This is a genomic window from Knoellia sp. 3-2P3 (assembly GCF_029223115.1).
Classification (GTDB): Bacteria; Actinomycetota; Actinomycetes; order Actinomycetales; family Dermatophilaceae; genus Pedococcus_A.
In genome coordinates, this window is sequence record NZ_JARGZE010000004.1 from 1 (window position 1) to 56504 (window position 56504).

Consider the following 56504-nt stretch of genomic DNA (forward strand, 5'->3'; position numbering starts at 1 on the left):
CGCTCACGACGGCCGCGGCTGAGCCCACCGGCAACCGACCGGATTCGACGGCCTCCTTCACCGGAGCGTTGACCTGCTTCTGGAAGGCCTGCGCCACGGCCACGATGGTCCCGGCCCCGCCGGCCCTGGTCGACGGGGCGTGGTGGCGCACCCACTGGGTCACCGACATGGCCGCCGGACCACCGGAGGTCTCTCCGCGCTCCATCGCCTCGTGGACCACCGCCACTCGGCCCGCGTCGCACGCCATGCCCAGCGCGTCCACCTCACCCAACAACCCGGCCAACCCGTCGGGACCGCCACCACTGGGAACCTGCCACAACACCGAGCCCAAGGCGGACAGGGAAGAGCGAGCAGCCGCGATCCGCCTGCGGTGCTCGGCCACGCTCAGCTCCTGGCCCGGACGTCCCTCCATGACGACAACAGTAGAGGCGACCACCGACAACCCAGGTCCGCTTGCGCGCGACGGAAACCATTGAAGGACAACGGGTTTAGCGGCACACATCGCTCTCGATCGCCACTCCCGCGCCGCCGCCTGTGGATGGTGTGACCTCGTGGCGGCGCCTGTGGAAACCGTCGTTGTCCCCAAGCGGTCCGCCGTCGCCGCGCGGTCCACAGGGCGGCGGGAGTGACCGCCCGGTGCGGCTCCCGCCGCCTACCTTCGCCGCATGCGAGGGCATGTCGAGAGGCTGAGGTGGATGGCGACGTCGACGCACGTCCAGGCTGACCGGATGCGGCTGCTGGCGCTGCGGGTTCGGGCGGTCGGTGCCATCCGCTGGCGCTCCGAGGCTGCCGACCTCTACCGGGCGCAGGTCGAGGCGCGGGCGCGGCGACTCGAGCTCGAAGCCGAGGCGACGCATGAGCTCGCCCGCACCTTCGACGACCTGGCCACCATGGTCGAGCGGCGTGGAACGGGCTGATGGGCCTCGACGTCACCGGCGGCGCAGGAGGAGTGGGCGCCGCGCTCGAGGACCTCACCGCTGCTGCCGCGAGGCTGGCTGAGATCGCCGGCGACCTGACCGACGTGGCGGGCGCGCTGCTGCGAGCCGGGGTGGCGGCCGATCTGGTGACGGTGGCGCTCGTCAGTCCGGTCGACGCCGCTCGGGTCGCAGGGGCGCTGGCCCAGCTGGCTGGTCCGACCGGGCTGATCGCCGACGCCGCCGCGGTGGCCGCCCTCGCCGTCACCGTGAGGTCGGCCGCCGCAGCCTACGAGGCGGGGGAGCGGGCGGTGGCGTCTCTGGTCGAGTCGGTGCAAGACACCGTGGTGCTGGCCGTCTCGCGACAGGCCCCCATTCTCGCGGTCGGCGTGCTGGCCGCTGGACGATCCGGTGTGGACGTCGGGGCGGCCGCGGACCGGCTGCTCTTCGCCGTCCCCGGGTTGGCCGACCTCGCGGGCGGGGTCGAGGGCGTGGTGGCCGGTCCGGCGACGCCCTGGGACTACGAGGACGGGCTCACGGTGCTGGCCGCCGCCGGGTCGAGCCGGGGGTGGCTCACCGAAGCGCGGCACCAGGTCCGGGTCAGCGCTGTCCCGAGGGACGCAGCAGGGGTGGCGGCGCCGGAGAGCCTTGCCGACCTCCTCGCCATCCAGGCCGAGCTCGAGGATCCGGACGGCGGACCCGACAGCGTGCGGGTGGTGCAGGTGCCGCAGGCCGACGGCTCGTCCGCCTGGGTCGTCGTCGTCCCCGGCACACAGGACTGGTCGCCACGGGCCGGACCGAACCCCTCCGACCTCACGAGCGACGTGCTGCTGATGGCCCAGCAGGAGACGATCCTCGCGGCGGGCGTGGAGCGTGCCCTCGATCTCGCTCAGCAGCAGGCCGGCCGAGCCGGGCTGGCCGACCCGGTCCTCGTCGCGGGTCACAGCCAGGGAGGGATCGTGGCCGCTGTCCTCGCAGCCGACCCCGGCTTCCGACAGCGACAACGGGTCACGCACGTCGTCGCCAGTGGCGCCCCCATCGCCCGTGTGCCGGTGCCGGCCGACGTCTCGGTGCTGGCGCTGGAGCACCACCAGGACGCGGTGCCGCGCCTGGAGGGTGAGCGCAATGCCGACCGCCGTCACCACGTCACGGTGTCCCGTGACCTGCGCGGCGGCGAGGTGCGCACCGCGGGTGCCTCCCACGCGGCCGCGCGCTACCGAGAGACGGCTGCGGTGGTCGACGCCTCGCGGTCGGGGTCGGTCGCCGTCTGGAGAGAGGGCAGCGAGGCATTCCTCAGCGGGAGCAGGCACGGGACGCCGATGGTGCGGGACTACCGGGTGCAGCGGGTCGGGCCGTCGCCGTAGTGGCAAGATCGGCGCCGTGAACCCGTCCACCGCGCTCGCGACCGTGCTCGTCGACGAGCTGGTGCGGTGCGGCGTCCGCGAGGCGGTGTTGTGCCCCGGCTCGCGCTCTGCGCCCCTGGCCTACGCGCTGCAGGAGGCCGACCGTGCGGGCCGGCTGCGGCTGCACGTTCGGGTCGACGAGCGGTCGGCCGGGTTCCTCGCCCTCGGGCTGGCGAAGGTGACGCGCACGCCGGCAGCCGTCGTGACCACCTCGGGCACGGCCGTGGCCAACCTCCACCCCGCCGTCCTCGAGGCCCACCACGGACAGGTCCCCCTGTTGGTGCTCAGCGCCGACCGGCCCCCGGAGCTGCGGGGCACCGGGGCGAACCAGACGACCACCCAGCCCGGGATGTTCGGCTCGGCGCTGAGGTGGTCGCAGGAGCTGGGAGCGCCGGAACGCCGTCCGAGCCAGGTGTCCTCGTGGCGCTCGTCGGTGTGCCGGGCGGTGGCGGCCAGCCGGGGGCGCCCCGGCGGTGTGCCCGGACCCGTGCACCTCAACGTGCCGCTGCGCGAACCGCTGGTGCCCACGGCCGACGGCGTGTGGCCCGACGAGGTCGAGGGCCGTCCCGACGGCGCCCCCTGGGTGGAGGTGCTGCCGAGCGCCCCCGGCCACTCCAGACCGCTCGACCCCCTGCCGCGCACGCTGGTCGTGGTCGGCGACCTGCCCGAGCCGGGGCTCGCCGAGACCGCCATCACCTGGGCGCGCGACAGTGGCTGGCCGGTGGTCGCGGAGCCGTTCGGGGCCGGCGCCGAAGGCGTGGTGCCGCACGGACCGCTCCTGCTCGGCGTGGAGTCGTGGCTGGCGGACAACCTGCCGGAGCGGGTCGTCACCGTCGGCCGGATCACGTTGGCGCGACCGGTCGCCCGCCTTCTGCGGCGGCAGGGCGTGCGCGTCGAGGCGGTGGCTGCCTCCCCCGAGTGGGCTGACCCCGGACACGTCGTCAGCGCCGTTCACGGGCTCGGGGTGCTCCACCACCCGGTGCCCTGCGAGGACCCGCGTTGGACGAAGGTGTGGCGTGAGGCGGGCGACGCCCTGGCCGCCGCGGTGGCGAAGGCCGGGCTGCCGTGGCCGACCGGCCTCGCGGTCGCCGAGGCACTGCTGAACTCGGTGCCGCACGGGTCGCTGCTGTTCGTCGGCTCCTCCAACGCGGTCCGCGACCTCGACCTCTCGGGCGACCGCACCAGTCGCGCCGCCGTCGTCGCCAACCGCGGCCTCGCCGGCATCGACGGGTGCGTCTCCACCGCTGTTGGCCTGGCGCTGTCGACCACCGTGCCCACCTACGCGCTGCTCGGCGACCTCACCTTCCTCCACGACGCGAACGGCCTGCTGATCGGCCCCCACGAGCCGCAGCCCGACCTCACCCTGGTGGTGGCCAACGACGACGGTGGGGGCATCTTCACCCTGCTCGAGCCCGGCGAGCCCGAGCGGGCCGACGACTTCGAGCGGGTCTTCGGCACACCGACCGGCACCCACCTGGCCGCACTGTGCGCCGCCCACGGGGTGGCCCACCAGAAGGTGGAGGGTCGCGACGCGCTGGTCGCCGCAGTGGCCCAGCGACCGCACGGGTTGCGGGTGCTCGAGGTCGAGGTCGACCGCACCGGCCACCGGGCGGCCCACGAGCGCCTGCGCCGGGTGGCGGCCGCGGCCCTCGCCGCAAGGGCAGGCGCCGGGGAGCCCGGCCGGGAGCGCTAGAAGGGGATCGCGGCCACCGGTTGCCGATCGGTCGCGAAGGCGGCGGAGAGCGCCGAGACCGAGCCCGGCGTGACCTCCTCGACCACCCCCTGGTGCGCCTGCGACGCGATCGTGCGCAGCCCGGCGTACGCCGACCCCAGCGCCTGCACGGGGAGCCGCACGTCTGCGGGGTCGTCGGTGCGCTCGCACGTGACGGGTGATCCTGCGCCCGCGGACGCCAGCCGCCAGCGGCCGTCGTTCCAGGGGCAGACGGGATCGGCCACCTCGAGCACGAGGTCGACGGGCGCCCCGAGACCGCGCTGCTCGAGCGCGGCGCCGACCTCGACGAGCCGAAGCCAGACCCCGTCGTAGACCGTGACCGACGCCGCTCGCGGTCCGCCCGCCCACCACAGCAGGGGGTCGTCGAGGCTGCGGCCCTCCACCTTCACCTCGCTGGTGAGGTCGAAGCTGACGAGCCGCCGTCCGAGCGCGAGCAGCGTCGCAGGATCGGCCGCAGCCATCTCGTGACAGGTCACCGCCCCCTGCGGTCGGCCCTGCTCCCACTTCTCCTTCCGGTGCAGCACCGCGTAGCCGACCTGCCGGTCGTCACGCTCGGCGAACAGCACCTGGCGTGCCTCACGGCCGCGCCGAGCGGGAGGGAAGTCGCGAGCCTCAGCGCGCGTCAGCTGGCGGGGGCGCACGACGCCCCCGAGCTGGGCCGCCGCGAACCGGGCGTGCAGGTCGTGCACCCGGTCGGCGACGCCGTCCCGCGACAGGGGGACCAGCCGGGTCGTGACCGTCGCAGCGGACTCGTCCAGGGAGGTCGCGCGCAGGTCCTGGCCCCGCGAGAGGGTGACGAAGGCGTCGAGGGAGGCGACGGCATACCCGAACCGGCCGTAGATCGCCGGCTCGGCGGCATGGAGCCCGGACAGGGCCACGCCCTGCTCGCGCAGGTCGGCGAAGTGGTGCCCGACCATCTGCCTCAGCACGCCGCGGCGCCGCTCGTCGGGGTGGACGCTGACCCAGGTCAGCCCCGCCATCGGCACCGCGTGCAGCCCGCCCGCCGGAGCCGGGACGGTGACCGTCAGGTCGAAGGACCCGTAGCCGCCCGAGAACGGCGGCTCACCCGTGCGGGTGGCGGCGAAGCAGCGGCGCAGGTCGAGCTCGGCCATGGCCTCCTCCCACGGCCGGTGGTGCTCGAAGAAGAACGCCGCCTGGTCGACGGCGAGGAAGTCCTCGGCGACCTCGGGGGTGACGGGGACGATCCGGTGTGCCGTGGACTCGCCTGCCATGGCCCGATCCTCGCGTCAGGAGTCTCCCGGTGCCAGTGGGTTTACCCGCCGGACAGCGCGTCGCGCATCGGGACGAGCTTGGCGTCGGACTCGGCGACCTCCGACTCGGGGTCCGAGCCCGCCACGATGCCGCAGCCGGCGAACAGGCGCAGGGCGGTGGGGTCGCCGGGCTCGTAGGCCCCGCAGCGCAGCGCGATGCCCCACTCGCCGTCGCCGGCGGCGTCCATCCAGCCCACCGGACCGGCGTAACGGCCCCGGTCCATCTCCTCGAGCTCGGCGATGACCCGGTCGGCGTCGGTGGTGGGGGTCCCGCACACGGCCGCCGAGGGGTGGAGCGAGGCCGCCAGAGCCAGCGAGCCGGTGTGGTCGTCGAGCACCCCCGCCACGTCGGTGGCGAGGTGCATGACGTTGCTCAGGTGCAGCACGAAGGGGGACTCCGGCACGTTCATCGACGAGCAGTGCGGCCGCAGCGCGTCGGCGACCGAGCGCACGGCGTACTCGTGCTCCTCGAGGTCCTTCGACGACCGGGCCAGCGAGGCGGCCAGCGCCAGGTCGTGCTCGTCGTCGCCGGTGCGGCGGATGGTGCCGGCCAGGACGCGGGAGGTGACCAGGCCCTTCTCGAGGCGCACGAGCATCTCGGGGGTCGCGCCCACCAGCCCGTCGACCGCGAACACCCAGGTGGTGTCGTAGCGCTCGGCGAGCCGCTGGAGCAGCCAGCGGGGGTCTACCGGCTCGGCGGCCTGCACGCGCAGGTCGCGGGCGAGCACGACCTTGTCGATCTCACCGGCCGTGATCCGCTCGACGGCCTCGCGGACCCGCACCGCCCACTTCGCCGACGACAGGGCGCCGTCGGCGAAGGTCACGCCCACCGGCTCCGCGGCCGGCGGCTGCGGCCCCGGTGCGGCAGGGGGCGGCACGCTGGCCTGCCTGCCGATGGTCGTGAGCCACCAGCGGCCGTCTCGGCAGCCCACGACGACCTCGGGCACGACGAGCGTGGCCCCGGCAGCCGAGCCGGCGGCATACGACACGGAGCCGAAGGCGACCGGGCCCGTGCCCGGCACGCCCACCTCGTCACGCACCACGGCTGTGGAGACCACGCGCCGCCACCAGTCCTGGGCCGCGTCGAACCGGCGCTCCCCGTGGGCGGTGAGCTCCAGCGCGCGGCCCCACCCCACCAGGCCCTCGCCGCGGCGCACCCAGCTCGAGACCTGCCGGGGGTCGTCGACCGCGGGCAGCAGCGACAGCAGGTCGCCGGGGGAGTCGAGGGCGACGGTGCGCGCGACCAGCGGCGTGCCGTCGGGGCGGGCCGCGAGACCGGGGTCGGGCTGCGTCGTCATGTCGCGGGCCAGCCTACGCGCGGGCGGCCTGCTGTATGCCGTGGGGCGGGCATCGGGGAGGATGGGGCCCATGACCCGCGCCAGCCTCGAGAAGGACCCCCGCGACGTGGCGGCCATGTTCGACGACGTCGCCTCGAAGTACGACATCACCAATGACGTGCTCTCGCTGGGGCAGGACCGGCTGTGGCGCCGGGCGGTCGTCAAGGCGGTCGACGCCAGGCCGGGCGAGCGGGTGCTCGACATCGCGGCCGGCACCGGCACCTCGAGCGAGCCCTTCGCCGACGCCGGCGTCGACGTCGTCCCGGCCGACTTCTCGCTCGGCATGCTCGCGGTCGGCAACCGCCGCCGGCCCGACCTCGGCTTCACCGCCGCGGACGCCATGCGTCTGCCCTTCGCCGACGAGTCCTTCGACGTGGTGACGATGTCGTTCGGGCTGCGCAACGTGGCCGACACCGGTCTCGCCCTCGCGGAGTTCCTCCGCGTGGCCAAGCCGGGTGGGCGCCTCGTCGTGTGCGAGTTCAGCCAGCCGGTCAACAAGGCCTTCCGCACGGTCTACAACGAGTACCTCATGCGCTCGCTGCCGCCGATCGCCCGGCGGGTCAGCTCCAACCCCGAGTCCTACGTCTACCTCGCGGAGTCGATCCAGGCCTGGCCGGCCCAGCGCGAGCTGGCCCAGGCCATCCTCGGGGCCGGCTGGTCCGACGTCGCGTGGCGCAACCTCAGCGGCGGCATCGTGGCCCTGCACCGGGCGGTCAAGCCGGGTGGGCCGGTGCTCGTCGGGGACGCCGGGGCGGTTAGGTCGGCCTAAGTACGACAACGACGCGATGCGGGAATAGACTCCTCAATTCGTGAACAGGTTCACAAGCGTTTCGAGGCAGGCGTGAGTCAGAGCATCATCAGCAGCGGGTCCGTGGCATCGGCGACGGAGAGCGCCGACGTCATCGTCGTGGGGGCCGGCCCGGCAGGATCGGCCACCGCCGCGTACCTCGCGATGACCGGCCTGGACGTCCTCGTCCTGGAGAAGACCGCCTTCCCCCGCGAGAAGGTCTGCGGTGACGGCCTGACCCCCCGCGCGGTCAAGGAGCTCATCACCCTCGGGATCCCCACCCCCGAGGAGGACGGCTGGATCAGGAACCACGGCCTGCGCATCATCGGCGGCGGCATGCGCCTGTCGCTGCCGTGGCCCGACCTCGCGAGCTTCCCGCCCTACGGCCTCGTGCGCACCCGGCAGGACTTCGACGACATCCTCGCCAAGCACGCCGTGAAGCACGGCGCCCGCCTGCGCGAGTCGACCAACGTCACCGGGCCGGTGCTCGACGACACCGGCGCCATCGTGGGCGTCACCGCCAAGGCCGTCGGCGAGTTGGGCCGGTCCACCGGGCCCGAGCTCGTCTACCGCGCCCCGCTCGTGGTCGCGGCCGACGGCAACTCCTCGCGCCTCTCGCTGGCCATGGACCGGCCCAAGCGCGACGACCGACCGATGGGCGTCGCCGTGCGCACCTACTACACGAGCCCCCGGCACGACGACGACTACCTCGAGTCCTGGCTCGAGCTGTGGAGCACCGACGAGAACGGCAAGCGGGTCCTGCTCCCGGGCTACGGCTGGATCTTCGGCGTCGGTGACGGCACCTCCAACGTCGGACTCGGCATCCTCAACACCTCCTCGGCCTTCGGCAAGACCGACTACAAGGACGTCATGCGCCGCTGGGTGGCGACGATGCCGGAGGAGTGGACCTACAACGACGAGACCATGGTGGGGACGATCCGCGGGGCGGCCCTGCCCATGGGCTTCAACCGCCAGCCGCACTACGACCGGGGCCTGCTCCTGGTCGGTGACGCCGGTGGCATGGTCAACCCGTTCAACGGCGAGGGCATCGCCTACGCCATGGAGTCCGGCCGGCTCGCCGCCGAGGTCATCGCCCAGGCGTTCGCCCGGGGCGACGACGCGCAGCGTGAGCGCGTGCTGCGGTCCTACCCGGGCGTCATGAAGGACGCCCTCGGCGGCTACTACACCCTCGGCCGCTACTTCGCGAAGATGATCGGCAACCCGGAGGTCATGCGCCTGGCCACCAAGTACGGCCTGCCGCGCACGACGCTGATGAAGTTCCTGCTGAAGGTCATGGCCAACCTCGCCGAGCCGCACGGCGGCGACGCGAGCGACCGCCTGATCACCGCCCTGTCGAAGATGGCGCCCGACGCATGAGCGGGGATGCGCTGATGACCCGTGCCCCTAGGATTGGGCCGGATTGCACGCATTTCCGCACCCTCGTCGGCGAAAGAAATGAAAGGGGAGTTGCGCGGTGACCAACCCCTACGTCCCGCTGCTGTTCCTGCTGGCGATCGGTGGAGGCTTCGCGGTCTTCTCGGTGTTCGCCGCGTCCATCGCAGGACCCAAGCGCTACAACCGCGCCAAGCTCGACGCCTACGAGTGCGGCATCGAGCCCACCCCCCAGGCGGCCGGTGGCGGCCTGCGCGTGCCGATCAAGTACTACCTGACCGCGATGCTCTTCATCATCTTCGACATCGAGTCGGTCTTCCTCTACCCCTTCGCAGTGGCCTTCAACCAGCTCGGCCTGTTCGCGCTGGTCGAGATGGTGCTGTTCATCATCACCGTGTTCGTCGCCTACGCCTACGTCTGGCGTCGCGGCGGGCTCGAGTGGGACTGACGCGCGAGTTCTGAGAGCTAGGAACACCTCATGGGAATCGAAGAGAAGCTCCCCGCGGGCTTCCTGCTGACCACGGTCGAGCAGGTCGCCGGCTACATGCGCAAGAGCTCGGTCTGGCCCGCGACGTTCGGCCTCGCCTGCTGCGCCATCGAGATGATGGCCGTCGGCACCCCCGACTACGACATCGCCCGCTTCGGCATGGAGCGCTTCTCGGCGACGCCACGCCAGGCCGACCTGATGATCGTGGCCGGGCGCGTGAGCCAGAAGATGGCCCCGGTCGTGCGTCAGGTCTACGACCAGATGCCCGAGCCCAAGTGGGTCATCTCGATGGGCGTGTGCGCCAGCTCTGGCGGCATGTTCAACAACTACGCGATCGTCCAGGGCGTCGACCACATCATCCCGGTCGACGTCTACCTGCCGGGCTGCCCGCCGCGGCCGGAGATGCTGCTCAACGCGATCCTGACGCTGCACGAGCAGATCCAGGGCAGCAAGCTCGGCGTCAACCGCGTCGCCGCTGCCCGCGCCGCCGAGGAGGCTGCCCTTCGGGCCACGCCGACCCACCAGATGAAGGGCCTGCTCGCCGAGGGCGCCGGCAGCCTGCGCGTGGCCTCCGGTCTGCAGGCGCCGCACGAGCACTCCGTGGCCCACCGCCACGGCGCAGGAGGTGTCGCGTGAGCGACGAGAAGAAGACCGAGGCCGCCATGCCCGGCCCGAACGCCGAGGTCGAGAAGGACCCCACCGCGGCGGCCGCCGACCACGGTGCCACCACGGGCGACAACCTTCCGGCCGCCCCAGGCACCGCCCCGGAGCCGGTCGTCGTCGGTGAGCGCCGCGGCATGTTCGGCGCGGTCGACGCCGGTGACACCTCCGGCTACGGCGGCCTGCGTTCCCCGATCCTCTTCCCGGCAGCGGCCCAGCGCCCCTACGGCTCGTGGTTCGACGAGGCGGCCGACGCCCTCGAGCGGGGTCTCGTCGGTGGCGAGGCGTCCTTCGGCGAGGCCGTCGAGCGCGTGGTGGTCGACCGCGGCGAGCTGACCATGCACGTGCGCCGCGAGCACCTGCCCACGGTGGCACGCGTGCTGCGCGACGACCCCGCGCTGCGCTTCGAGATCTGCACGGGCGTCAGCGGCGTGCACTACCCGGGGGAGCAGGGCCGCGAGCTGCACGCGGTCTACCACCTCCTGTCGATCACCCACGGCAGCCGGCGGCTGCGCCTCGAGGTCTCCTGCCCCGACGGCGACGCCCACATCCCCTCGATCGTCTCGATCTACCCCGCGGCCGACTGGCACGAGCGGGAGACCTGGGACATGTTCGGGATCGAGTTCGACGGCCACCCGTCGCTGACCCGGATCCTCATGCCCGACGACTGGCCGGGCCACCCGCAGCGCAAGGACTACCCGCTCGGCGGCATCCCCGTCGAGTACAAGGGCGCCACCATCCCGCCGCCCGACCAGCGGAGGTCTTACAACTGATGTCCACCACCCACGAGACCCACCACCCCCAGCACGAGCCCGCTGGCGGCGGGGACGCTCTCGACGTCTACGCCACCTCGGCCGCCGACACCGCCGACACCGAGGGCGCCCGCGTCTTCAACGCCGCCGGCGGCGACTGGGACCAGCTGACCGACGAGGCCGCCGCCCTCCACGAGGAGCGCATCGTCGTCAACATGGGCCCGCAGCACCCGTCGACGCACGGTGTGCTCCGCCTCATCCTCGAGCTCGACGGTGAGATGGTGACCGAGGCCCGCGCGGGCATCGGCTACCTCCACACCGGCATCGAGAAGAACATGGAGTTCCGCACCTGGACGCAGGGCGTGACGTTCTGCACCCGGATGGACTACGTGGCGCCCCTCTTCAACGAGGCGGTCTTCTGCCTCGCGGTCGAGAAGCTGCTGGGCATCACCGACCAGATTCCGGAGCGGGCCAACGTCATCCGCGTCCTGATGATGGAGCTGAACCGCATCTCCAGCCACCTCGTCGCCCTCGCGACCGGCGGCATGGAGATGGGCGCCACCACGGTCATGACGGTCGGCTTCCGCGAGCGCGAGCGGGTGCTCTCGATCTTCGAGATGATCAGCGGCCTGCGCATGAACCACGCGTACATCCGCCCCGGCGGGGTCGCCCAGGACCTGCCCCCCGGCGCGATCGACAAGGTGCGCGACGCGGTCCCGGCGATCCGCAGGGGCCTGCGCGAGCTCGAGCTGCTGCTCAACGAGAACCCCATCCTCAAGGGCCGCACCGTCGACGTCGGCTTCCTCGACCTCACCGGCTGCATGGCCCTCGGCATCACCGGCCCGATCCTGCGCTCGACGGGGCTGCCCCACGACCTGCGCAAGTCCGAGCCGTACTGCGGCTACGAGACCTACGACTTCGAGGTCGTCACGCGCGACAGCTGCGACGCCTACGGCCGCCTGCGGATCCGCCTCGACGAGATGTACGAGTCGCTGAAGATCGTCGAGCAGTGCGTCGACCGGCTCCAGTCCAACCCGGGCCCGGTCATGGTCGCCGACAAGAAGATCGCCTGGCCGGCCCAGCTCGCCATCGGCGGCGACGGCATGGGCAACAGCCTCGACCACATCCGCGAGATCATGGGCACCTCGATGGAGTCCCTCATCCACCACTTCAAGCTGGTCACCGAGGGCTTCCGGGTCCCGCCGGGCCAGGCGTATGCCGCGGTGGAGAGCCCCAAGGGCGAGCTCGGCTGCCACGCCGTGTCCGATGGCGGCACGAGGCCCTTCCGGGTCCACTTCCGCGACCCGTCGTTCAACAACCTGCAGGCCACGGCCGCGATGTGTGAGGGCGGCCAGGTCGCCGACGTCATCGTCGCCGTCGCCTCGATCGACCCCGTCATGGGAGGTGTGGACCGCTGATGGCCACAGAGTTCGGTCACCAGACCGCGTCCGGTCACCTCACGGTGCCGGCCGAGAGCAAGGAGCCGTATGCCGCGGACGTGCTCGCGCAGCTGCACGCTGACGCCGAGCAGGTCGTGGCCCGCTACCCGCAGAAGCGCTCGGCGCTCCTGCCGCTGCTGCACCTCGTGCAGAGCGTCGACGGCTACATCACCGGCCGCGGCATCGACTTCTGCGCGGAGGTCCTCGACCTGACCCGCGCCGAGGTCTCGGGTGTGGCGACCTTCTACACCCAGTACAAGCGCCACCCCAACGGCGAGTACACCGTGGGCGTCTGCACCAACACCCTGTGCGCGGTCATGGGCGGCGACCAGATCTGGGAGAGCGTCTCCGAGCACCTCGGCATCGGGCACGACGAGACGACCCCTGACGGCAAGATCACCCTCGAGCGCATCGAGTGCAACGCGGCGTGCGACTACGCCCCGGTGGTCATGACCAACTGGGAGTTCTTCGACAACCAGACCCCCGAGTCGACCAAGCAGCTCGTCGACGACCTGCGCGAGGGCAAGCCGGTGGCGCCGACCCGCGGCCCGAGCCGCGTGTGCTCCTTCAAGGAGGTCTCCCGGGTCCTCGCCGGCTTCCACGACGGCCTGGCCGACGAGGGCGTCGGCGCCGGTCCGGCATCCGTGCAGGGCCTGAACGTCGCCCGTGAGCACGACTGGCGGGCCCCCGGCGACACCGGCCGGGCCTCCGGTGGGCACCGGGAAGCGACGACTGACGGCCTGGCGGCCGGACGGCACACCTCCGAGGACACCCCGGCCAACGAGCCCGACGAGCTGCCGGGCGGCAAGGACGCGGACGGAGAGAAGGCATGAGCACGACCCTCACCCCGATCCTGACGAAGTTCTGGGACCACCCGCAGTCGTGGACCCTGGAGACCTACCGGGCCAACGACGGCTACAAGGCGCTCGAGAAGGCGCTGAAGATGGAGCCGTCCGAGCTGGTCCAGATGACCAAGGACTCGGGCCTGCGCGGTCGTGGCGGTGCAGGCTTCCCGACCGGCATGAAGTGGGGCTTCCTGCCCCCGCCGGACGGCGGCCCCCGCTACCTCGTGGTCAACGCCGACGAGTCCGAGCCGGGCACCTGCAAGGACATCCCGCTGATGATGGCGGCGCCGCAGTTCCTCATCGAGGGCGTGGCCATCACGTCCTACGCGATCGGCTGCAACCACGCCTTCATCTACCTGCGCGGCGAGGTCGTGCACGTCTACCGGCGCCTGCTGCGCGCGGTCGAGGAGGCCTACGCGGCGGGGCTGCTCGGCAAGAACATCATGGGCAGCGGCTTCGACCTCGACGTCACGGTGCACGCGGGTGCGGGCGCCTACATCTGCGGCGAGGAGACCGCGCTCCTCGACAGCCTCGAGGGCCGCCGCGGCCAGCCGCGCCTGAAGCCGCCGTTCCCGGCCGTCGCCGGCCTCTACGCGCGCCCGACCGTGGTCAACAACGTCGAGTCCATCGCGTCGGTGCCGCCGATCCTGCTGCACGGCTCGACGTGGTTCTCCGACATGGGCACCGAGAAGTCGCAGGGCTTCGGCATCTTCTCGCTCTCGGGTCACGTGAAGAACCCCGGCCAGTACGAGGCGCCGCTCGGCATCACCCTGCGCGAGCTGCTCGAGATGGCCGGCGGCATGCGCGACCCGCAGAAGAAGCTGAAGTTCTGGACCCCCGGTGGCTCCTCGACGCCGCTGTTCACCGACGCCCACCTCGACGTGCCGCTGGACTTCGAGTCCGTCGGCGCCGCCGGGTCGATGCTCGGCACCCGCGCCCTGCAGATCTTCGACGAGACCACCTGCGTGGTGCGTGCGGTCGACCGCTGGACCGAGTTCTACAAGCACGAGTCCTGCGGCAAGTGCACCCCCTGCCGCGAGGGCACGTGGTGGCTGAAGCAGATCACCGGCCGGCTCGAGAACGGCCAGGGCAGCGAGGAGGACCTCGAGAAGCTGCTCGACATCTGCGACAACATCCTGGGCCGCTCGTTCTGCGCCCTCGGCGACGGCGCCACCTCGCCGATCACCAGCAGCATCCAGTACTTCCGCGAGGAGTACATCGCTCACCTGACAGGCGGCGGGTGCCCGTTCGACCGGGACGCCTCGTCGCTGTTCGCGAAGGACAACGTGCCCGCATGACGACCACGAACCCCACCACCAGCCCCAGCGCGGGCGGCAACGCCGTGAGCACGGGCGGGGACGCGACGATCCCGCCGGCCGTCGAGCTGGTCACCCTCACCATCGACGGGGTCGAGGTGTCGGTCCCCAAGAACACCCTGGTGATCCGGGCCGCCGAGGAGATCGGCGTCCAGATCCCGCGGTTCTGCGACCACCCGCTGCTCGAGCCGGTCGGCGCCTGCCGCCAGTGCCTCGTCGACGTCGCGATGCCGGGGCCGGACGGGTCGCTGCGGCCGATGCCGAAGCCGCAGGCGTCGTGCACCATGACCGTGGCCAACGGCATGGAGGTCAAGACCCAGCTGACCTCGAAGGTCGCCGACAAGGCCCAGCAGGGCGTCATGGAGCTGCTGCTCATCAATCACCCGCTCGACTGCCCGGTCTGCGACAAGGGCGGCGAGTGCCCCCTGCAGAACCAGGCGATGAGCAACGGCCGGCCGGTCTCGCGCTTCGAGGACGTCAAGCGCACCTACCCCAAGCCGATCAACATCTCCTCGCAGGTGCTGCTCGACCGCGAGCGCTGCGTGCTGTGCGCCCGCTGCACCCGCTTCTCCGACCAGATCGCCGGTGACCCGTTCATCGCCCTCGTCGAGCGCGGCGCCCTCCAGCAGGTCGGCATCTACGAGGAGAAGCCGTTCGAGTCCTACTTCTCCGGCAACACCGTGCAGATCTGCCCGGTCGGCGCGCTCACCGGCGCGGCCTACCGCTTCCGCTCGCGCCCGTTCGACCTCGTGTCGACCCCGAGCGTCTGCGAGCACTGCGCGTCCGGCTGCGACATGCGCACCGACCACCGCCGCGGCGTGGTGCTGCGCCGGATGGCCTGGAACGACCCGGCCGTCAACGAGGAGTGGAACTGCGACAAGGGTCGCTGGGCCTTCCAGTACGCGACCACCGGTGACCGCCTCACCATGCCGATGGTCCGCGACGAGCAGGGCGCCCTGCAGGTGGTCTCCTGGCCCGAGGCCCTCGCCGCGGCCGCTGCGGGGCTGAAAGCCGCTCGCGGCGCCGGTGTGCTCGTCGGTGGTCGCGTGTCCGCCGAGGACGCCTACGCCTACGGGAAGTTCGCGCGCACCGTGCTGTCGACCAACGACGTCGACTTCCGCGCCCGGCCGCACTCCGCCGAGGAGGCCGAGTTCCTCGCCTCGTCCGTCGTGGCCACGGGCCCGGACGGAGGGGCAGTCACCTACGCCGACCTCGAGAAGGCCAAGGCCGTCGTCCTCGTGGGCTTCGAGCCCGAGGAGGAGTCGCCGATCGTCTTCCTGCGGCTGCGCAAGGCGACCCGGAAGAACAAGACCGCCGTGTATGCCGTGGCGCCGTTCGCGACGCGCGGCCTCACCAAGCTGGCCGGCCACCTCATCGCCTCCGCCCCCGGCACCGAGGCCGAGGTGCTCGCCGCGCTGGCCGACGGCGGCGCGGGCCACGAGGGTGCAGCCAAGGCTGCCGAGGCCCTCAAGGGCGAGGGCGCCGTGCTGCTCGTCGGCGAGCGGCTGGCGACGGTGCCGGGTGCGCTCTCCGCTGCCGCTTCGCTCGCCGCCTCCACGGGCGCCCGCCTGGCCTGGGTGCCGCGCCGAGCCGGCGAGCGCGGGGCCCTCGAGGCCGGCGCGCTGCCCACGCTGCTGCCCGGTGGCCGGCCGGTCGCCGACGCGGCCGCCCGCCAGCAGGTCGCCGAGGCCTGGGACGTCGTCGGCCTGCCGGACGCCCCCGGCCGCGACACCGCCGGCATCCTCGAGGCCGCGTGCGCCGGTGAGGTCGGGGCCCTCGTGGTCGGTGGCGTCGACGCTGCCGACCTCGCGGACCAGCGCACCGAGGAGGCCCTGGCCAAGACCTTCGTGGTCTCCCTCGAGCTGCGCCCGTCCTCGGTGACCGCGGTCGCCGACGTCGTGCTCCCCGTCGCGGCGCACGCCGAGAAGGGCGGCACCTTCGTCAACTGGGAGGGCCGGGTCCGGCCGTTCGCGGCTGCGCTGGAGTCCAACGCGATGTCCGACTACCGCGTGCTCGACATGCTCGCCGGCGAGCTCGGCGAGTTCCTCGGCACCCGCACGCTCGCCGAGGTCCGCGCCGAGATGTCCGCCCTCGGCCGGTGGACGGGTGAGCGCCCGAGCGCGCCGTCCGTCGCGGCGGGCGAGGTGCCGAGCGCGGGTGACGGAGAGCTGGTCCTGGCCACCTGGCACCACCTGCTCGACGAGGGCAGCCTGCAGGACGGCGAGCCGTTCCTGGCCGGCACGGCCCCGAAGGCGCGGGCCCGGGTGTCCACCGCCACGGCGCAGGCCTTCGGCCTCGCTGACGGCGACCTGGTCACCGTGTCCACGGCCGCGGGTGCGCTCAGCGCCCCCGTCGAGGTCGTCGAGGGCATGGTCGACCACGTCGTCTGGCTCCCCACGAACTCCGCCGACAGCCACGTCCGCTCCACGCTGGGTGTGGGCGCCGGCGCCGTCGTCACCGTCAGGAAGGGCGCAGCATGAGCAGCCTGGCCTTCGCCGCCGAGGCCCTGGTCTCTCTCCCGGCAGCCGACAACCCGCACGCCGACTTCAGCGACACGCCCTGGTGGCTGTCGCTGGTCAAGGCGCTGCTGGTCTTCGTGTTCCTGCTGGTCAACACGCTGGTCGTGATCTGGTTCGAGCGCCGCGTCATCGGCCGGATGCAGCAGCGTCCCGGCCCGAACCGCACCGGCCCCTTCGGCCTGCTGCAGACCCTGGCCGACGGCGTGAAGCTGGCCCTCAAGGAGGACCTGACGCCGAAGAACGCCGACAAGGTGGTCTTCGCACTGGCCCCCATGATCGCCGGCGCCATGGCGTTCGTGTCGTTCGCGATCATCCCCATGGGGCCGATGGTCAGCATGTTCGGCCACCGCACGCCCCTGCAGCTGACCGACACCCCCGTCGCGGTGCTGCTGGTGCTCGCCGTCGCCGGTGTCGGCGTCTACGGCATCGTGCTCGCGGGCTGGTCCTCCGGCTCGACCTACCCGCTGCTCGGTGGCCTGCGCTCGACCGCCCAGGTCATCTCCTACGAGATCGCCATGGGCCTGGCGCTGGTCGCGATCTTCCTCTACAGCGGCTCGATGTCGACCTCGCAGATCGTCTTCGCGCAGAAGGACCTCTGGTACATCCTCCCGGCGTTCTTCTCGTTCCTCGTCTACGTGGTCACCATGGTCGGCGAGACCAACCGCCTGCCCTTCGACCTCGCCGAAGGTGAGGGCGAGCTGACCGGTGGGTTCCACACCGAGTACTCCTCGCTGAAGTTCGCGATGTTCTTCCTCGGCGAGTACGTCAACATGTTCACCGTCTCGGCGCTCGCCACCACGATGTTCCTGGGCGGCTGGCAGGCGCCTCCCGGCATCGCCGCGATCAACGACGGCATGTTCAACGAGGGCTGGTGGGGCCTGCTCTGGTTCGTCATCAAGCTCTGGGCGTTCATGTTCTTCTTCGTCTGGCTGCGCGGCTCCCTGCCCCGCGTCCGCTACGACCAGTTCATGAAGTTCGGCTGGAAGTTCCTCATCCCCGTCACCCTCGCCTGGGTGGTCGCCGTCGCCTTCATCCGCGGCGCGCAGCTGGGCTACTTCGGCGAAAGCACGGTCGCCCTGGCCGGACGCGAGTTCCCCGTCGCGACGCTGGTCATCGTCGGCTTCATCGCCGCGCTGGCGCTGGGCGTCACGTGGGTGTGGGAGGGCAAGCAGGCCGAGAAGCAGGCGGCCGCAGAGGCCGAGGCCCCCGAGGAGATCGACCCGTTCGCGGGTGGCTACCCGGTGCCGCCCATGCCCGGCCAGCGGCTGCGCGAGCCGTCCCTGGCCATCGAGAAGGAGAGCAACCGTGCCTGAGCAGAAGAAGGGCGGCTTCTTCTCCGACCTCTTCGCACCGGTCGGCGGATTCGGCGTCACGTTCGCCACGATGTTCCGCAAGGTCGAGACCGAGGAGTACCCGGAGGAGAAGCGGCCGACCCAGCCGCGCTTCCACGGGCGCCACCAGCTCAACCGCCACCCCGACGGCCTCGAGAAGTGCGTGGGCTGCGAGCTGTGCGCGTGGGCCTGCCCGGCGGACGCCATCCTCGTCGAGGGTGCGGACAACACCGAGGACGCCCGGTTCTCCCCGGGAGAGCGCTACGGCCGCGTCTACCAGATCAACTACCTGCGCTGCATCTTCTGCGGCCTGTGCATCGAGGCATGCCCGACGCGCGCCCTGACGATGACCAACTTCTACGAGCTGGCCGACAACAACCGCGGCGACCTCATCTTCACCAAGGAGCAGCTGCTCGCCCCGCTGCAGGAGGGCATGCTCCCGCCGCCGCACCCGATGGTCGACGGCATGGAGGAGCGCGACTACTACCAGGGCAAGGTCGCCAAGGCCACGCCCGAGCAGCAGCGCTGGGTGGAGCAGCACGAGGCGAAGCCGGAGGAGGGCCTGGCGCCCACCGGCGACCCGGTCGAGGGCGTCGACACGCTCGAGCACGGCCGACAGGCAACCCGCGACACCACTGAGGGGGTCCGCCGATGACGGGCACGGGCGAGCAGGTTCTCTTCTGGGTCCTCGGACCCATTTCTGTGCTCGCGGCACTCGGGCTGCTCTTCGCCAAGAAGGCCGTGCACGCCGCGATCGGCATGGCCCTGGTGATGATCAACCTCGGCGTCTTCTACATCGCCAACGAGGCCGACTTCCTCGGCATCATCCAGATCTTCGTCTACACCGGCGCGGTCATGATGCTGTTCCTGTTCGTGCTCATGCTGGTCGGCGTCGACTCCTCCGACTCCCTGGTCGAGACCCTCAAGGGCCAGAAGTGGGCGTCCCTGCTGCTGGCCTTCGGCCTCGGCGCGCTGGTCTTCCTCGCGATCGGCAAGGTCACCTTCGGTCCCATGAAGGGCCTGTCCTCGGTCAACGACCAGACGGGCAACGTCTCGGGCGTCGCCAACCTGATCTTCGGCCAGTACGTGTGGGTCTTCGAGGTCACCAGCGCCCTGCTGATCACGGCTGCCCTCGGCGCCATGGTGCTCGCCCACCGCGAGCGGATCGGCGACCGCCCGAGCCAGCGCGCCTGGTCGCAGCGCCGGATCCGCGACAACCGCAACGTCGCCGGCCTGCCCGCCCCGGGCGTCTACGCCCGCCACAACGCGGTCGACACCCCGGCGCTGCTGCCCGACGGCACCCCGAGCCAGCTGTCGGTCTCCCGGGTGCTCAACGCCCGCGAGCAGGTGGTCACGCCCACCCGCCACGTGGAGTCCGAGCACGACATCGAGCACGAGATCGAGGAGGGCCGGGACCGATGAACCTGGTCAACTACATCTACCTGGCGTCGCTGCTCTTCGCCATCGGCGGTGCCGCCGTGCTCATGCGCCGCAACGCCATCGTGGTCTTCATGGGCGTGGAGCTGATGCTCAACGCGGTCAACCTGATGTTCGTCACGTTCGCCCGCATGCAGGGCAACCTCGACGGCCAGGTGATCGCCCTGTTCGTGATGGTCGTGGCTGCCGCCGAGGTGGTCGTCGGCCTCGCGATCATCATCGCGATCTTCCGTGCCCGCCGGTCGGCCTCGGTCGACGACGCCAACCTGCTGAAGCTGTAGAAGGGGCCACCAGGTGACACATTTGTCAACCCTCGCCGCTGCCGAAGGGACCGCCACCGCGGCCACCGGCATCACGGCATCCGCGTGGCTGCTGGTCGCGCTGCCGCTGCTCGGTGCCGCGGTCCTGCTGCTCGGCGGCCGGGCCACCGACAAGTGGGGCCCGGTCTTCGCGACCGCCATGTCGTGGGCCGCCTTCGTCGTGGGCTTCCTGGTCTGGATCGCCATGATCGGCCGGCCCGAGGCGGAGCGCGCCATGCAGATGACGCTCTTCGAGTGGGTGCCGGCCGGTTCCTTCCAGCTCGACGCCGGGATGCTGGTCGACCAGCTGTCCGTCTCGTTCGTGCTGCTGGTGACCTTCGTCGGCTCGCTGATCCACGTGTACTCGCTCGGCTACATGGAGCACGACCCGGACAAGCGCCGGTTCTTCGCCTACCTCAACCTCTTCGTCGCGGCGATGCTGCTGCTGGTGCTCGCGGACTCCTACCTGCTGCTCTACGTGGGCTGGGAGGGCGTCGGCCTGGCGTCCTACCTGCTCATCGGGTTCTGGAACCACAACCCGGCCTACGCCACGGCCGCCAACAAGGCGTTCGTGGTCAACCGGGTCGGTGACTTCGGCCTGTCGGTCGCGATCATGATCATGTTCGCCACCTTCGGCACGGTCACCTTCGCCGGCGTCTCCGAGGCTGCGGGGAACGCGAGCGAGGCGACGCTCACCGCGATCGGCCTGATGCTGCTCCTGGGCGCCTGCGGCAAGTCGGCTCAGTTCCCGCTGCAGAGCTGGCTGGGCGACGCCATGGCCGGCCCGACGCCGGTCTCCGCGCTGATCCACGCGGCAACCATGGTCACCGCCGGCGTCTACCTCGTCGTGCGCAGCGGCTTCATCTTCAACGGTGCGCCCGACGCCCAGCTGGTCGTCGTCATCGTGGGTGCGATCACGCTGCTCTTCGGTGCGATCGTCGGCTGCGCCAAGGACGACATCAAGAAGGCGCTGGCCGCCTCGACCATGTCGCAGATCGGCTACATGATGCTGGCCGCGGGCCTGGGCCCGGTGGGCGCGGCGTTCGCGATCTTCCACCTGATCACGCACGGCTTCTTCAAGGCCGGCATGTTCCTCGGGGCCGGCTCGGTCATGCACGGCATGAACGACCAGGTCGACATGCGCCGCTTCGGCGGCCTCTCCGGGGCCATGAAGATCACGTGGGCCACGTTCGCGCTCGGCTGGCTGGCCATCCTCGGTGTCCCGCCGTTCTCCGGGTTCTGGTCCAAGGACAAGGTCATCGAGGCCGCCTTCATCGGCGAGGGCTGGCGCCCCTGGGTCTTCGGCGGTGCCGCGCTCCTCGGCGCCGGCATCACGGCCTTCTACATGTCGCGCCTGTTCTTCATGACCTTCCACGGCAAGAAGCGCTGGACCGACGACGTCCACCCGCACGAGTCGCCCCTGCTCATGACCGTGCCGATGATGGTGCTGGCCGTCGGCTCCGGCCTGCTCGGCCTCGTCCTCGGCCCCACCAACGTCTTCACCCACTGGCTCGAGCCGGTGGTGGGGGAGCACGGCGAGGAGCACCCGGTGCTCGCGGTGCCGGTCATCATGGGCCTGACGCTGCTGCTCGTCGCGGGCGGCATCCTCCTGGCCTGGATGCGCTACTGGCGTGACGAGGTCCCGGTGGTCGCCCCCGCCGGTTCGCTGGCCACGCAGGCCGCGCGCCGCGACCTCTACCAGGACGACGTCAACGAGGGCGTGTTCATGCGCCCCGGCATCCACCTGACCCGCTCGCTGGTGTTCGCGGACAACCGCGGCGTCGACGGGGCGGTCGGCGGCCTGGCCGCGCTCGTGGGCGGCACCTCGAGCCGCCTGCGGCGGATCCAGAACGGTTTTGCCCGGTCCTACGCCCTGACGATGCTTGCGGGTGTCGTCGCCCTCTTCGCTGCTGTGTGGGTGATCCAGTGATGACCAACTTCCCCTGGCTGACGACGATCGCGCTGCTGCCGCTCGTCGGCGCCGCCATCGTCTTCGCCCTTCCGGCCGGTGTGGCCGACCGGGCCAAGCACATCGCCCTCGGTGTGTCCGGGCTGACGCTCGTGCTCACCGTGGCGGCGGCGCTGCAGTTCGACACCAACTCGGGTGAGCAGTTCCAGCTCACCGAGCAGCACGAGTGGATCCCGCAGTTCGGCGTCTCCTACGCGATGGGGGTCGACGGCATCGCGCTGGTCATGATCCTCATGGCCGCGATCCTCGCCCCGGTCTGCATCCTCGCCGCCTGGGACGACGTGCCCGAGGCGGGCAATCGCGAGAAGAACTACTTCGCGCTGATGCTGGTGCTCGAGACGTTCATGATCGGCGTCTTCGCGGCCACCGACGTCTTCCTCTTCTACGTCTTCTTCGAGGCGATGCTCATCCCGGTCTACTTCCTGATCGGCTCCTACGGCGGCGCCCGTCGCCAGTACGCCGCGGTGAAGTTCCTGCTCTACTCGCTCGCCGGCGGTCTCGTGATGCTGGTCGGCGTCATCGCGCTGTACCAGTACGGCCCCGGCGGCGCCGACGGCTTCCTCGTCTCGAAGCTGACCGGCCTCGACATGCCGGTCACGGCCGAGCGCCTGATGTTCGTCGCGTTCTTCTTCGCGTTCGCGGTGAAGGCGCCGATGTGGCCGGTGCACACCTGGCTGCCGGACGCTGCCACCGAGGCCCGCCCGGCCACCGCCGTGCTCCTCGTCGGCGTGCTCGACAAGGTCGGCACCTTCGGCATGATCCGCTTCTGCCTCCAGCTGTTCCCCGAGGCCAGCAAGTGGGCGACCCCGGTGGTCATCGTCCTGGCGGTCATCTCGGTGCTGTACGGCGCGCTGCTGGCGATCGGCCAGACCGACGTCATGCGCCTGATCGCCTACACCTCGGTGAGCCACTTCGGCTTCATCGTGCTGGGCATCTTCGCCCTCACCACGGTCGGCGGCGCCGGCTCCACGCTGTACATGCTCAACCACGGCTTCGGCACTGCAGCGCTGTTCCTCATCGCCGCCATGCTCATCTCCCGCCGCGGCAGCAAGCGGATCCCCGACTACGGCGGCTGGCAGCGGGTCACCCCGGGCCTGGCGGGCGCGTTCCTCGTGGCGGGCCTGTCCGGCCTAGCGCTGCCCGGCCTCGCCGCGTTCGTCTCCGAGTTCCTCGTCCTCGTGGGCACCTACCAGCGTTACCAGGCCGCCGCCGTGATCGCCACGGCGGGCATCATCCTCGCCGCGCTGTACATCCTGTTGATGTACAAGCGGATGATGACCGGGCCCAAGCCCGAGCTGGTCGAGCCCGTGCACGACTGGAACCTGCGCGAGAAGCTCGTGATCGCGCCGCTGATCGCGGCCTTCCTCGTCCTGGGCTTCTACCCCAAGCCTGCCCTCGACCTGCTCAACCCGGCCGTGGAGAAGACGCTGTCCTACGTGGGCGTCTCGGACCCTGCGCCGACCAACGCCGCTGACGGGAGTGCGAAGTGATGACCGCCCTGACCACCAGCCTGACGACCCAGTTCGAGGTCGCCCAGGTCGACTACGCGGCCATCGCCCCGATGCTCGTCGTCTTCGGCGGCGCCCTGGTGGGCGTGCTCGTCGAGGCGTTCGCCCCGCGGCGGCTGCGCTACGCCATGCAGGTCGGTGTCGCGCTCGTGGCGCTGGTGGCGGCCCTCGTCGTGCTCGTCATGATCTCGGTCGACGCCCAGGGCATCACCCTCGAGCGTGCCGTGGTCATCGACGGCCCCGCCTTGTTCCTCCAGGGCGCCATCCTGCTGATGTCGGTGCTCGGCGTGCTCACCATGGCCGAGCGCTTCGGTGGGGAGGGCCCCGACGCGTTCACGCCGATGGGCGCCGCAGTCCCGGGCTCGCCCCACGAGGCCTCCGCCATGCGAGCGGGCCTGATGAGCAGCGAGGTCTTCCCGCTCACCCTCTTCGCGGTCGGCGGCATGATGCTCTTCCCTGCTGCCGGCGACCTGCTGACGATGTTCGTCGCCCTCGAGGTGCTGTCGCTGCCCCTCTACCTGCTCTCTGGCCTGGCGCGCCGGCGCCGGTTGCTGTCGCAGGAGGCGTCGCTGAAGTACTTCCTGCTCGGTGCCTTCTCCTCGGCGTTCTTCCTCTTCGGCGCGGCCCTGCTCTACGGCTACAGCGGCTCGGTCTACCTCGCCGACATCGCCGCGGCCATCACGGCGGCCTCCGGCCCGCTCGACGGCCTGCTCATCCCGGGTGTGGTCTTCCTGCTCGTCGGTCTGCTCTTCAAGGTCGGCGCGGTGCCCTTCCACTCGTGGACCCCCGACGTCTACCAGGGTGCCCCCACCCCGGTCACCGGCTTCATGGCCGCGTGCACCAAGGTGGCCGCCTTCGGCGCCATCCTGCGCCTGGTCTACGTGGGCCTCGAGGCCAACCGCTGGGACTGGCGGGCCGGCGTCATCGCCGTCGCCGCCCTGACGATGATCGTCGGCGCGGTGCTCTCGGTCACCCAGACCGACGTCAAGCGGCTGCTGGCCTACTCCTCCATCGCCCACGCGGGCTTCATCCTCGTGGCCGTGCTGGCCTTCGACCGGCTCGGCGTCGCGGGGACGATGTTCTACCTCGTGGCCTACGGCTTCATGACGATCGCCGCCTTCGCCGTCGTCTCGATGGTCCGCCAGGGCGGCTCCGAGGCCTCGCACCTGTCGCAGTGGGCGGGCCTGGGCCGCAACCACCCGGTCGTGGCCGCCGTCTTCGCCTTCCTGCTGCTGGCCTTCGCCGGGATCCCGCTGACGTCCGGCTTCACCGCCAAGTACGCGGCGTTCGCTCCTGCGGTCGCCACCGGTGGTCGTGCAGGGGTGGCGCTGGTGGCCATCGGCGTGCTCTGCAGCGTCATCACGGCGTTCGTCTACGTCCGGCTGATCGTGCTCATGTACTTCACCGAGCCCGCGGGCGGCGACGTCGTGGCAGAGATGCCGTCGCCGATGACGACGGTGGCGCTGACCGTGGGGACGCTCGTCACCCTCGTCCTCGGCGTCTTCCCCTCACAGGTGCTGGCGCTGGCCGAGAGCTCGTCCCAGTTCCTGCGATGACGGTGTCCTGATGAGCGCGACGCCCCCGGTGCTGGCACTGCCCTCGGTCTCCTCCGGGCTGACCGAGCGGCTCCAGCGGGGCCTGGCCGACGTCGACGCGCTGCTGCGCCGCGAGGTCGACCACGACGACCCCTTCATCGCCGAGGCAAACGTCCACCTGGCCGAGGCCGGCGGCAAGCGGTTCCGCCCGCTGCTGACGCTGCTGGCCTCGGAGCTGGGCGAGGGCGTCAACGAGCAGGTGGTCGCCGCGGCTACGGGCGTCGAGCTGACGCACCTGGCCTCGCTCTACCACGACGACGTCATGGACGAGGCGGACGTGCGACGCGGCGCCCCGAGCGCCAACGCGAAGTACGACAACTCCACGGCGATCCTCGTCGGCGACCTGCTGTTCGGCACCGCCTCCTCGATCATCGCCGACCTCGGGCCGGTCGCCGTCAAGATCCAGGCGGAAACCTTCGTGCGCCTGTGCTCCGGGCAGATCCGCGATGACCGGCCGTGCCCGCCCGGCACCGACCCGGTCGACTACTACCTCGGTGTGCTGGCCGACAAGACGGGGGTGCTGATCGCCACCGCGGCCCGCTACGGCGCGATGTTCGGCGGCTGCGACCCGGTGGTCGTGGAGACCCTGCGCGAGTACGGCGAGCGGCTGGGCATGGCCTTCCAGCTCGCTGACGACCTCATCGACATCGCCTCGGAGAGCGAGGAGACCGGCAAGACGCCGGGCACCGACCTGCGCGAGGGCAAGGCCACGCTGCCGGTGCTTCTCGCCCGCGCCTCGAGCGACCCCGCCGACGCCCGCCTCAAGGAGCTGCTCGGCTCCGACCTGCGCGACGACGACCTCCTGGCCGAGGCCTTGGGCCTGCTGCGCGCCCACCCGGCGATGGAGGAGGCGCGCACGCGCACGTATGCCGTGGCGCGGCAGGCACAGGACGCGCTGGCGCCGCTTCCCGAGGGTGAGGCCAAGCACGCGCTGCTGGCGCTGGCGACCGGCGTCGTCGACCGCGTGGGGTGACCACGCGGCATACCGTCTGAGCGCACGAAGAAGGGGCGCCACCGCGCGGTGGCCGCCCCTTCGTGCGTCTGTCCTCAGGCCGGGTGGACCTGGATTACGCTCGGCCGCGGCTGGCCGTCGCCCCTGTAGGGGAACTGGCTGCGCGGGTTGTCCGGGGAGGCGCCGTCGACCTCGCCGGGGTGCTGCACGGCGGCGAGCACCGTCCTGTCGTCCCACGTGACGAGGGGGCCGCAGCACTCGGCCCAGGCGGGCACCGAGAGGAACTGCTGCAGGTGGCCCTTCTGCGTGCCCGTGAGCGGCATGAGGTACATGCCGTCGCAGTGGCCGAGGGCGTTGCCGTCGGTGGCGATCCACAGGTTGCCCTCGCGGTCGAACGCGACGTTGTCGGGGCACGAGATCGGCGAGACCTCGGAGCGGTCGTACCCGTTGAAGTAGGTGGCCGGGTCAGAAGGGTCACCAGCGACGAGCACGATCTTCCACGAGAACCCCGTGGTCGTGTCGTTGCCGCGGTCGGGGGTGATCTCGATGATGTGGCCGTGCTTGTTGTTGGCGCGCGGGTTGGCCTCGTCGATCTGCGAGGGCACACGCCGCGTGTTGTTGGTGCACGCCACGTAGGTGCGGCCGTTGACCGGGTTGGTCTCGACGTCCTCGGGGCGGTCCATCTTGGTGGGGCCGACCTTGTCGGCGGCGAGGCGGGTCCAGATGAGCACCTCGGCGACGGTCATGCCGGGCACCTGGCTCTCGTTGTCGACCACGAGCGGCAACCACGTGCCGGTGCCGTCGGCCACGCCGTCCTCGAAGCCGTCGCCGGTGAACTTCGCGACGTAGAGGTCGCCGGAGGAGAGCAGCGTCAGGTTGTTGGCCCGCGCCTGCGCCGAGTCGCCGGGGCGGTAGCGGCCGTGCGAGACGAACTTGTAGAGGTAGTCGAAGCGCTCGTCGTCACCGGTGTAGGCGACCACCCGCCCGTCGGGGGCGATGGTCACGTTCGCGCCCTCGTGCTTGAGGCGGCCGAGCGCCGTGTGCTTGACCGGGGTGCTGGTCGGGTCGGACGGGTCGAGCTCGACGACGTAGCCGAAGCGGTTCACCTCGTTGGGCTCGGCCCCGGTGTCGAAGCGGTCGTCGACCCGCTCCCAGCCGCGGCCCGACCCCGTGATGCCGTAGCGGCGGTAGGCGGCGTCCTGGTCGGCGGGGATCGAGGAGGCCTTGAAGTACCCCTGGAAGTTCTCCTCGCCGGAGAGCACCGTGCCCCACGGGGTCGTGCCGCCGGCGCAGTTGCCGATGGTGCCGAGGACTCGGCGGCCGCTGGGGTCCGCGCTGGTCTGCAGCAGCGGGTGCCCGGCAGCCGGACCGTCGACGGCGAACGCGGTGGTGGCGGTGACGCGGCGGTTGAGCGGGGCGCCCTTGACGTGCTCCCACGGGCGCGACGCTCCCTTGCGACGCACCTCCACGACCGACATGCCGTGGGCGGCCATGGTGATCCGGATCTGCTCGGGGGTGAGGGACGCGCTCCCGGTGTAGCCGCGGAACATCAGCTCGTCGTTGGTGTACTCGTTGTTGGCGACGAGCACCGCGGCGTTCTGGTCCTTGGTGCGGATCAGGCCGATGTAGTCGTTGTTGTAGCCGAACTGGCCCTCCTGGGCGGCCGCGCTCTGCCTGTCGAAGTCGAAGTCCGGCGCGCCGGCGAGGATCGGGTCGCCCCACGAGATGATCGTCGACCACGTGAAGCCGTCCGGGACGACGACCTTGTCCAGCCCCTCCGGCTGCGCCGCGATGGGCGTGAAGCCGAACGGGGACCTGGTGGTCGCGCCGCTCACGGTGGGGGCCGCGGCAGGGGCGGCCGCGGCTGCCCGGGTTCCCGTCGCCGCGGTGAGGCCGACGACGGCGGCCACCAGGCCACCGCCCTTGAGGACACTGCGACGAGACGCGCCCGCGGCGACGACGTCGCCGAAGTAGGTGTTGTCACTGGGGTTCGGCACCGGCTTGCTGCAGGCGTCGTCACAGCGGAAGTGGCAGGTCATCGCGGAGCGGCCGCCGGGGTGGGCGGCCCGGCCGGTCGGGGTCAGGGGGAGCACGGTGCGCTGCGGCGCCGGTGCGGTCATGGTTCCTCCATCGGTCAAAGGACGGTGGTGTCCGCGCGTCAACCTAGGGACCGGCTCGTGCCGCCGGGCGGCTCGCAGGTGAACAGCCGGTGATCAGAGGTTCAAGACACGCCCCGGCGCCGGTATGCCGCTCAGTAGAGTCGGCCCCGTGACCGGCAGCTGGGAGCGCGCGACGGCCGGCAGGGCTGCGCCGTTGGCGCTGGTCGACCTCGAGGCCTTCGACGCCAACGCTGCCGACCTGGTGCGCCGAGCGGCGGGAAAGCCGGTGCGGGTGGCCTCGAAGTCGGTGCGCTGCCGCGCGCTGCTGCGCAGAGTTCTTGACCGGCCCGGGTTCCGGGGCGTCATGGCCTACTCCGTGAGAGAGGCGCTCTGGCTGGCGGCCGACGGGTTCACCGACCTGTTCGTGGCCTACCCGAGTGCGGACCGCGAGGCGCTCGAGGCCGTCGCTGCCAACGGCCACGCGGCCGCGCAGGTCACCGTGACCGTCGACAGCGCCGAGCACGTGGCCTTCCTCGCGGCGCTGCGGCGGCCGCACCCCCTGCGGGTCGCCGTCGACGTCGACGCCTCCCTGCGGGTCGGTTCGCTCCACCTGGGCGTGCGGCGCTCGCCCCTGCGGTCGGCCGGACAGGTGGTGGCGGTCGCCCGGGCGGCGCAGGCAGCCGGCCTGGACGTGGTGGGCCTGATGTTCTACGACGCCCAGGTGGCGGGGCTGCCCGACTCCTCGCCGGCCGTCCGCCTCGTGAAGGCCCGCTCCACGCGGGACCTGCTGGGCCGCCGCGCCGAGGTGGTCGCCGCCGTGCGGGACGTGGCGGGGCTGGAGTTCGTCAACGGCGGCGGCACGGGCAGCCTCCACGTCGCGTCGCGGGACCCGTCCCTGACCGAGCTGGCCGCCGGCTCGGGGCTCTTCGGCCCCACGCTGTTCGACGGCTACCGGTCGTTCCGGCCCCGGCCCGCTGCGGCCTTCGCGCTGCCCGTGGTGCGCCGTCCCGCGCCGGGGGTCGTCACGGTGTTCGGCGGCGGCTACATCGCGTCGGGCCCGCCCGGTTGGTCCCGCAGCCCCTCCGTGCTGGCGCCGCGCGGCCTGCGGCTGCTGCGTTCCGAGGGGGCCGGCGAGGTGCAGACCCCGCTGCGCGGGCGTGCGGCCGACGGTCTCGGCATCGGCGACCGCGTGTGGTTCCGCCACGCCAAGGCTGGTGAGCTGTGCGAACGGTTCGACGAGCTGTACCTGGTGCGGGGGGACGAGCTCGTCGACCGGGTGCCGACCTACCGCGGAGAGGCGGCGAACTTCGGATGAGAGGGCGGGCTGGATGAAGCCGAGCACCGGCTCGAGCCGCTCAGGCACCCAGTGGCGCAACTGGGCCGGCAACCAATCGGCCTGGCCCGCCGAGGTCGCCCAGGCCAAGGACGTCGGCGACGTCGCGACGGTCGTCGCCTCCGCCGCAGCCCGCGGGCTCAGGGTGCGGCCGGTGGGTGCGGGTCACTCGTTCACGCCGGCTGCGGTCACTGGCGGCGTGATGCTGCGCCTCGACCACCTCACGGGCATCACCGGGGTCGAGCGTGCCACCGGGCGGGTGCGCGTGCTCGCGGGCACCCGCCTGCGCCACCTCAACCCGGCGCTCGAGGCGGTCGGGCTGGCCCTGCCCAACCTCGGCGACATCGACCGGCAGAGCCTTTCTGGTGCGATCGCGACGGGGACCCACGGCACCGGTGCGCGGCTGCACGGCATCGCCTCTGCCGTCAGGGGGCTGACGATGGTGCTGGCCGACGGCTCGGTGCTGGAGTGCTCCGCGCACCAGCACCCTGACGTCTTCGAGGCCGCCCGGGTGGGACTCGGCGCCCTCGGGGTGGTCACCGAGGTCGAGCTGCAGTGCGTGCCCGCCTTCCGTCTGCACGCGGTGGAGCGGCCGGAGCCGCTGCTGCCGCTGCTCGAGCGGGTGCAGGAGGAGGCCGAGGGCAACGACCACTTCGAGCTCTACTGGTTCCCGCACACCGACCGGACTCTCACGAAGCGCAACAACCAGGTGGGGGGCGAGCCCCACCCGGGGCCGCTGGCGCCGTGGCATGCGTGGGTCGACGACGAGCTGCTCGCCAACGGCATCTTCGAGCTCGCCAACCGGGCGAGTGCCCGCTGGCCCTCGGTGGTGCCGCGGCTCAACCAGCTGACGGCCCGCGCACTGGCGGCGCGCGAGTTCACCGACGACTCCTGGCGGGTCTTCTGCTCCAACCGTGCGGTGCGGTTCGTCGAGAGCGAGTACGCGGTGCCGCGGGCGGTCGTCGCCGACGTGCTGCTCGAGCTGCGGGACTGGGTGAACCGCCACGACGAGGCGCTGCCCTTCCCCGTGGAGGTCCGCTTCCTGGCAGCCGACGACGTGTGGCTGTCCACGGCATACGAGCGGGACACCGCGTATGTCGCCGTGCACCAGTACCGGCGGATGGACCACCGCCGGTACTTCGCGGCGTTCGAGGCGATCGTCGCCGAGCACGCGGGCCGACCGCACTGGGGCAAGCTGCACACGCTGGACGCGGCGCGCCTGCGGCCGCTCTACCCGCGGTTCGACGACTTCCTGCGCGTGCGGGAGGAGCTGGACCCGGGCGGACTGTTCCGCAACGACTACCTCGACCAGGTGCTCGGCACGCGGTGACCGTCAGCAGGCAGAACTCGTTGCCTTCGGGGTCGGCGAGGACGTGCACTGCTCCTGCCCTGTCTGGCCGATGTCGGCCGGGCGGGCACCGAGCGCCAGAAGGCGTTCGAGCTCGGCATCCTGGTCGCGGTCGGTGCACGCCAGCGACTCAGGGTCGCGGCAACCGAGCACGAGCTCACTGATCCGACAAGCCATGGACGAGACCTACTTCCGGGCCGGGAGATGTAGGGAAGGCCACCTCGAACGGCAGCTAGCCGAACAACCTCGCGACCGTACCCAAACGAGACCAGCGCGGGCGAGACGATTTCCGGGCCAGCCTGTCCGGGCAGCCGGGCGAGGCGATTCGTCCTCCGGTCAGCGGATGCCTTCATTCAGGGCACCAACCCCAGCCGCCGCCCTTGTCCTGCGACGACAGTTCCACCGTGAACACCTCGGGGTCGTAGTCCTGCTCCACGAACAGGCTGACTCCCCGCTGTCCAAGCTGCCGGTTCCAGCAGCCCGGACGCCCAGCACTGGACGCCGGTGTCCAGCCGGCCGCGGTCAAGGCTCGGTCGTAGAACGAGACGACCTGCTCGGGTGTGAGGTCACCGCGCCGGTAGTCCTGGGAGGCCATCGCCATCTCGTCGTCGTCCTCGCAGCCGGTGTCCCGTCCGCCGACCGGCGTTGCCTCCGCAGGGGCCAGGTCCAAGACGTCGGACTGGGCCAGCCGCTGGGCGTAGGCCTCATCCCCGCCGTCACACCCGTACGTGGTCACGAACCATGCCATCGGCGCCGCCATGGAACCCAGCACCAGCGCTGCTACGAGCACCGAGATGACAACTGGTCGGCGGGACCGGGGCTCGATGGGCCGGTCCAACGTCGGCGCCTTCAGCGGCGTCGTGTCGCGCCAGAAGTCCTCGCTCATGGACGCCATTCTGCAGCCAGACGCGCGCCCCCGATGGGCACACAGTTGTCAGGCTCCCGTGTGTCGGCCGAAGCAGCCGGCCCTTCTTCCACAGGCGGTTCCGGTGGGTCGCGCCATCCACAGGACGTGGTCGTTGGGTTGCGCACAGGGGATGGGTATGCCGTCGGATAGCGTTGCGCTACAACGGTTTTCGTCCTCACTGAGTTCGCTGCGCTGTCGGTGCTCCCCTCTAGTGTCGTGGTCATGGAGGAGAACGCCGGCCTGAGTCTCTCGCAGTGTCGCGAGTTGCTCGCGGCTGCCTCTGAGGCGGTCCGTGCCATGGGGGACGTGCTGTGGCAGGCGCCCTCTGGTGGCGGGCCGGACGGGCTGGCTGGATTGTTGAGCGAGGTGGACGCCCTCGGCATGGCGTGCGACGCGGGCCGGGTGGCGGTGGTCGGTGAGGCCATGGAACGGGGCGAGACCTCCGGGGGTCCGGCGGCGATGACCACGGTGCAGTGGGTCAGGCATCACGCGCCGTCGACGAGGGCCGGTGGGGCGGGCGCGATCGTCAGCGTCGCGCAGGCGTTCCGGAAGCGGGTCAACGCCCCCGTGAGGCCGTCGGCTCGGGCCGGCTGCCGGTGGGCTCAGCCGCTGCGGTCGTGGGCGAGTTCGAGAAGCTTCGGCCGATGCTGGCCGAGGGCGCCGAACCGCACGTGCTCGAGGGGCTGGTCGGCCTGGCCGCCGAACAGGGCCCGCGGGCCTGCCGGCAGCTGCGCCCGGCGATGCTGGCCCGCTACGGGCTGACCGATGTCCTGCAGGACCAGCAGAACCTGGGCAAGTCCTTCATCTCCCTGTCCCAGCCGAGGGACACCGGCGCCGACACCTTCGAGTACCGGCTCACCCTCGACGTCGAGGGCAAGGCGGTCCTGGAGGCCGCGCTGGGCCCGCTGTCGGCGCCGAAGCCGGTCGACGGGGAACGCGACCTGCGCAGCAGCGACCGCCGGCGCGGCGACGCCCTGGTGACCCTGGTCCGGCGGGCGGTCGCGGCCGGTGACGAGGTCGGCAAGACGAACAAGACCACCCTGCTGCTGACCATGAGCTACGACGACCTCAAGGCCGGGCTCGGCGCGGCCACCACCCTGGGCGGGTTGGACGCCGGCACCCACCTCGCCCCGGAAACAGTCCGGCGGCTGTGCTGCGACGGCTCCGTCATCCCCATCGTCCTGAACGGCAAGGGTGAGGTCGTGGACTGGGGCCTGGAGAAGCGGTACTTCACCGACGCCCAGACCAAACGGCTCTGGCTCCGCGACGGCGGCTGCACCTACCCCGGCTGCGACGCCCCGCCGCAGTGGACCGACGCCCATCACCTCGTGCACTGGGCAGACCTCGGCCCCTCGAACCTCTCGAACGCCGCCCTGCTGTGCGAGCGGCACCACACCATCGTGCACAACCGCCGCTACACCGGCCGGGTCGTCAAGGACGCGCACGGCGAGCGAGTCGAGTGGGACCTCACCCGCGGCTCCTGGGACGAGCTCCTCGCGAGACGCGCCGCCCAGGAGCCAGCGTGACCCCGCCCCACACCCCGCCAGCCGCCGGCGGGGCCCTCGGCATGTCCAGCGGCGAGCCCCGGTCCCGGCGACTCCTGGTCCCCGGATGCCTGGACCTACGGCGCCGGCTCGTCGACCACCATGGACGGGTAGCGGCGGCGACCGGGCCGGTTCGCCAGCATGTCGACGCTGAGGACCAGGAGCGCCACCCAGACGATGCCGAAGCCGATCCAGCGGGCCGTCGACATGTGCTCGTCGAGGAGCAGCACGCCGCAGAGGAGCTGCAGCACCGGAGTGATGAACTGCAACAGGCCGACGGTGGTGAGGGGGATCCGGCGTGCCGCGGCGGCGAAGAGGAGCAGCGGCACGGCTGTCACGACTCCGGCGAGGAGCAGCAGGGCCGGGTGCAGCGGCGAGTCGACGGTGAACGTGGTCTCGTCCCTGACCGTCAGTACGACCAGCACGATGATCGCAATGGGGAAGAGCACCGCCGTCTCGGCGGCGAGCGAGTGCATCGCGTCGAGGCTGGCGCCGACCTTCTTCTTGACCAGGCCGTAGGCGGCGAAGGAGAAGGCGAGGCTCAGCGCGATGAGCGGGAACTGCCCGCCCACGACGCTGAGGTAGACCCCGGCGACGGCCCCGATGGCGACCGCGGCCCACTGCAGCGGGCGCAGCCGCTCGCGCAGCACGAGCACGCCGAGGGCGACCGTCACGATGGGGTTGAGGAAGTAGCCCAGGGCGGCTTCGGTGGTGCGCCCCGTGAGCACAGCGAAGACGTAGATGACCCAGTTCGTGGCGATGAGCAGGGCCGCGAGGGTGACCCCTACGGCCAGGCGGGGTCGCGCCACCAGCTGCCGTGACCAGGCGAGGTCACGGCGCACGAGCAGGATGAGGGCGCAGAAGACCAGGGTCCAGACGATGCGGTGGGCGAGGATCTCCCACGCGCCGGCCGGCTTGAGGGCATGGAAGTAGAGCGGGAAGACGCCCCAGATGGCATACGCGAGGAAGCCGTAGGTCGTGCCGCGCCGGAGCTCGCCCTGGGCGTCCGGGCTCACCGGCGGCCCTGGCTCACAGGCAGGCTGCCATCAGGCGACGGTCCAGGTGTCTTTGCCGTGGATGAGGCGCTCGAGGTCGGCGTCCGTGGCGGGACCGCCGGCCTTCTCGACGGCGGAGCCGACCTGGGCCCGCACGAGGTCGTCGTAGGTCGGCCGGGCCACGCTGCGGAAGACGCCCATGGGCACGTGCGTCATCTCCGGGGTGTCCAGCCGGGAGATGGCGAACGCCTGGGCCGGGTCGTCGGCGCCGGCCCGGTGGACGACGACGTCGTCCTGGTCGGCGTCGCCCTCGGGCACGAACTCCAGGCCGTCGCCGGTGCGCACGAGCACCTGTCGCTCGCCCTCGGCACCGAGCCGGACCGGCTCCCCGTCGACCAGGTGGACGATGCGGGCCTCCTGCTGCTCGCGGTCCTTGATGAGGTCGAAGGCGCCGTCGTTGAAGATCGGGCAGTTCTGGTAGATCTCCACCAGGGCGGTGCCGCGGTGCTCGGCGGCCTGGCGCAGCACCTCGGTCAGGTGCTTGCGGTCGGAGTCCATGGTGCGCGCGACGAAGGTGGCCTCGGCGCCCAGGGCGAGGGAGACCGGGTTGAACGGCTGGTCCACCGACCCGAGCGGCGTCGACTTGGTGACGGCGCCGACGTGCGAGGTGGGGGAGTACTGGCCCTTGGTCAGCCCGTAGATCTGGTTGTTGAACAGCAGGATCGTGAGGTTGACGTTGCGGCGCAGCGCGTGGATGAGGTGGTTGCCGCCGATGGAGAGCGCGTCGCCGTCACCGGTGACCACCCACACCGACAGGTCCTCACGGCTGGTGGCCAGGCCGGTCGCGATCGCCGGGGCGCGGCCGTGGATCGAGTGCATCCCGTAGGTGTCGAGGTAGTACGGGAAGCGAGACGAGCAGCCGATGCCGGAGACGAAGACGATGTTCTCCCGCTTCAGGCCCAGCTCGGGCAGGAAGCCCTGCACGGCGGCGAGGATCGCGTAGTCGCCGCAGCCGGGACACCAGCGCACCTCCTGGTCGGAGGTGAAGTCGCGCTTGGTCTGCTTCGCGGCGTCCTCGGGGAGGCGGGGAACGGCGTCGGTGCCCGCGCGAGGCGCGGCACCCGGCATACCGAGGTCGGTGGTGGTCATTCGGTTCCTCCGTCGTGGGGCACCGTCTGGGCGGCGACGATCGCGTCGGCGAGCTCGACGGTGGTGAAGGGCAGGCCACGCACCTGGGTGAACGACTGCACGTCGACGAGGTACTTGCCGCGCAGCAGCAGCGCGAGCTGGCCCATGTTCATCTCGGGGACGAGGACGGTGCGGTAGCGCCGCAGGACCTCGCCGGTGTTCGCGGGGAAGGGGTTGAGGTGGCGCAGGTGCGCGCGGGCGACCTTGGCCCCGGTGTTGCGGACGCTGCGCACCGCGGCGGCGATCGGCCCGTAGGTCGAGCCCCAGCCCAGCACGAGCACCTCGGCCTCACCGCTGGGGTCGTCGACCTCGAGCTCGCCGATGGTCGACGCGATGCCCTCGACCTTCCCGGCGCGCAGGCGCGTCATGAGGTCGTGGTTGTCGGGGTCGTAGGAGATGTTGCCCGTGACGTTGGCCTTCTCGATGCCGCCGATGCGGTGCTCGAGGCCGGGTGTGCCGGGGACGGCCCACGGTCTGGCCAGGGTGGCCTCGTCGCGCAGGAAGGGCTGGAAGACCGGCTGGCCCGTGCCGTCGACGGCGTTGGGCTCGGTGGCGAACTCGACCGACAGGTCGGGCAGGTCCTTCACCGAGGGCAGGCGCCACGGCTCGGAGCCGTTGGCGAGGTAGCCGTCGGAGAGGAGGAAGACCGGCGTGCGGTAGGTCGTGGCGATCCGCACCGCCTCGAGGGCGGCGTCGAAGCAGTCCGCCGGCGAGCTCGGCGCGACGATCGGCACCGGGGACTCGCCGTTGCGGCCGAACATCGCCTGGAGCAGGTCGGACTGCTCGGTCTTGGTGGGCAGGCCGGTCGAGGGCCCGCCACGCTGCACGTCGACGATGATGAGCGGGAGCTCGAGCGAGACGGCCAGGCCGATGGTCTCCGACTTCAGGGCGACACCGGGCCCGGACGTCGTGGTGACGCCGATGGCGCCGCCGAAGCTGGCGCCGAGCGCGGCGCCGACGCCCGCGATCTCGTCCTCGCACTGCATGGTCGTGACGCCGTAGCGCTTCAGGCCCGAGAGCGTGTGGAGGATGTCCGAGGCCGGGGTGATCGGGTAGGAGCCCAGCACGAGGGGCAGGTGGGCGCGGTGGGCGGCGGTCACCAGGCCGTAGGCGAGGGCGACGTTGCCGGTCACGTTGCGGTAGGTGCCGGCAGGCATCTTCGCGGGGGCGATCTCGTAGGAGACGGAGAACGCCTCGGTCGTCTCGCCGTAGTTGAGGCCGGCGCGCAGGGCGGCGAGGTTGGCCTCGAGGATGTCCGGGCGCGAGCTGAACTTGTTCTTGAGGAACTGCTCGGTGCCGGTGGTGGGGCGGTGGTACATCCACGACAGCAGGCCGAGGGCGAACATGTTCTTCGCCCGCTCCTTGTCCTTGCGGGAGAGGTCGAAACCGGCGAGCGCCTCGACGGTGATGGACGTCAGCGCCACGGGGTGCACCTGCCACGACTCGAGGGAGCCGTCGTCGAGGGGGCTCTCGGCGTAGCCGACCTTGGCGAGGTTCCGCTTTGAGAACTCGTCGGTGTTGACGATGATCGTCGCCCCGCGGGGCAGGTCGCGCAGGTTGGCCTTGAGCGCAGCCGGGTTCATCGCCACGAGCACGTCCGGGGCGTCGCCCGGGGTGAGCACGTCGTGGTCGGCGAAGTGCAGCTGGAAGGAGCTGACGCCGGGCAGGGTGCCCTGCGGCGCCCGGATCTCGGCCGGGAAGTTCGGCAGGGTCGACAGGTCGTTCCCGAGGGCCGCGGTCTCCGACGTGAAGCGGTCGCCGGTCAGCTGCATGCCGTCACCGGAGTCCCCAGCGAAGCGGATGACCACGCGGTCGAGCTGCTGGACGGACTTGCTGCTCATGTTCTCCCCGCCACCTGTTCCTCGGCATTTTCGGTCTCGTCGGCGGCTGCCCACGGCTCTTTTCTCCATGGTAAGTCCGCCCTTACCCACCTTTCTCCGGGACCCGCATTTCGGACGAATTCGCGCCGCCACCTCCCGGCGCGTCCCGGCACGGGTCGCTAGGCTGCCAAGCGTGTCGCCCTACGTCGTCGTCGCAGCGGTGGTCCTGGTCGGGCTTCTGCTGTTCGTCGCCGCGATGGGCGCCCGTGCGCTGCTGGCGCCCAAGGCCCCGACCCGCGCCAAGCTGAAGACCTACGAGTCCGGCGTCGACCCGGTGGGCGAGGGCTGGGCGCAGACGCAGATCCGCTACTTCGTCTACGCCTTCCTGTACGTCATCTTCGCCGTCGACGCCGTCTACCTCTTCCCGTGGGCGCTGGTCATCCGCTCGTCCGGTCTCGGGGTCGCCTCGCTCGTCGAGATCGGGGTCTTCATCGGTGTCCTCGTCATCGGCCTCGCCCACGCGGCCCGGCGCGGCCTGCTCCGGTGGTTCTGATGGCCGTCGACCTCCCGCTGCCCCGCGTCGGCCCGGCCACCGACGTCGCACCGCAGCCCGTCAAGGTCGTCCTCAACTGGGGCCGGCGCTACTCCCTGTGGGTCTTCAACTTCGGGCTCGCGTGCTGCGCCATCGAGTTCATCGCCGCGTCGATGGCCCGGCACGACTTCATCCGCCTCGGGGTCATCCCGTTCGCGCCGGGGCCCCGCCAGGCCGACCTCATGGTCGTCTCGGGCACGGTCACCGACAAGATGGCCCCGGCCATCCGCCGGCTGTACGACCAGATGCCCGAGCCGAAGTACGTCATCTCCTTCGGCGCCTGCTCGAACTCCGGCGGCCCGTACTGGGACTCGTACTCGGTCACCAAGGGCGTCGACACCGTCATCCCCGTCGACGTCTACGTGCCCGGCTGCCCGCCGCGGCCGGAGGCGCTCCTCCAGGGAATCCTCCGCCTCCAGGAGAAGATCGCCGCGGAGTCGCTGTCCACCAAGGGAATTCGGGCCAAGTATGCCGGTCACCGGCTCGCGAGCGCCGGTGAGCTCGCGCGTGGCCTGGTTCGCAGGCCCGCCGCGTCCGGCGAGGCGGGTGGCGATGGCTGACCCCGGGACGGTCGAGCGCCGTGAGGTGCCGCTCGAGGAGTGGGCGCAGGCGGTCGCGGAGGCCCGCGACGAGGCATACACGTTCTTCGACTGGCTCACCGCCGTCGACGAGATGGACGACCCCGAGCGCCCGGGCTTCGACGTCGTCTGCCACCTCATGGACGTCTCGGCGACCCCGTCTCTGCGCCGGATCCTGATCCGCACGCGGGTGCCTGAGGGCACCGCGGTGCCGAGCATCACCGGCGTCTTCAAGGGCGCGGCCTGGCACGAGCGCGAGACCCACGAGATGTTCGGCGTCGACTTCGACGGCTTCGACGACGGCACAGGCCTCGGGCTGCGGCCCCTGCTGCTGCCCGACGGCTTCGAGGGCACACCGCTGCGCAAGAGCTTCGTGCTGGCTGCGCGGGCCTCCAAGCAGTGGCCCGGTGCGAAGGAGCCCGGCGAGAGCGAGCACACCAGGACCACCGGCGGGCGCCGCCGCGTCCAGGCGCCCGGCGTCCCCGGCCCGGACTGGGGGCCGCGGTGAGCGACGTGCTCGAGGTGACGCTGCGCTCCGTCGGCGTGCTGGCCGCCTTCCTCGTGCTGCCGCTGCTCGTCGGCCAGGCCGAGCACAAGGTGATGGCGCACATGCAGGGCCGCCTCGGCCCCATGTATGCCGGGGGGTTCCACGGTTGGGCCCAGCTCGTCGCCGACGGGGTCAAGTTCGTGCAGAAGGAGGACATCACCCCGGCTGCCGCCGACCGGGGAGTGTTCCGGTTCGCGCCCGCGGTGGCGCTCGTGCCCTACCTGGTCGCCATGGCGGTGATCCCGCTGAGCCCCGACGTGGTCGCCGCCGACGTGCCCGCCAGCGCGCTGTTCGTGCTCGCCGTCACGGCGGTCGGCATCCTGGGCACCCTCATGGCGGGGTGGGCCAGCGCCAACAAGTACTCGCTCCTCGGTGGGATGCGCGCCGCCGCCCAGCTGCTGTCCTACGAGCTGCCGCTCGTGCTCGCGGTCGCCTCGGTCTGCCTCGCCGCGGGTTCGCTGTCGCTGGCCGGCATCGCCGAGGCGTGGTCGCCCTGGTGGCTGCTCTGGCAGGCGCCCGGCGCCCTGGTGTTCCTCGTCGCGGCCGTCGCCGAGCTGCAGCGCCCGCCGTTCGACATGCCGATCGCCGACGCGGAGATCGTCTTCGGCGCCTACACCGAGTACACCGGGCTGCGGTTCGCCTTCTTCCTGCTCGCCGAGTACGCCGGCATCGTCGTGATGTCCCTGCTCTTCGCGGTGCTCTACCTCGGCGGCTGGCAGGGGCCCTTCGCGGACCAGCTCGGCTGGCTGTGGACGCTGCTCAAGGGCCTGGCCGTCGCCGTTCTGATCATCTGGCTGCGGGTGGCCTGGCCGCGGCTGCGCGAGGACCAGCTCCAGCACCTGGCCTGGCTCGTGCTCGTGCCGCTGGCGCTGGCCCAGCTGGCCCTGACCGGCGTGTGGGTGGTGGCCGTCGCATGACCGACCCCTCGCGCCCACGTCGCTCCAGCGGCGCCCTGCCCGGCCTGCTCAAGGGCCTGGCCACCACGGCGAGGACCCTCGCCCGCCCCACGCACACCGCGGAGTACCCCGACGCGAAGCCCCACCTCCCGCCGCGCTCCCGCGGGGTCATCGCGCTGCTCGAGGAGAACTGCACCTCCTGCATGCTCTGCGCGCGCGAGTGCCCCGACTGGTGCATCTACATCGACTCGCACAAGGAGACCATCCCGGCCACCACGCCCGGCGGTCGCGAGCGCCAGCGCAACGTCCTCGACCGGTTCGCCATCGACTTCTCCCTCTGCATGTATTGCGGCATCTGCATCGAGGTCTGCCCGTTCGACGCGCTGCACTGGAGCCCCGAGTTCGAGTACTCCGAGCTCGACATCCGCGACCTGCTGCACGAGAAGGACCGGCTGGGCCAGTGGATGGGGACCGTGCCACCGCCGCCGGCGCTCGACCCCGGCTCGGTCGAGCCTGCCGAGGTCGCCGCGGCCAACAAGCCGGCGCGGACGGTGAGGGCAGCGGTTGGGCCGACGACGGCCCGTCCGGCCCGCCCCGAGCGGCCGGAGCGTCCGGCCCGAGCCGAGCGACCTGAGCGACCCGAGCGCCCTGCCCCGGCACCGGAGGAGGAGCCGTGACCTCGCTCGACATCGCCTTCGCCGCGGTGGGGCTGCTCGCGGCGGCCAGCGGGCTGCTGGCGGTGACGACGCGGCACGTCGTGCACGCCGCCCTGTGGCTCGTCGTGTGCCTCGGCTCCGTCGCCGGCTGCTACCTCGTGCTGGGGGCCGAGCTCGTGGCCCTCGTCCAGCTGCTGGTCTACGTCGGCGCCGTCGTGGTGCTGGTGCTCTTCGCCCTCATGCTCACCCGTGCGCCGATCGGCCCGAACCCCGAGGTGACGACCAGTCGGGCCCACCGGGCGCTCGCCGCCGTCCTCGGCGCCGGCGTCACCGCGCTCCTGCTCGCCGTGCTCCTGCCCGTGGCGGGAGCTGCGCGCCCGCGCACCGGTGCGGCGAACAGTGCCGTGGCGGAACAGATCTTCGGCACCTGGGTGTGGCCCTTCGAGGCGCTCTCGCTCCTCCTGCTGGTCGCCCTCATCGCAGCCTTCGCGGTCTCGCGGATGGCCCGGGCCGCGGAGGTCGCCGAGTCCGAGCTCCCCGAGCCGGCCGCCCCCGAGAGGATCTCGCAGTGATCCACCTCGCCGGCCCCTACGTCCTCGCCGCGGTCCTCGCCGGGCTCGGGGCCTACGGCGTGCTCGCCCGCCGCAACGCCGTGCTCGTCCTCATCGGTGTCGAGCTGATCCTCAACGCGGCCAACCTGCTGCTCGTCTCCGTGGGCGCGGTCGGAGGCGACCCGTGGCAGGCGGGGAACGTGCTGACGCTCTTCGTCATCACCATCGCGGCGGCCGAGGTGTGCGTGGCCCTCGCGGTCGTGCTCGCGGTCTTCCGCCTGCGCGGCGACGTCGACCTCAGCCGGGAGGCTGGATGAGCCTCGCCGCCGCTCGCCTGGTCGTGCTCATCCCTGCAGCCGCAGCCCTCGTCGGGCTGCTGCTCGCCCGTCGCGGCACCGGCCCCGCCCGCGCCGTCGCCGTGGGGGCGTCACTGGCCACGGTGGTCGCCGCGCTCGCCGGCCTAGCCGCGGTCGGCGGGTCCGAGCAGACCCACCTCGGGAGGATCCTCCCGGCCCTGGAGGCCGGCGACCTCGAGGTCCCCCTCCTCCTCCGGACGAGCGCCACACCGGCGCTCGTCGCCGTCGTGGTGGCTGTGGTCGGGTGGGCGGTGCAGGCGTTCGCCGGCTGGTACCTGCGGCGGGACGACCGGTACGGCGTCTTCTCGGCCACCGTGTCGCTGTTCTGCGCCGGGATGCTCCTCGTCGTGCACTCGGCCGACCTCGTCCTGACCTTCGTCGGGTGGGAGCTCATGGGCTGGTGCTCCTACCTGCTCATCGGTCACTGGAGCCGGAAGGAGAGCGCTCGCCGCGCCGCCCTCAAGGCCTTCCTCGTCACGCGCTTCGCCGACGTGGGGTTCCTGCTCGGCGTCCTGGCCCTGGCCTCGGGGCCGGGCTCCACGGCATACCCGACGGTGCTGGCGCACTGGGCGCCCGGGGGCGACGCCGGGGAGGGGCTGCGCACGCTGGCCATGGTGCTGCTGCTCGTCGGCGTGCTCGGCAAGTCCGCCCAGTTCCCCTTCCACGACTGGCTGCCCGACGCCATGGAGGGCCCGACACCGGCGTCGGCGCTCATCCACGCGGCCACCATGGTGGCCGCCGGCACCTACGTGCTGTCGTCGTTCTTCACCATCTTCGTCGCGAGCGACGGGGCACGGTGGGTGCTGGCGGTCAGCACGGTCGTCACGATGGTGTGGGCCGCGGTGCTGGCCTTCGGGCAGAGCGACCTCAAGCGACTGCTCGCGTACTCGACCCTCAGCCAGGTCGCGCTGATGCTCTCGGCCCTGGCGGTCGCCCCGGCACAGGACGGCCCGGGAGCAGGTCTGCTGCACCTGTACTCCCACGCCTTCTTCAAGGCGCTGCTGTTCCTCCTCGTCGGCTGGCTGAGCGTCACGGTCGGTGGCACGGCCGCGGTCGCCATGCGCGGCAGCCTGCGAGGGCACGCGGTCATCCGCCCTGCCATGTTCGTCGGCCTGCTCGCCCTGGCCGGCGTGCCACCGCTGGTGGGGTTCGTCAGCAAGGAGCACGTCCTCGGCGCGGCCGAGGCCGGCGTCGCCGCGGGGGACGCGCGCTCGCTGCTGGTGCTGGCCGCGCTCCTCGTGACCGTGGTGCTCACGGCGGCCTACTGCATGCGGGCCTGGCTGGTGCTGGACGACCTCACGGCGGCCCGGCCCGAGGTGCACGAGGGTGACCAGGCCAACGCGCCGGTGATGGCGGCCGTCTCGGTGCTCAGCGTCCTCACGGTCTTCGGTGGCCTCGTGGTGTTCACTCCCTGGCTCGCCCTGGAGGGCCACATCGCGTGGTGGATGGCCCTGCTGACCGTGCTGCTGGTCGTGGGGGCGGCCGTCGCGGTGCGCAGCACGGCCAGGGGCGCTGACCCGGCCACGCGCCTGGTCGGGGCGCGGGTGCCGCAGTTCGACAGCGGGTTCGGCGCGGACGGCGTCTACGTCAGGCTGGTCGCCCGCCCGGTGCTGGCGCTGGCCCGGCTGGTGGTCTTCCTCGACCGTGAGGTGGTCGACGCCTACGTGCGGGGGAGCGCTGCCACCGCTCTGCACTCCGGGCGTGGCGGTGCCCGCGTCCACCGGGCCGAGCGGTCGGCCACCTCGCTCGTCTGGGTCGTGCTCGGCGTGGTGGCCGTCGCGGCGGCAGGGGTGGCGCTGTGGTGATCGCCCTCAGCCTCGTGGTGCCCGCGGCGGTGGCCGTCTGGCTGCTCGGCGCGGGCCGCGACCTGTCGCACCGGTCGGTCAACCGGCTCGCCCTCGCCGCCAGCGGCGCCACCCTGGCGGCTGTCGTCGTCGCCGTGCTCACGCGCCCGACTGTCGACCGGCCCTGGGTGCCGGCCCTCGACCTGCGCTGGCAGCTGGCCGTCGACGGCATCAGCGCGCCGCTGCTCGTGATGACGGCGGTGCTCGGCGTGGCGGTCGTCGCCCACTCCTCGTCCCGCCGGCCCGAGGGCGGCACCCCAGCCGCCTTCCACGCCTGCCTGCTGCTCGTCGAGGCAGGCGCCCTGGCGACGTTCTACGCCCGCGACGCCATCCTCTTCTTCGTCGCCTTCGAGGTGGTGCTCGTCCCGATGTGGGTGCTCATCACCCGCTTCGGCGACGCCCACCGGCCGCGGGACCGCGCCGACGCCGGCGGGCGCTTCGTCCTCTACACGGCCCTGGGCTCGACGCTGATGCTCGTCGGGATCCTCGCCCTGGTCGGTGCCGCGGGAACCGCGGACCTCGACGTGCTCGCCCGCGGCGCGGGGTCCGGCATACCGCGCAGCACGCAGCTGCTCATCGCCCTGGCCCTGGTCTCGGGGCTGGCCGTCAAGGTGCCCCTCTTCCCCGGGCACACCTGGCTTCCGCCCGCCCACACCATCGCGCCCACGGCGGGCTCGGTGCTGCTCGCGGCGGTGCTGCTGAAGATGGGCACCTACGGGCTTGTGCGCCTGCCCGTCGCGGTTGTGCCCGACGCTTTCGCGCGGCTGGCTCCCGCGGTGGCCGTGGTGGGTGCGATCGGCATCCTCTGGGGAGGCCTGGCCTGCCTGGTGGAGCGCGACCTGAAACGGCTCATCGCCTACTCGTCGGTGGCGCACATGGGCTTCGTCGCCCTGGGGCTGGCCTCGGGCACGCGCACCGGCCTGCAGGCGGCCCTGTTCGCCAACGTCGCCCACGGGGTCGTGTCGGCGCTGCTGTTCTTCATCGTCGGCGGGCTCAAGGAGCGCTGGGGCTCGGCCGACCTGGCGGTGGCCCGTGCAGCACTGCGCGAGGTCAGCCCACGGCTCGGGTTCGCCCTCGTCGTCGGGCTCGCCGCCTCGCTGGGGCTGCCCGGGCTGGCCGGGTTCTGGGGCGAGTTCCTCAGCCTGTATGCCGTGTGGTCGCCGGCCGAGGAGCTGCCGCTGGGTCTCTTCCGTGCCACCGCCGTGACCGGGGCGCTGGGCACCGTGCTGGCGGCCGCCTACGCGCTGCGGGTGGCCCGCACGGTCTGGATGGGCGAGCGGTCCACGCCGGTGATCGCCGACAGCCGCGGGGTCGAGTGGCTCGTCGTGGGTGGTCTCGTCGTGGCCGCCCTGGTGCTCGGCGTGCTGCCCCAGGTGTTGCTGTCCGTCACGAGCGACGCCGTCACCGCGCTGGTGGGTGGCTCGTGAGCACGGTGGTCTCCTTCGACGTGCTCGTGCTGGCGCCGGTGCTGGCGCCCGCGGCCGGCGCGGTGCTCGTCCTGCTGCTGGACGTGCTGGCCCCCCGGCTGCGGACCGCCCACCACGCCGTGGGGCTCCTGGCCCTCGCCGTGGGTCTGGCGCTCGCGGTGCCGGGGGCGCTGGGCACCGAGGACGCACCGCTGCGCTCGCTGTGCCTGCCGGCTCCCGCGGGGGCCTGCTTCTACGAGGCGGGCCCGCTGGCGAGCGCCCTGCAGCTCGGGGCCCTGGCCTCGGCCATCGTGGTGCTGCTGCTCGTGTGGCCGAGCCACGACACCCTCGAGCAGGAACCGCTGCGCGGCGGCCCGGCCGTGCTCGTCGCCCTGGTGCTGAGTGCCACCGCCGGCGCGGCGGCCGTCGCCGCGGCCCACGACCTCGGGTCCTGGCTGGTGGCCCTCGAGCTCGCCACCCTCCCGGCCATCGCCCTGGTCGCCCTGCGTGGCACGGTGCGGGCCGGCGCCGGCGCGTTGTCGCTGCTGGCCACCTCGCTCGTGTCCTTCGCCATGGTCGTGCTGGGAGCGGCCCTGTGGCTGGTCGGCACCGGCGAGGCGGTCTTCTCCGTCGGCGCTGTCGACCGGGCCCGCTCCGACGACGCCACGTGGGCGGTGCTCCTCCTCGGCGTCCTTCTCCTGGTCGGCGGGCTGGGCTTCAAGCTCTCGCTCGTGCCCTTCCACGCCTGGACACCGCAGGCGTATGCCGGCGGCGCCGAGCCCGTGGCGGCGTTCCTCGCCGCCACGTCGAAGGTCGCGGCCCTGGCCGCCCTCGTGGCGGTCCTGCGCCCCCTCGCCGCCGCCGGTGCCCCCGTCCTCGTCGCGATCGGCGTGCTGGCGGCGCTGTCCATGACCCTGGGGAACGTGCTCGCTCTCGTGCAGGACGACCCCGTGCGGCTGCTGGCGTGGTCGACGGTCGCCCAGGCCGGCTGGGTCGTGCTGCCGCTGGCCACCCTCGTCCCCGCCGGGCTGGCCGCGAGCGGCGGCTACCTGCTCGCCTACGTCATCGCCACCCTCGTCGCCTTCACCGTGGTCGTGCTGGTCGGCGGCGGGGCCGCGGGCCGCACGCTCACGGCATACCGGGGGCTGCTGCGCACCCGGCCGGTGCTGGGGGCGGCGCTCGGCCTGGCGCTGGTGTCGCTGGCAGGCCTGCCGCCCGGCGTGCTCGGCCTGGTGGCCAAGGTGGCGGCCCTGCAACCGGTGGTCGCCGAGGAGCTCTGGGTGCTGGCCCTGGTCGCGGTCGGCAACGCCGTCATCGGGGTCGCGGTCTACCTGCGGTGGTTCGCCGTCCTGTTCCAAGAGCCTGCCGCCGGGGCCGAGCCTGCGGGTGCGGTGCGTCGCGCGGGGCGGGGCCCGCTCGCCGCCCTGGCCCTCACCGGCACCGCCCTGGTGCTCACCAGCCTCGCCCCGCAGCTCCTGCTCGGCCTGCTCGCCTGAGCACGGCCGCAGCACGAGGCGACGCGGAACGGGACCCGTCCTTTCTGCGTTAATGGGGACATGCACAACCACTTCAACGGGCTGAAGACCGCCGCGCTGTTCGGCGGCATCTTCGCGCTCCTCCTCGGCATGGGCGCCGTGATCGGCGGCGGCAGGTACATCTGGCTGTTCGCGCTGCTCGGCGTCGGAATGACCGCCTACGGCTACTGGAACAGCGACAAGATCGCCATCCGGGCCATGCATGCCTACCCCGTCAGCGAGGCACAGGCGCCGGCGATGTACCGGATCGTCCGCGAGCTCTCCACGGCCGCCGGCAAGCCGATGCCACGCCTCTACGTCTCGCCGACCCAGGCGCCCAACGCGTTCGCCACGGGCCGCAACCCCGAGCACGCGGCGGTGTGCGCGACCGAGGGCATCCTGGGGATGCTCGACGAGCGCGAGCTGCGGGGCGTGCTCGGCCACGAGCTGATGCACGTCTACAACCGCGACATCCTCACCGGCTCGGTGGCCGCGGCCATCGCCGGTGTGATCACCAGCGTCGCCCAGATGCTCATGTTCACCTCGATGTTCGGCGGCGGCGACGACGAGGACCGCCCGAACCCGATCGCGCTGCTGGCCATGGCCCTGCTGGCCCCGTTCGCCGCCATGGTCATCCAGATGGCGATCAGCCGCACCCGCGAGTACGACGCCGACGAGGACGGCGCCCGCCTCACCGGCGACCCGCTCGCGCTGGCGTCGGCGCTGCGCAAGCTCGAGCAGGGCACGGCCCGCGCGCCGCTGGCCCCGACCCCGGCGCTGCAGAACTCCAGCCACATGATGATTGCGAACCCGTTCCGCCCCCAGGACGTGTCGCGGTTCTTCTCGACCCACCCGCCGATGGCCGAGCGCATCGCCCGGCTCGAGGCGATGGCCTACGGCTACCGCGCCGGCTGAGGCGCCCCTCGACGCGCTGGCGGGCCGGTCGTTCTGCGGCCGGCCCTCCAGCGTGCTACGGTTGCCGCAGTTGCAGTTGCAGTCCTCGCGTGAGAGTGGCCCGCCAAAGTGTGCGGGCCTTTTCTTTTACGGTGACCGTCAGTCGGTCTTCCGTGTCTGGGGTTTTTGAACGGCAGCTTGGGTCCCGCGTCCGCGGGTCCCACCGGCCACAAGGAAAAGAGAATCCCATGGCACAGGGAACAGTGAAGTGGTTCAACGCTGAGAAGGGCTTCGGCTTCATCGAGCAGGACGGCGGCGGTCCGGACGTGTTCGTGCACTACAGCGCGATCAACACCGGCGGCTACCGCTCCCTCGACGAGGCGCAGCGCGTCGAGTTCGAGGTCACGCAGGGACCCAAGGGCCCGCAGGCGGAGAACGTCACCGCACTCTGAGCTGCACCACACAGCCTCACAGCAGGAGCCCCCGGCCGGTCGGTCGGGGGCTCCTGCCGTCCCCTGACACAATGCCGCCATGCCCTCACTGACGCGGTCCGAGGCCACCGAGCGCGCGGCGCTCATCGACGTCACCTCCATGGAGGTCGACCTCGACCTCGACCGGGGTGAGGAGCAGTTCGGCTCCACGACCACGATCCGGTTCACCTGCACCGAACCCGGTCGCTCGACCTTCCTCGACCTCGCGCCGGAGTCGTTGGGGTCGATCACCCTCAACGGGTCGCCGGTCGACCCCAGCGGACTCGTCGACGGACGCATCGCGCTCTCCGGGCTCGCGGCCGACAACGAGGTCGTCGTCGTCGCGACCATGCGCTACAGCCGCGACGGGCAGGGCCTGCACCGCGCCGTCGACCCCGCCGACGGGCAGCACTACGTCTACGGCCACCTGTTCCTCGACGCCGCCCCCACCGTCTTCGCCTGTTTCGACCAGCCCGACCTCAAGGCGCCGTACGCCGTGTCGGTCACCGCCCCGCGGGGCTGGCACGTGGTCGGCAACGGGGCGGCCACCGAGGTGTCGCCGGGGCGCTGGGAGCTGGCCCCCACCCAGCCGCTGGCCACCTACTTCGTCACCGTCTGCGCCGGCCCCTGGGCGTCCGTGCGCAGCGAGCACGACGGCATACCGCTCGGCATCCACGCCCGGGCCTCGCTGCGGGAGCCGCTGGAGCGGCAGGCGGAGCAGATGCTCGAGATCACCAGGGCGAGCTTCGACCACTACCACCGGCTCTTCGGCATCCGGTACCCCTTCGGCGAGTACCACCAGGTCTTCGTGCCGGAGTTCAACGCCGGGGCGATGGAGAACCCCGGGTGCGTGACCTTCCGCGACACCTACGTCTTCCGGGGTGCGGCGGCGCGCGACGAGGTGCTGACCCGCTCGAACACGATCGCGCACGAGATGGCGCACATGTGGTTCGGCGACCTGGTGACCATGCGGTGGTGGGACGACCTGTGGCTCAACGAGTCGTTCGCCGAGTACATGGCCCACCGCACCACCGTGGACGCCACGGAGTTCACCGAGGGCTGGGTGGACTCCACCGTCGCCCGCAAGATGTGGGGGTATGCCGCGGAGCGCACCCCCTCGACGCACCCGGTGGCCGGGGGAGCGGCGCTCGACGCCCAGGCGGCGCTGCAGGACTTCGACGGGATCTCCTACGCCAAGGGCGCGGCGACGCTGCGCCAGCTGATCGCCCACATCGGCGACGACGCGTTCATCGCCGGGGTCAGCGCCTACCTGCGCGAGCACGCCTACGGCAACGGGACGCTGAGCGACTTCCTCGGCTTCATGGAGCGTGCCTCGGGCAAGGACCTGGGCGAGTGGAGCAAGGCGTGGCTGCTCACCGCGGGCCTCGATGTCCTCGCGGCAGACCAGGAGACGGGTGTCCTGACGCGTGAGGCGCCGGAGGCATTCCCGGCCGACCGGCCGCACACGCTCGACGTGGCAGGGTTCACCGGCGGGGCCGAGATGTTCCGGGTGGGCGTCACCCTCGCCGGGCCGCGCACGGAGGTGCCCGAGCTGCGGGACGCACCGCGGGCCGAGCTCGTCGTGCCCAACGCCTCCGACCTGACGTGGGCGACCGTGGCGCTGGACCCGGCCACGCTGGCGGCGGTGCCGCGCAGCCTGGCGCAGGTGCCCGACGCGCAGGCGCGCGCCGTGCTGTGGGCGGCGCTGGTCGACGGCGTGTGCCTCGGCACGGTCGACCCGCGCCTGGTCGTCGAGACCTTCGGCCGCGCCTGGCCTCACGAGGACAACGAGTCGGTGCTCAACCGGGTCGCCAACGTCGTGCTCGGGAGGGTGGTCACGACGTTCCTGCCGCCCGAGGAGCAGGCCGCCGCGCGTGCGGTGGTCGCGGCCGCCGCCGCCGAGCTGCTCGACGCCAGCGAGCCGGGCTCCACCCGGGCGCTGCTCGGGGCGCGGCTGCTGGCCCGCAGCGCGGCCGACGAGGCCCGGCTGCGGCCGTGGGCGGAGCAGGCGGCGCTGCCCGCCGGGCTGGAGGGTGACTCGGACTTCCGGTGGCTCGTCGTGCGCAGCCTCGCCGGGCAGGGGCTGGTCGACCGCGCGTTCGTCGAGCAGGTCCGTCGCGACGACGACACCCTCTCGGGGCGGCTCGGTGCCCTTGCAGCCACCGCGTCGCTGCCGGGGGAGGAGGCCAAGGCGTGGGCCTGGAGGGAGCTGACCGCGAACCGGGACCGGTCCAACTACGAGCTCAACGCGCTCGCCTCCGGCTTCTGGTCCGGCGACGACCTCGACACCATGCGCGGCTACGTCGGCCGCTACTTCGCCGACGTGCCGGCCATGGCGGTGTGGGTCGGCGCCGACGCGCTCGGCCGCGTTGCGACGCTGGCCTACCCGGCGCGGGTCGTCGAGCCGTCGACGGCCGAGGCCAGCGCCGCCACGCTGGCCGGCGACGGCCTCACGCCCGCGGTGCGCCGGTCGATGGTGGACGCCGACTCCGAGCTGCGCGAGGCGCTGCGCTCGCGGGCCGCGTTCGGCTGAGACAGCGGCTAGTAGGCACCCGTCGAGCGGCGGACCGCCCTGGGCGTGCGGCACATGATGCGCAGGTCGAGCCTGAGCGACCAGTGGTCGACGTAGTAGAGGTCCAGCTGCACGGCCTCCTCCCAGGGCAGGTCGCTGCGGCCGCTCACCTGCCACAGCCCGGTCATGCCGGGCTTGACGAGCAGGCGCCTGCGCACTGCGCTCGAGTAGCTCTCGACCTCGGCCGCAACCTGCGGGCGGGGGCCGACCAGGCTCATGTCGCCCTTGACGACGTTCCAGAGCTGCGGCAGCTCGTCGAGGCTGTAGCGACGCAGCACCGCGCCCAGGGGAGTCACCCGGGGGTCCACCTTCACCTTGTACAACGGGCCGAGCGCCGTCCCCTGGGCTGTGAGCACGTCCATGAGGTGCAGCTCGGCGTCCTTGGTCATCGTGCGGTATTTGTAGATGCGAAATGGCCTGCCGCAGTAGCCGATTCGTTCCTGGCAGTAGAAGACCGGCCCCTGGCTGTCGCGGCGGACCGCCACAGCCAGCACCAGCAGGATCGGCGAGGTGACGACGAGTCCGACTGCGGCAGCGGTCCGTTCGATGACGCTCTTGACGGCGAGCTGGCGTCGGGCAACGCGTGGGGGAGCCACGCGCGCCGCGATGGTCGCGTTCATGGTCATGTCTGCGGGTCTCTCCGTGCGGGGGCGAGGGGGGCGAGCGCCATGGTCGGACTACGGCTCGGTGTGTCGCGAACGGCGCTGTGCAGCAGCGGGTCTGGCGAATCGTGAAGAGGGAGTACGGCTGTTGCCCCGGGGGCTGAGGTCTCCCTGGGCAGGGGTCGGCGCATCGACGTCGGTTCCCCCATGAGGCGTCCTCCCGGCTGAATGTCCCCGGGCCCCACGAGGTGAGGCCCTCTGCGCCCCTCAGCCTTCAGTCGGGATGTGGGTGCCAACAACCGGCAATGGGGTGACGCCTCTTGGTGGAGCTGCTGGTGCCGCGTGCGACAAAACCCGTACGTGCCAACGGTTTTGGCGACAACGCCTCAACATTGTCCGACGGGACAGGAGGATTCCGTGGTCGCCACCTGCCTGGTGGCGTTGAACTGACGCGAAGCCGCGTGAAGGGAGCCACCACCGCGATGGCTCAAGGTGTTGCCGCGGGCGGACTCACGAAGTCGGCGCAGCCCTCACGACTCCGGGGGGAGCACAGAGCGTGGACGGCAAGGGGGTGCACTCGGTGCACGTGCCGCGTGGCCACACCCAAATGCAGGCAAGTGGGGTCAGGCAGCCCTCAGTGCCCAGCTGTGCCGACGGCCGTCTGCGCAGGCGCCACTCGTGCCGCGCCGAGGGGCAGACCCAGCTCGGGGTGGTTCCCCGGCTTGGGGTCGTTGTGCGCGCCCTGTGGGCCGGTGTCGCCGTCGCAGGATGCGCCGGGCTCGTTGCCCGACAGGTTCCACCCCGGCACGTGCTCCCGCAGGGGCGTCCGCTTCGCGTGTGCTGTGCTCATGGCTCCTCCACCGGACTCCGGACGGCCACCGCAGCCGTTCACGTCCAAGCAGACAACGAACCCCGCGGCCTGCTCGTGCCGCGGGGTCCATATCGCCTCCGGTGCGTCCGGCTAGCCGGGCTTGGCCTCGCCCTCGGCCGGTGCGCCGCCCCTGCCGTCGGCGTCGGCTCCGCCGGGACCGCTGTCGCCGTCGCTGGAGGCGCCGTCCTCGTTGCCGGACAGGTTGCCGCCGGGCACCTGGTCCTCGGTGGGCTGGTCAGACATCAGCACTCCTGAAGGGGGTGGGGAACCGCGTGTGCTCCCCAACGTATGCCGTGCGGCACCGGGCCGCACGGCATACCTCTCGCCGTGCGGGCTCAGCGGTAGTTGGTGAACTGCAGGGCGACGTCGAGGTCCTTGCCCTTCAGCAGCGCCTGCACGGCCTGGAGGTCGTCACGGGACTTGCTGACGACGCGCAGCTCGTCGCCCTGGATTGTGGCCTTGACCGACTTGGGCCCCTCGTCGCGGATGATCTTGGAGATCTTCTTGGCGTTCTCCTGCGAGATGCCCTCCTTGAGCGGGCCCTCGAGGCGGTACTCCTTGCCCGACGGCTTCGGCTCCTTGTCACCGAAGTCGATCGACTTCAGCGAGACGCCGCGGCGCACCAGCTTGGTCTCGAAGACGTCGACCACGGCGAGCACGCGCTCGGCCGTGTTGGCCTTGATGAGCACGTTGTCGCCGCTCCACTCGATGGAGGCGCCGACACCTCGGAAGTCGTAGCGCTGGCCGACCTCCTTGGCGGCCTGGTTCAGCGCGTTGTCGACCTCCTGCTTGTCCACCTTGCTGACGATGTCGAACGAGCTGTCTGCCATGGGTCGGGTCCTCTCGAGGCGTGACGGATGGGGCAAATTCGCATTCGCGGGCTTGCTTGCTATCCTTCCATGCGCACACGGCAGGTTGCCCGAGCGGCCAATGGGAGCGGACTGTAAATCCGTCGCGAAAGCTTCGAAGGTTCGAATCCTTCACCTGCCACCACCGTGCATGAAGGCCCCGACCAGGACTCCTGGTTCGGGGCCTTCGTCGCGCCCGGGACGGGCAGATGCGCTGAGGCCCGGCGCGGTGCCCAGTCGCCTGCCACACTCGGGACAGGTGCTGACGCCGGAGGTGCCGATGGCGGGTGGTCTTCGCCCCGACCCGAGGACGGGGCTCGGTTCGCCCGTGCACACGGTCCGGGTGCTGCTGGTCCCGGCCAACGTGTGGCGGGTCGGGCTGACGCTGGCAGCGTTGGTCGCCCTGTTCGCGCTCCTGCGCTTCGTGCTCGCCGACGGCGGCTCGGTGCTTTTCACCGTGGTGATGGCCTGGTTCCTGTCCCTCGCCATGGAGCCTGCGGTCAGGCGCCTGTCCACCCGTATGCCGCGTGGCGCCGCGACCGCGCTGGTGATGGTCGCCGCGGGGCTGCTGTCGCTGGGATTCCTGGTCGCCTTCGGCAGCCTCGCCGTCGAGCAGGCGGCCACCCTGCTGCGCGGCCTGCCGAGCATGATCGAGTCGGTGCTGGGCTGGGTGAACCGCCGCCTGGGCACCGACTACAGCTCCTCGGACCTGCTGTCCTCGATCCGGCTCACCCCCGAGGACGCCGCCAACTACGCCCAGGACGTGCTCGGTGGGCTCTGGACCGTGCTGGGCTCGCTCGCGGCCGGTGTCTTCGGGTTCTTCGCCATCATCCTGCTGAGTTTCTACCTCTCGGCCGACGGGCCGCGGCTGCGGACGTGGCTGGCCGGCCTGATGCCTGCGCGACCCCAGCGGATCTTCCTCAGCGTGTGGGACCTGTCGACGGCCAAGACGGCGGGCTACGTCTCGGCGCGGCTGGTGCTGGCGGTCATCAACGGCACCACCTCGGCGCTGGTGTTCCTCCTGATCGGCCTGCCCTCGTGGCTCGCCCTCGGGCTCTGGACCGGAGTGGTCGCCCAGTTCGTCCCCACAATCGGCACCTACATCTCGATCGTGCTCCCCGTCCTGGTGGGCCTGGCGAGCCCCCAGCCCTGGACCGGCATCGCGGCACTGGCCTGGGGCGTCCTCTACCAGCAGGTCGAGAACCTCACGTTCGAGCCGAGGATCAGCGCCCGCGCCGTGAACCTGCACCCCGCCGTGGCCTTCGGCTCGGTGATGCTGGGGTCGGCCCTCTTCGGCGTCGGGGGTGCCCTGCTCGCGATCCCGGTGACGGCCATGCTCCTGGCCGCCCTCGACGCGTACGTGCAGCGGCCCCACGACACGGCGGACCTGGTGGCTGGAGAGCTCGTCACGAGCCGCGACGTGGCCGAGGAGGCGGAGGAGCTGCCGGGTCACCCGACGTGAGGCCGGTCCGGCCGACGCGTCGTGCCGCGGCCCGGCGACGGCATTACTCGCGAGTCACCCGGAAGGCGTGACAGGCTCGGCCTCGTGACCTGTGCCGCGGGTCACACCAGACACAGGTCGACACGTGGAGGGCGCCTCGATGTTCCGTCGCATTGCCATCGTCAACCGGGGCGAGGCCGCGATGCGGCTCATCCACGCGGTGCGCGACCTCAACGCAGAGCAGCCGGCCGACGAGCGCATCGAGACGGTCGCCCTCTTCACCGAGGGCGAGCGCAAGGCGATGTTCGTGCGCGAGGCCGACCTCGCCTACAGCCTCGGCCAGGCCAGCGAGCGGCCATACATCAACCACGCGGTGCTCGAACGCGCCCTCGTCGAGACCGGCGCCGACGCCGCCTGGGTCGGCTGGGGCTTCGTGGCCGAGGACCCGGCGTTCGCCGACCTGTGCGCCCGCATCGGCGTGACGTTCATCGGGCCGAGCGCCGAGGCCATGCGCCGGCTTGGCGACAAGATCGGCTCCAAGCTCATCGCCGAGGAGGTCGGGGTCCCCGTGGCCCCGTGGAGCCGGGGTTGCGTCGACACGCTCGAGGAGGCCACAGCGGCGGCGGCCCTCATCGGCTACCCGCTGATGCTCAAGGCGACCGCGGGCGGCGGTGGCCGCGGCATCCGCAAGGTCACCTCCGACGCCGACCTCGCCGACGCCTACCACCGCACCCGCGATGAGGCCGAGCGCGCCTTCGGCTCCGGCGTCGTCTTCCTCGAGAAGCTCGTGACCGGTGCGCGCCACGTCGAGGTGCAGGTCATCGCCGACGGCCAGGGCACGGCCTGGGCGGTCGGCGTCCGCGACTGCTCCGTGCAGCGGCGCAACCAGAAGGTCATCGAGGAGTCCGCCTCACCGGTGCTCGACGCGGACCAGGTCGCCGAGCTCAAGGCCAGTGCCGAGCGGCTCGCCCTGGCGGTGGGGTATGCCGGTGCTGGCACCGTCGAGTTCCTCTACCACCCTGGCGAGCGCTTCTTCGCCTTCCTCGAGGTGAACACCCGCCTCCAGGTGGAGCACCCGATCACCGAGGCCACCACCGACCTGGACCTCGTGAAGGCACAGATCCACGTCGCCGCCGGCGGCCGCCTCGAGGGCGAGCGGCCGCTGGAGACCGGCCACGCCGTCGAGGCCCGCCTCAACGCCGAGGACCCCGACCGCGACTTCGCGCCCTCGCCCGGTCGGATCACGCTGCTCGACCTGCCGGCCGGCCCCGGCATCCGGGTCGACACCGGCGTGGGCGAGGGCGACTCGATCCCCGCCGACTTCGACTCGATGATCGCCAAGATCATCGCCTACGGCCGCACCCGCCAGGAGGCTCTGGCGCGCCTGCGCCGCGCCATGGGCGAGACCACCGTGGTCATCGAGGGTGGCGCCACCAACAAGAGCTTCATCCTCGACCTGCTCGACCAGCCCGAGGTCGTCGACGGCACCGCCGACACCGGCTGGATCGACCGGGTGCGGGCCGAGGGCCGCCTGGTCTCCCACCGCCACTCCGGGATCGCGCTCGTGGCCGCGGGCATCGAGGGCTACGAGGAGGCCGAGGCCGTCGAGCGCGCCCGGCTCCTCGAGACCGCCCACGGCGGGCGACCCCAGGTGCAGCACCAGGTCGGGCGCGCCATCGACCTCAAGCTGCGCGGCACGGCATACAAGGTCACCGTGGCCCGCACGGGCCCGCACCGCTTCCGCGTGGCCATCGGCAACGGGGCCGAGGAGAGCGTCGTCGACGCCGACCTCGACCGCGTCGACGCCTATGCCAGCCGGATGACGGTGCGGGGCCGCACCCACCGGCTCATCACGGCCACGCACGGCCCGGTGCACCTCGTCGAGGTCGACGGCGTCACCCACCGCGTCAGCCGCGACGAGGGCGGCGTGCTGCGTTCGCCCGCGCCCGCCCTGGTCGTCGCGACACCGGTCGCCGTCGGTGAGGAGGTCGCCGCCGGCGCACCCGTGCTGGTCCTCGAGTCGATGAAGATGGAGACCGTCATCCCGGCGCCGTTCCAGGCGCGGGTGCGCGAGCTGCGCGTCTCCGCGGGCAGCCAGGTCGAGACGGGGGCGCCCCTGCTGCGGCTCGAGCCGGTCGGCGACGTCGACGAGGTGGCCGAGCAGGAGGGCGAGGCCGTCGACCTCGACCTCGACGACGCGACGGCGGCCCAGCCCGGCCCGGCCGACCGCGCCGCCCGTGGGCGCGCCGACCTGTGCGCGATGGTGCTGGGCTACGACATCGACCCACGCGACGAGGGCCGCACCCTCCAGGACTACCTCGCTGCCCGCGACGAGCTGACCCGCAGCGGCACCTCGCCCATCGGCGAGGAGGTGGCGGCGCTGGGGGTCTTCGCCGACTTCGCCGAGCTCAGCCGCAACCGCCCCGCCGACGAGGACGTGCACACCGAGCACCGGGTGCACAGCCCGAGGGAGCACTTCCACACCTACCTGCAGAGCCTCGACGTCGAGCGCGGTGGCCTGCCGGAAGCGTTCCGCGGCAAGCTCGCCCGGGTGCTGGAGCACTACGGCGTGGACGGCTTGGACCGCACGCCGGAGCTCGAGGAGGCGGTCTTCCGCATCTTCCTCGCGCAGCAGCGCAGCGCCCCCGACGTGCACCTGGCCACGGCGCTGCTGCAGCGCTGGCTCG

The 56504-nt window shown here is 71.9% G+C and carries 49 protein-coding genes, 1 tRNA gene and 2 pseudogenes (1 of these 52 running past the window's edge); 39 read left to right on the plus strand and 13 right to left on the minus strand.

Features of this window, described 5'->3' with window-relative positions:
* Positions 1–412, minus strand: a pseudogene (locus tag P0Y31_RS12490) (hypothetical protein); the annotation flags it as partial.
* Positions 413–695: 283 nt separating this feature from the next.
* On the opposite strand from P0Y31_RS12490, the gene P0Y31_RS12495 reads away from it, so the two are divergent.
* Genes P0Y31_RS12495 through menD form a run of 3 tightly spaced genes read left to right on the plus strand, consistent with a single transcriptional unit; the run spans position 696 to position 4010 of the window.
* On the plus strand, positions 696–917 hold the full coding sequence (locus tag P0Y31_RS12495) for a hypothetical protein (protein WP_275869873.1): 222 nt from the start codon (positions 696–698) through the stop codon (positions 915–917).
* On the plus strand, positions 917–2278 hold the full coding sequence (locus P0Y31_RS12500; RefSeq protein ID WP_275869875.1) for a hypothetical protein: 1362 nt from the start codon (positions 917–919) through the stop codon (positions 2276–2278). Before P0Y31_RS12495 ends, P0Y31_RS12500 begins: the two co-directional genes overlap by 1 nt.
* Before the next feature lie 16 nt (positions 2279–2294).
* The gene (gene menD, locus P0Y31_RS12505) at positions 2295–4010 is read left to right on the plus strand and encodes a 2-succinyl-5-enolpyruvyl-6-hydroxy-3-cyclohexene-1-carboxylic-acid synthase (protein WP_275869877.1); all 1716 of its coding nucleotides are present in this window, start codon (positions 2295–2297) and stop codon (positions 4008–4010) included.
* Here the strand turns inward: menD and P0Y31_RS12510 are convergent.
* Together P0Y31_RS12510 and P0Y31_RS12515 are read right to left on the minus strand one after the other, a co-directional pair.
* On the minus strand, positions 4007–5281 hold the full coding sequence (locus P0Y31_RS12510) for a GNAT family N-acetyltransferase (protein WP_275869879.1): 1275 nt from the start codon (positions 5279–5281) through the stop codon (positions 4007–4009). The genes menD and P0Y31_RS12510 overlap by 4 nt on opposite strands.
* A gap of 41 nt (positions 5282–5322) precedes the next feature.
* Complete coding sequence (locus tag P0Y31_RS12515; RefSeq protein WP_275869881.1) at positions 5323–6618, minus strand: isochorismate synthase; 1296 nt, start codon at positions 6616–6618, stop codon at positions 5323–5325.
* A gap of 70 nt (positions 6619–6688) precedes the next feature.
* Between P0Y31_RS12515 and P0Y31_RS12520 the strand changes: the two genes are divergently transcribed.
* From P0Y31_RS12520 to P0Y31_RS12600, 17 genes are all read left to right on the plus strand, one after another.
* Entirely contained in the window at positions 6689–7426 is a 738-nt protein-coding gene (locus P0Y31_RS12520) for a demethylmenaquinone methyltransferase (protein ID WP_275869883.1), read from the plus strand.
* Positions 7427–7498: 72 nt separating this feature from the next.
* Positions 7499–8821: a geranylgeranyl reductase family protein gene (locus tag P0Y31_RS12525; protein ID WP_275869885.1), complete on the plus strand. Its 1323-nt coding sequence runs from the start codon at positions 7499–7501 to the stop codon at positions 8819–8821.
* Positions 8822–8918: 97 nt separating this feature from the next.
* Positions 8919–9284, plus strand: a complete 366-nt coding sequence (locus P0Y31_RS12530) for an NADH-quinone oxidoreductase subunit A (protein WP_091763335.1) — start codon at positions 8919–8921, stop codon at positions 9282–9284.
* Positions 9285–9314: 30 nt separating this feature from the next.
* Entirely contained in the window at positions 9315–9959 is a 645-nt protein-coding gene (locus P0Y31_RS12535) for an NADH-quinone oxidoreductase subunit B (protein ID WP_275805091.1), read from the plus strand.
* Positions 9956–10756, plus strand: a complete 801-nt coding sequence (locus P0Y31_RS12540) for an NADH-quinone oxidoreductase subunit C (RefSeq protein ID WP_275869887.1) — start codon at positions 9956–9958, stop codon at positions 10754–10756. The genes P0Y31_RS12535 and P0Y31_RS12540 overlap by 4 nt, the downstream gene beginning before the upstream one ends.
* On the plus strand, positions 10756–12153 hold the full coding sequence (locus P0Y31_RS12545) for an NADH-quinone oxidoreductase subunit D (RefSeq protein ID WP_275869889.1): 1398 nt from the start codon (positions 10756–10758) through the stop codon (positions 12151–12153). Before P0Y31_RS12540 ends, P0Y31_RS12545 begins: the two co-directional genes overlap by 1 nt.
* On the plus strand, positions 12153–13007 hold the full coding sequence (gene nuoE, locus P0Y31_RS12550; RefSeq protein WP_275869891.1) for an NADH-quinone oxidoreductase subunit NuoE: 855 nt from the start codon (positions 12153–12155) through the stop codon (positions 13005–13007). The genes P0Y31_RS12545 and nuoE overlap by 1 nt, the downstream gene beginning before the upstream one ends.
* Positions 13004–14317, plus strand: a complete 1314-nt coding sequence (gene nuoF / locus P0Y31_RS12555; RefSeq protein WP_275805083.1) for an NADH-quinone oxidoreductase subunit NuoF — start codon at positions 13004–13006, stop codon at positions 14315–14317. Before nuoE ends, nuoF begins: the two co-directional genes overlap by 4 nt.
* Complete coding sequence (locus P0Y31_RS12560; RefSeq protein WP_275869893.1) at positions 14314–16815, plus strand: NADH-quinone oxidoreductase subunit G; 2502 nt, start codon at positions 14314–14316, stop codon at positions 16813–16815. Before nuoF ends, P0Y31_RS12560 begins: the two co-directional genes overlap by 4 nt.
* Positions 16812–18167, plus strand: a complete 1356-nt coding sequence (gene nuoH / locus P0Y31_RS12565) for an NADH-quinone oxidoreductase subunit NuoH (RefSeq protein ID WP_275869895.1) — start codon at positions 16812–16814, stop codon at positions 18165–18167. Before P0Y31_RS12560 ends, nuoH (P0Y31_RS12565) begins: the two co-directional genes overlap by 4 nt.
* Positions 18160–18840 (plus strand): NADH-quinone oxidoreductase subunit NuoI, encoded by a 681-nt coding sequence (gene nuoI / locus P0Y31_RS12570; RefSeq protein ID WP_275869897.1) that lies wholly within the window; start codon positions 18160–18162, stop codon positions 18838–18840. Before nuoH (P0Y31_RS12565) ends, nuoI begins: the two co-directional genes overlap by 8 nt.
* Complete coding sequence (locus P0Y31_RS12575; RefSeq protein WP_275869899.1) at positions 18837–19607, plus strand: NADH-quinone oxidoreductase subunit J; 771 nt, start codon at positions 18837–18839, stop codon at positions 19605–19607. Before nuoI ends, P0Y31_RS12575 begins: the two co-directional genes overlap by 4 nt.
* A complete protein-coding gene (nuoK, locus tag P0Y31_RS12580; protein WP_275805074.1) occupies positions 19604–19903 on the plus strand; it encodes an NADH-quinone oxidoreductase subunit NuoK in 300 nt (99 codons plus the stop codon). Before P0Y31_RS12575 ends, nuoK (P0Y31_RS12580) begins: the two co-directional genes overlap by 4 nt.
* Positions 19904–19925: 22 nt before the next feature.
* Positions 19926–21851 (plus strand): NADH-quinone oxidoreductase subunit L, encoded by a 1926-nt coding sequence (nuoL, locus tag P0Y31_RS12585; protein WP_275870517.1) that lies wholly within the window; start codon positions 19926–19928, stop codon positions 21849–21851.
* Complete coding sequence (locus P0Y31_RS12590) at positions 21851–23380, plus strand: NADH-quinone oxidoreductase subunit M (RefSeq protein WP_275869901.1); 1530 nt, start codon at positions 21851–21853, stop codon at positions 23378–23380. The genes nuoL and P0Y31_RS12590 overlap by 1 nt, the downstream gene beginning before the upstream one ends.
* Positions 23380–24954 (plus strand): NADH-quinone oxidoreductase subunit NuoN, encoded by a 1575-nt coding sequence (gene nuoN, locus P0Y31_RS12595; RefSeq protein WP_275869903.1) that lies wholly within the window; start codon positions 23380–23382, stop codon positions 24952–24954. The genes P0Y31_RS12590 and nuoN overlap by 1 nt, the downstream gene beginning before the upstream one ends.
* Before the next feature lie 10 nt (positions 24955–24964).
* The gene (locus P0Y31_RS12600; RefSeq protein ID WP_275869904.1) at positions 24965–25966 is read left to right on the plus strand and encodes a polyprenyl synthetase family protein; all 1002 of its coding nucleotides are present in this window, start codon (positions 24965–24967) and stop codon (positions 25964–25966) included.
* A 74-nt stretch (positions 25967–26040) separates the two neighbouring features.
* Here the strand turns inward: P0Y31_RS12600 and P0Y31_RS12605 are convergent, their stop codons facing one another.
* On the minus strand, positions 26041–28065 hold the full coding sequence (locus P0Y31_RS12605) for a PhoX family phosphatase (protein ID WP_275869906.1): 2025 nt from the start codon (positions 28063–28065) through the stop codon (positions 26041–26043).
* A 148-nt stretch (positions 28066–28213) separates the two neighbouring features.
* Here P0Y31_RS12605 and P0Y31_RS12610 point away from each other — a divergent pair, with 148 nt between their 5' ends.
* A complete protein-coding gene (locus P0Y31_RS12610; protein WP_275869908.1) occupies positions 28214–29359 on the plus strand; it encodes an alanine racemase in 1146 nt (381 codons plus the stop codon).
* Between the two features lie 13 nt (positions 29360–29372).
* Positions 29373–30707 carry a D-arabinono-1,4-lactone oxidase gene (locus P0Y31_RS12615; RefSeq protein WP_275869910.1) on the plus strand — a complete coding sequence of 445 codons (1335 nt, stop codon included), beginning with the start codon at positions 29373–29375 and terminating at the stop codon, positions 30705–30707.
* A 4-nt stretch (positions 30708–30711) separates the two neighbouring features.
* Here the strand turns inward: P0Y31_RS12615 and P0Y31_RS12620 are convergent.
* Both P0Y31_RS12620 and P0Y31_RS12625 read right to left on the minus strand, forming a co-directional pair.
* A pseudogene (locus P0Y31_RS12620) lies at positions 30712–30902 on the minus strand (VOC family protein); the annotation flags it as partial.
* Positions 30903–31074: 172 nt separating this feature from the next.
* The gene (locus tag P0Y31_RS12625) at positions 31075–31611 is read right to left on the minus strand and encodes a hypothetical protein (protein WP_275869912.1); all 537 of its coding nucleotides are present in this window, start codon (positions 31609–31611) and stop codon (positions 31075–31077) included.
* 638 nt (positions 31612–32249) lie between these two features.
* Here P0Y31_RS12625 and P0Y31_RS12630 point away from each other — a divergent pair.
* Positions 32250–33158: an HNH endonuclease signature motif containing protein gene (locus tag P0Y31_RS12630; RefSeq protein WP_275869914.1), complete on the plus strand. Its 909-nt coding sequence runs from the start codon at positions 32250–32252 to the stop codon at positions 33156–33158.
* Between the two features lie 95 nt (positions 33159–33253).
* Here P0Y31_RS12630 and rarD read toward each other — a convergent pair whose 3' ends face one another.
* From rarD to P0Y31_RS12645, 3 genes are read right to left on the minus strand one after another with little or no spacing between them, the layout of a single operon-like run.
* Positions 33254–34192, minus strand: a complete 939-nt coding sequence (rarD, locus tag P0Y31_RS12635; RefSeq protein WP_275869916.1) for an EamA family transporter RarD — start codon at positions 34190–34192, stop codon at positions 33254–33256.
* A gap of 30 nt (positions 34193–34222) precedes the next feature.
* Positions 34223–35320 (minus strand): 2-oxoacid:ferredoxin oxidoreductase subunit beta, encoded by a 1098-nt coding sequence (locus P0Y31_RS12640; protein WP_275869918.1) that lies wholly within the window; start codon positions 35318–35320, stop codon positions 34223–34225.
* Entirely contained in the window at positions 35317–37200 is a 1884-nt protein-coding gene (locus P0Y31_RS12645; RefSeq protein WP_275869920.1) for a 2-oxoacid:acceptor oxidoreductase subunit alpha, read from the minus strand. Before P0Y31_RS12645 ends, P0Y31_RS12640 begins: the two co-directional genes overlap by 4 nt.
* 172 nt (positions 37201–37372) lie before the next feature.
* On the opposite strand from P0Y31_RS12645, the gene P0Y31_RS12650 reads away from it, so the two are divergent.
* The 13 genes from P0Y31_RS12650 (at position 37373) to pepN (ending at position 50016) form a co-directional block, all read left to right on the plus strand.
* Positions 37373–37732 carry an NADH-quinone oxidoreductase subunit A gene (locus tag P0Y31_RS12650; RefSeq protein ID WP_275869922.1) on the plus strand — a complete coding sequence of 120 codons (360 nt, stop codon included), beginning with the start codon at positions 37373–37375 and terminating at the stop codon, positions 37730–37732.
* Complete coding sequence (locus P0Y31_RS12655) at positions 37732–38331, plus strand: NADH-quinone oxidoreductase subunit B (RefSeq protein ID WP_275869924.1); 600 nt, start codon at positions 37732–37734, stop codon at positions 38329–38331. Before P0Y31_RS12650 ends, P0Y31_RS12655 begins: the two co-directional genes overlap by 1 nt.
* The gene (locus tag P0Y31_RS12660) at positions 38324–38857 is read left to right on the plus strand and encodes an NADH-quinone oxidoreductase subunit C (protein ID WP_275869926.1); all 534 of its coding nucleotides are present in this window, start codon (positions 38324–38326) and stop codon (positions 38855–38857) included. Before P0Y31_RS12655 ends, P0Y31_RS12660 begins: the two co-directional genes overlap by 8 nt.
* A complete protein-coding gene (gene nuoH / locus P0Y31_RS12665; RefSeq protein WP_275869928.1) occupies positions 38854–39813 on the plus strand; it encodes an NADH-quinone oxidoreductase subunit NuoH in 960 nt (319 codons plus the stop codon). Before P0Y31_RS12660 ends, nuoH (P0Y31_RS12665) begins: the two co-directional genes overlap by 4 nt.
* Positions 39810–40469 carry a 4Fe-4S binding protein gene (locus P0Y31_RS12670; RefSeq protein ID WP_275869930.1) on the plus strand — a complete coding sequence of 220 codons (660 nt, stop codon included), beginning with the start codon at positions 39810–39812 and terminating at the stop codon, positions 40467–40469. Before nuoH (P0Y31_RS12665) ends, P0Y31_RS12670 begins: the two co-directional genes overlap by 4 nt.
* Positions 40466–41020: an NADH-quinone oxidoreductase subunit J gene (locus tag P0Y31_RS12675; RefSeq protein WP_275869932.1), complete on the plus strand. Its 555-nt coding sequence runs from the start codon at positions 40466–40468 to the stop codon at positions 41018–41020. The genes P0Y31_RS12670 and P0Y31_RS12675 overlap by 4 nt, the downstream gene beginning before the upstream one ends.
* Complete coding sequence (nuoK, locus tag P0Y31_RS12680) at positions 41017–41316, plus strand: NADH-quinone oxidoreductase subunit NuoK (RefSeq protein WP_275869935.1); 300 nt, start codon at positions 41017–41019, stop codon at positions 41314–41316. The genes P0Y31_RS12675 and nuoK (P0Y31_RS12680) overlap by 4 nt, the downstream gene beginning before the upstream one ends.
* Entirely contained in the window at positions 41313–43160 is a 1848-nt protein-coding gene (locus P0Y31_RS12685; RefSeq protein WP_275869937.1) for an NADH-quinone oxidoreductase subunit L, read from the plus strand. The genes nuoK (P0Y31_RS12680) and P0Y31_RS12685 overlap by 4 nt, the downstream gene beginning before the upstream one ends.
* The gene (locus tag P0Y31_RS12690) at positions 43154–44626 is read left to right on the plus strand and encodes an NADH-quinone oxidoreductase subunit M (protein WP_275869941.1); all 1473 of its coding nucleotides are present in this window, start codon (positions 43154–43156) and stop codon (positions 44624–44626) included. Before P0Y31_RS12685 ends, P0Y31_RS12690 begins: the two co-directional genes overlap by 7 nt.
* Positions 44623–46101, plus strand: coding sequence for a proton-conducting transporter membrane subunit (locus tag P0Y31_RS12695; RefSeq protein ID WP_275869943.1), 1479 nt, complete (start codon positions 44623–44625; stop codon positions 46099–46101). Before P0Y31_RS12690 ends, P0Y31_RS12695 begins: the two co-directional genes overlap by 4 nt.
* A gap of 60 nt (positions 46102–46161) precedes the next feature.
* Complete coding sequence (gene htpX / locus P0Y31_RS12700) at positions 46162–47034, plus strand: zinc metalloprotease HtpX (RefSeq protein ID WP_275869946.1); 873 nt, start codon at positions 46162–46164, stop codon at positions 47032–47034.
* Between the two features lie 227 nt (positions 47035–47261).
* Positions 47262–47465, plus strand: coding sequence for a cold-shock protein (locus P0Y31_RS12705; protein ID WP_275805030.1), 204 nt, complete (start codon positions 47262–47264; stop codon positions 47463–47465).
* Positions 47466–47544: 79 nt separating this feature from the next.
* On the plus strand, positions 47545–50016 hold the full coding sequence (pepN, locus tag P0Y31_RS12710; protein WP_275869949.1) for an aminopeptidase N: 2472 nt from the start codon (positions 47545–47547) through the stop codon (positions 50014–50016).
* A gap of 8 nt (positions 50017–50024) precedes the next feature.
* Here the strand turns inward: pepN and P0Y31_RS12715 are convergent, their stop codons facing one another.
* The 4 genes from P0Y31_RS12715 to P0Y31_RS12730 all read right to left on the minus strand — a co-directional run bounded on the left by P0Y31_RS12715 (position 50025) and on the right by P0Y31_RS12730 (position 52358).
* Entirely contained in the window at positions 50025–50681 is a 657-nt protein-coding gene (locus tag P0Y31_RS12715; protein WP_275869951.1) for a sugar transferase, read from the minus strand.
* A 610-nt stretch (positions 50682–51291) separates the two neighbouring features.
* Entirely contained in the window at positions 51292–51507 is a 216-nt protein-coding gene (locus tag P0Y31_RS12720; protein ID WP_275869953.1) for a hypothetical protein, read from the minus strand.
* A 111-nt stretch (positions 51508–51618) separates the two neighbouring features.
* A complete protein-coding gene (locus P0Y31_RS12725) occupies positions 51619–51771 on the minus strand; it encodes a hypothetical protein (protein WP_275869956.1) in 153 nt (50 codons plus the stop codon).
* Between the two features lie 92 nt (positions 51772–51863).
* On the minus strand, positions 51864–52358 hold the full coding sequence (locus P0Y31_RS12730; protein WP_275805007.1) for a YajQ family cyclic di-GMP-binding protein: 495 nt from the start codon (positions 52356–52358) through the stop codon (positions 51864–51866).
* A gap of 79 nt (positions 52359–52437) precedes the next feature.
* Here P0Y31_RS12730 and P0Y31_RS12735 point away from each other — a divergent pair.
* The 3 genes from P0Y31_RS12735 to P0Y31_RS12745 form a co-directional block, all read left to right on the plus strand.
* Positions 52438–52521 (plus strand) — tRNA-Tyr (locus tag P0Y31_RS12735).
* A 114-nt stretch (positions 52522–52635) separates the two neighbouring features.
* Positions 52636–53838, plus strand: a complete 1203-nt coding sequence (locus P0Y31_RS12740; RefSeq protein ID WP_275869958.1) for an AI-2E family transporter — start codon at positions 52636–52638, stop codon at positions 53836–53838.
* 139 nt (positions 53839–53977) lie between these two features.
* Positions 53978–56504, plus strand: partial view of a carboxyl transferase domain-containing protein gene (locus P0Y31_RS12745; protein WP_275869961.1) — the start only. The gene runs 2981 nt beyond the window's last position; 2527 of the gene's 5508 nt are visible here — the first part of the coding sequence; the start codon lies at positions 53978–53980; its stop codon lies off the right edge, out of view.

What these genes read in the sequence shown, in the direction of transcription:
- P0Y31_RS12515 (WP_275869881.1), bottom strand. Translation starts at nt 6,618, where the DNA reads ATGACGACGCAGCCCGACCCCGGTCTCGCGGCCCGCCCCGACGGCACG.
- P0Y31_RS12615 (WP_275869910.1), top strand. Translation starts at nt 29,373, where the DNA reads ATGAAGCCGAGCACCGGCTCGAGCCGCTCAGGCACCCAGTGGCGCAAC.
- htpX (WP_275869946.1), top strand. Translation starts at nt 46,162, where the DNA reads ATGCACAACCACTTCAACGGGCTGAAGACCGCCGCGCTGTTCGGCGGC.
- nuoF (WP_275805083.1), top strand. Translation starts at nt 13,004, where the DNA reads ATGAGCACGACCCTCACCCCGATCCTGACGAAGTTCTGGGACCACCCG.
- nuoK (WP_275805074.1), top strand. Translation starts at nt 19,604, where the DNA reads ATGAACCTGGTCAACTACATCTACCTGGCGTCGCTGCTCTTCGCCATC.
- nuoE (WP_275869891.1), top strand. Translation starts at nt 12,153, where the DNA reads ATGGCCACAGAGTTCGGTCACCAGACCGCGTCCGGTCACCTCACGGTG.
- P0Y31_RS12730 (WP_275805007.1), bottom strand. Translation starts at nt 52,358, where the DNA reads ATGGCAGACAGCTCGTTCGACATCGTCAGCAAGGTGGACAAGCAGGAG.
- P0Y31_RS12600 (WP_275869904.1), top strand. Translation starts at nt 24,965, where the DNA reads ATGAGCGCGACGCCCCCGGTGCTGGCACTGCCCTCGGTCTCCTCCGGG.
- P0Y31_RS12660 (WP_275869926.1), top strand. Translation starts at nt 38,324, where the DNA reads ATGGCTGACCCCGGGACGGTCGAGCGCCGTGAGGTGCCGCTCGAGGAG.
- P0Y31_RS12705 (WP_275805030.1), top strand. Translation starts at nt 47,262, where the DNA reads ATGGCACAGGGAACAGTGAAGTGGTTCAACGCTGAGAAGGGCTTCGGC.
- P0Y31_RS12575 (WP_275869899.1), top strand. Translation starts at nt 18,837, where the DNA reads ATGACGGGCACGGGCGAGCAGGTTCTCTTCTGGGTCCTCGGACCCATT.
- P0Y31_RS12715 (WP_275869951.1), bottom strand. Translation starts at nt 50,681, where the DNA reads ATGACCATGAACGCGACCATCGCGGCGCGCGTGGCTCCCCCACGCGTT.
- P0Y31_RS12605 (WP_275869906.1), bottom strand. Translation starts at nt 28,065, where the DNA reads ATGACCGCACCGGCGCCGCAGCGCACCGTGCTCCCCCTGACCCCGACC.
- P0Y31_RS12640 (WP_275869918.1), bottom strand. Translation starts at nt 35,320, where the DNA reads ATGACCACCACCGACCTCGGTATGCCGGGTGCCGCGCCTCGCGCGGGC.
- P0Y31_RS12590 (WP_275869901.1), top strand. Translation starts at nt 21,851, where the DNA reads ATGACCAACTTCCCCTGGCTGACGACGATCGCGCTGCTGCCGCTCGTC.
- nuoH (WP_275869895.1), top strand. Translation starts at nt 16,812, where the DNA reads ATGAGCAGCCTGGCCTTCGCCGCCGAGGCCCTGGTCTCTCTCCCGGCA.
- P0Y31_RS12720 (WP_275869953.1), bottom strand. Translation starts at nt 51,507, where the DNA reads ATGAGCACAGCACACGCGAAGCGGACGCCCCTGCGGGAGCACGTGCCG.
- P0Y31_RS12655 (WP_275869924.1), top strand. Translation starts at nt 37,732, where the DNA reads ATGGCCGTCGACCTCCCGCTGCCCCGCGTCGGCCCGGCCACCGACGTC.
- P0Y31_RS12645 (WP_275869920.1), bottom strand. Translation starts at nt 37,200, where the DNA reads ATGAGCAGCAAGTCCGTCCAGCAGCTCGACCGCGTGGTCATCCGCTTC.
- P0Y31_RS12510 (WP_275869879.1), bottom strand. Translation starts at nt 5,281, where the DNA reads ATGGCAGGCGAGTCCACGGCACACCGGATCGTCCCCGTCACCCCCGAG.
- P0Y31_RS12685 (WP_275869937.1), top strand. Translation starts at nt 41,313, where the DNA reads ATGAGCCTCGCCGCCGCTCGCCTGGTCGTGCTCATCCCTGCAGCCGCA.
- P0Y31_RS12725 (WP_275869956.1), bottom strand. Translation starts at nt 51,771, where the DNA reads ATGTCTGACCAGCCCACCGAGGACCAGGTGCCCGGCGGCAACCTGTCC.
- pepN (WP_275869949.1), top strand. Translation starts at nt 47,545, where the DNA reads ATGCCCTCACTGACGCGGTCCGAGGCCACCGAGCGCGCGGCGCTCATC.
- P0Y31_RS12500 (WP_275869875.1), top strand. Translation starts at nt 917, where the DNA reads ATGGGCCTCGACGTCACCGGCGGCGCAGGAGGAGTGGGCGCCGCGCTC.
- P0Y31_RS12560 (WP_275869893.1), top strand. Translation starts at nt 14,314, where the DNA reads ATGACGACCACGAACCCCACCACCAGCCCCAGCGCGGGCGGCAACGCC.
- P0Y31_RS12520 (WP_275869883.1), top strand. Translation starts at nt 6,689, where the DNA reads ATGACCCGCGCCAGCCTCGAGAAGGACCCCCGCGACGTGGCGGCCATG.
- P0Y31_RS12535 (WP_275805091.1), top strand. Translation starts at nt 9,315, where the DNA reads ATGGGAATCGAAGAGAAGCTCCCCGCGGGCTTCCTGCTGACCACGGTC.
- P0Y31_RS12670 (WP_275869930.1), top strand. Translation starts at nt 39,810, where the DNA reads ATGACCGACCCCTCGCGCCCACGTCGCTCCAGCGGCGCCCTGCCCGGC.
- P0Y31_RS12625 (WP_275869912.1), bottom strand. Translation starts at nt 31,611, where the DNA reads ATGAGCGAGGACTTCTGGCGCGACACGACGCCGCTGAAGGCGCCGACG.
- P0Y31_RS12545 (WP_275869889.1), top strand. Translation starts at nt 10,756, where the DNA reads ATGTCCACCACCCACGAGACCCACCACCCCCAGCACGAGCCCGCTGGC.
- nuoN (WP_275869903.1), top strand. Translation starts at nt 23,380, where the DNA reads ATGACCGCCCTGACCACCAGCCTGACGACCCAGTTCGAGGTCGCCCAG.
- P0Y31_RS12495 (WP_275869873.1), top strand. Translation starts at nt 696, where the DNA reads ATGGCGACGTCGACGCACGTCCAGGCTGACCGGATGCGGCTGCTGGCG.